Genomic DNA, 57,671 nt, shown 5'->3' on the forward strand with positions numbered 1-57,671 from the left:
GAGACATCTCAGGATCATTTTAAGACATGTTAGAACGCAAAAACAACTGCTTTTTGAAGCAGTTGTTTCTTGATTATTATTCTTCGTCTTCAACATCCTGATCATCGTCAGAATATTCATCGTCTTCTTCATTTAACTCAACTTCTTCGCCGAGATCATCTGGAGCTATTTCATTGATTTCAGCATCGTAGGCTTCAACCTCACTCTTTTCATCATCTGGATTGTCTTCATCGTATGAAAGAGCTGGATCCTCTTCATAAGAGTCCTCATCCTCAGGATCATCATCGCTGTAATCAATTGCATCTTCGTCGCCGTCCATAAAGGCATTAACGCGTTTTTTCTTGCGTTTCTTAGGCTCGTCCTCATCGTCCGTTTCTTCCAAAGCGATGATTTCCTCATCGACTTCGTCAATCGCATACCAAGAACGAAGGCCCCATTTATTGTCACCAAGTGGAATGAAGCTGCCATCTACATTCAGCTCTGTATAAAATAGAGGCAGCGCTTCTCGGATCTCGCTATTTGATTTTTCCAGATAATTTTGAATTTCATTGACAAGCTCATCGAAATACATTTCATGGTCACGCCCGCGCAATTCTAAGATGGCACGTGCTACCTCAATCATCGAAAGCTCACTTTTTTCTTGTCCTGCAAATACTTCTAATTCCAAAGTTATTCTCCTTAAGATTACACAGGCATTTAGCCAGGCATTTTTTCGCTACTTTCTATTGTACGATAAATTTGCCGTCTAGTCAAAAAAATTTCACCTAGACCATCCGACTTTTCAACTCCAGTCATTCTACCATAATCGTAGCATCTATGGAGCAGCACCTTTCTGCAATTTTTAAACATTGACATATTGTGCTCACATGTCTACGACTAATCATGTGATATAATAGATAAAACTTTATGAAATAGAAAGAAGCTTATGCCTCTCCTCCAACGTACCATCAAACTAGCTCTTGCAACATGTCTTGCTGCGGCTCTAGCTGCTTTTTTAGGTTTAAGCAATGCTATATCAGCCGGTATTATTGCTATCCTCAGTGTTTCTGACACCCGCAGAAGCACTATCAAACTAGCCCGTAACCGCCTCTTGTCTACTATTTTAGCACTAGCCATCGGGAGCTTATCTTTCATCCTTCTAGGATTTAACCTTTGGAGCTTAGGGATTTATATTCTGCTCTACGTTCCCTTAGCTTATCTCTTTGGCTGGGAAATAGGCATCACCCCCAGCACAGTTTTGGTCACTCATCTACTGCTGGCCCATTCTGTTTCTTGGTCTCTTTTAGCCAATGAAATGGCTGTCTTCCTCATCGGAACGGGATTTGCTCTCCTAACCAATTTATATATGGCTTCAAACCAGCAAGATATTGACGACTATCATATTCAAGTTGAAGAGCAACTGAAGAAAATTCTACTGCGTTTTGAATATTTCTTAAAAGCTGGAGACGGTCGAAACGATGCAACTCTAATCAAGGAACTAGATACTATCCTTCAAGAAGCCTTACAACTGGTCTATCTGGACCACTCCAACCACCTCTTTCATCAAACCAACTACCATATTCATTATTTTGAAATGCGGCAGGCGCAGAATCGCATTCTAAAAGACATGGCAGGAAATATCAACAACTGTCAGTTGGCAGCTAGCGAGAGCTTGATTTTAGCACGTCTTTTCTCCAAGACAGCTCAGCAACTTAGTCAAGAAAATCCCGCTCACGAACTAGTTGAAGAAATCGAAGCCTGCTTAGCTGTCTTTCGCGAACGCCCGCTTCCTAAGACTCGGCAAGAATTTGAAACCCGGGCCACACTTCTGCAACTTTTACGAGACTTGGAGACTTTTATTAAGATTAAAGTAGAATTTTATCAAAATTACCAAAAGGTACAAGCAAGTTAGCTCTGTGCTATTCCCAATAAATAATAAAAGGAGTTGAAAATTCTTCAACTCCTTTTTCTCATTCAGTAAAGGCATTCGCTCATTCTTTTAAGTGATAAGAATAACTTGCAACCACGACATCCTCATACCACTTCAGATAGTATTTTAATTTTAAACTCATCTGGTTATGCAAGATATTTTGCCATCTCTTTTTAGGTATAAACTGAGGTACTAGGACTGTCACTGTTCTTCCTTCTTTTTTGGCTCGCTTGGCTACCTTAATTACATACTGAACTGTCGGACTGATGATATTGCGATAGCTAGTTGTGACTGTCTCAAAGCGAATATCTGGGAAGTAGTCAGCAAATTCCTCGGCGACTTCAGCATCTTTTTCAGCTGTCTCTGCTGTAGAAACATGCATTGCTACGACTTCATCTCCGATACTGCGCGCATAGCTCATCGCACCAACACTGACTCGGGTAACATTCCCGACCAGGACAATTACTGTATTACCAGTGTAGTTCTGGCGCTCAATGTGGTCATGCAATCTCAACTGTTTAGCGACTCTATTATAATGCTGCTTGATAGACAAAAACAGCCAAGTCAAGACGATGATAATAGGGAAGAAAGGCCAAATATCTTGGAGACGGAATAAAAGTAAAATAAGGACAATCCCGTAACAAATGATCGCACCAAGGATATTCGCAATCGAATGCTTCAAGAAGTTATTTCCATATTTTTTCTTCCAATGGACAACCATACCGGTCTGGGAGAGAGCAAAGGGTACGAACACACCAATCGTGTACAGGGGAATCAAGCGTTCTGTATTTCCCTTAAAGATAAACAAAAGAGCAATGGCACCAAAAGCCAAAGTGAAAATGCCATTAGAATAGCTGAGCCGATCTCCTTTTTCCATGTACATATGAGGCATGTATTTATTCTTAGCCATATTGTAGGAAAGCATCGGAAAGGCTGAGAAGCCTGTATTGGCTGCCACTGCTAAGATCAAAGCAGTCGACAATTGGAAAACATAGAACAAGATGCGACCAAGGGGAGAGCTTCCCAAAATCGCTTGCGCCATTTGAGCCAGAGTCGTTACACCTTTGACAGGCACGATGCCAATCCAATAATTCAAGAAGGTAATACCAGCAAACATGATTCCTAGGATTAAAGCCATAATCGATAGGGTGGCTGCGGCATTGTGAGCTTTTGGTTTCTTGAAAAAGGGAACCGAATTGGAAATAGCTTCCACTCCTGTCAAGGAAGCAGAGCCACTGGTGAAAGCACGAAGAAGTAAGATTAAACTTACTCCAGTAATCGGACTACCAATCCGCGCAGTTGCGTGATAGTCTAAATTTCCTGTCAGGATTTGCACAAAACCAAAAGCAATCAATAGCAAGGTGCTGACAATAAAAAGATAGACAGGAATCATCAAGGAAGTGGCCGATTCTTTTAGTCCTCGGAGATTCATTAGCATCAACAAGAGAACTAAGAAAATGGAAATATGTAAATTGTAAGGATGTAAGACGGGAATCGCAGAGGTAATTGCGTCCGCTCCAGAAGCGACCGAAACGGCTACTGTCAACATGTAATCTACCAGCAAGCTTCCGCCAGCGATCAAGCCTGCCGTTGGAGATAGATTTTCTGTCGTCACCATATAAGCTCCTCCTCCTTGAGGATAAGCATGAATGACCTGACGATAGGAAATCGTTAAACTCGCTAATAGAATCAATACGACAATTCCTATGGGAAGCGACCACCAAATGGCACCAATAGAAACAGAAGTCAAGACCAAAACAACCTGCTCTGGTCCATAAGCAATCGAAGATAGAGCGTCACTGGAGAGCATGGCTAAAGCTTGCATCTTAGTCAGTAAATGGCCATCTTCTCCCTCTTTTCCAGATTTTAATGGACGTCCAATAAAAAAGCCTTTTAGCTTGGAAAACATAAGTTCCTCCTTTAAAAACATGAGCCATTCTACTCTTTTTCAGAAAACATGTCAATACTTTTCTGAAAATAAATTTCAGTCTCCTACTTTTCATCCAATAATATATTTAAAGTTTCAAACTCAATCTTCTATAAAATTTTCCAGTTTTTCTTGAGACAGCATGTTTGTTTTTATGGGAGTATCAAAAAAACGAGCTTTATGTAAAACTCGTCTTTGATATGTAAATTTCTTGAATTTTAGTGATTGTTAATAAAAGAGTTCAATCTCAGAATAAATAAGATAGCAGCGAATCAAAACGAAGCCTCAATCTTCCGAATACACCAGTCAATCAGCTCTTCCAGTCGCTCAATGGCTTCGGTCATATGCAGGTAGCCCATGACTGCCTCAAAGCCAGTAGACATACGGTAGGTGACGATGTCCGTATTCTTAGCTTTGGTGTGGCTGTTGGCATTGCGACCGCGCTTGTAGATATCCTCTTCCTTCTCCGTCAGGATTCCTTCTTCCAGCATGAGAGAGATGAGATTAGCCTGAGCCTTGGCAGAAACGTACTTGGTCGCTTCCCTGTGCAGCTGATTTGGCTTGGTCAGCCCTTGAAAAATCAGGTGACGCCGGATATACATGGAGTAGACGGCATCCCCCTCAAAAGCGAGGGCAATGCCGTTAATCAGGTTGACATCAGTCACGTGTCCACCTCACTCCGTCTTTAGTATCCAAAAGCTTGATGCCCTGAGCGGCTAATTCATCCCGAATACGGTCTGCAGTCACAAAGTCTCGATTAGCACGCGCTTCTTGGCGTTCCTCAATCAAGCGCTCAATGTCCGCATCCAGGACTTCTTCTACAAAGACGATACCAAAAACTTCTAAGAGTTTGGCAAAGGCTTCCTTAACTTCAACGGTATAATTGCCAGAGTTGATCCACTTGGCGAGCTCGAAGACAACCGTGATACCGTTAGCAGCATTGAAATCTTCGTCCATAGCAGCGGTGAACTTGTCAAGAAAACTCTGAAGCTGAGCAGAGTCTGCCTGACCAGTGAAAGGCTGCCCATAGGTATTTTTCAAATACTTGAGATTGGTCGCTGCATCATGAACAGCTTTTTCTGTGAAATTGATAGGCTTGCGGTAATGCTGGGTAGCAAAGAAGAAACGCAGCACCTGACCCTCAATGGTCTTGAGAGCATCGTGAACAGTAATAAAATTGCCTAGAGATTTGGACATCTTGACGTCATTGATGTTGACGAAGCCATTGTGCATCCAGTAGTTGGCAAAAGTCTGACCAGTCTTGGCCTCTGATTGGGCAATTTCATTGGTATGGTGAGGAAACTCTAGGTCTGCCCCGCCACCGTGGATATCAATTGTATCACCTAAAATCTCCGTTGACATGACCGAGCACTCGATGTGCCAGCCCGGACGACCTGCTCCCCAAGGGCTGTCCCAGGAAATCTCGCCCGGCTTAGCTGCCTTCCAGAGAGCAAAATCTACCGGATTTTCCTTGCGGGCGGTCTCTTCATCTGTTCGACCAGAAGCACCCAACTCCAAGTCTGCCAAAGTTTTGTTGGCTAGTTTGGCATAATCACGAGACTTTTCGACGCGGAAGTAGACATCGCCCTCTGACTCATAGGCGTAGCCTTTGTCAATCAAGTCCTGCACAAAGCGGATGATGTCAGCCATAAACTCCACAACACGCGGATGACGAGTCGCAGGTTTTACACCCAGAGCTGAGACATCCTCACGAAAAGCTGCGATATACTTATCAGCCACTTCTTTTGGTGTGATGCCTTCTTCCTTAGCACGGTTGATAATTTTATCATCCACATCCGTAAAATTGGAAATATAGTTGACCTCAAATCCCCGATACTCAAAATAGCGACGAACTGTGTCAAAAGCTACTGTTGAGCGGGCATTGCCGACATGGATATAGTTATAAACCGTCGGACCGCAGACATACATGCGAACCTTGCCCTCTTCAATGGGCACAAATTCACGTAGGCTGCGGGTCATGGTGTCGTAAATTTTAATCATGCGGTCCACTCCCTTCTCTATTTCTGACTTTTTCGGCTGAAAACCAGCTCTGCAAAAGGGCCAAATTGTCTGAGGCTATCCAGTTGGTAAAAGCGCTGCCCTTCCTCTTGGGTAAAGAGGGGAACCCCCTTTCCTAGGATAAGGGGCGCTATCTGAATAATGAGGTGGTCGAAAAGATCCGCATCCAAGAGCGGTCCTACCAAGGAATTACCACCAATCACAAATACATTTTTGCCTTTGTCAATCTGGTGAACAAAGTCCACCACATCCCCAGCTACTGGCTGGTAATTGCTGACAGGCAGGTGCCTATCATGCGTAAAGACATAGTTTTCCGTAGCTTGATAAAAACTTTCTACATCTTGCAATTCTTGGATTTCCTCAAAGGTCCGCTTGCCCATGATGGTGATATCCATTTGCCTGTAAAAGTCATCATAGCCTGTATCCTCTACAGAACCAAGCTGATGCAGCCAGTCTATCCTGTGCTGGCTGTCTGCCAAGTAGCCATCCATGGTGATACAGCCGTAAAAATATACTGCCATTCTTGTAGTTACCTTTCTAGTTCCTTTGCTATTGTCAAAGCGATAGTGAAAAAAGTCATGGCATTAGCTGTCCGCTCTTCATGGCGGGCATCCCAGGTTCGGTTATGATGATCCACATAGTCAGCTGTGTAGAAGAACTGATAGACTTTTGCTTGTCGAAATTGACTCCAAGCCATGATTGCTGAGGCTTCCATATCCACCACTTTGGCTCCAGCAGCCAAGCGACGCTTGACCTTATCAGGCGTTTCTCGATAAAAGGCATCTGTCGTCCAAGACTTGGTGCGGACATGCTCAATATCGTACTTGTCAAAGATAGCTTCAAGCTTAACTAACAGAGACTCGTCATAAGTGACTTCATCACCCGGTGGGGCGTAGTGGTAGCTAGTGCCTTCATCTCGCAAAGCAGCAGCCGGCAGGATAATCTTGTCCGCCTCAATTGAGCGGTCCAAAACGCCACAGGAACCTAGAATGATGAAATTCTTGAAGCCTCTGGCCGCCAACTCCTCCAGCTGGCCGACTATCATGGGAGCTCCAATCGGAGCCAACATAACTGCTAGCTTGCTAGATCCTTGGTCATAAATATACCATGGATGCTGTCCGTTGATGCTTTTTAAATAGCCTCCTTGATAGACTTTTTCTGACTCAATCAAACGTTGCAGAATTTCTCCGTTAAAGGACAGGATGATAGTTTCACAAATCTCACCCTTGTCCATAATCTGCCTATCTGTCGGTTCAATAACTCCAGCTACATCTTCAAATTCCTCTAATAACATAACTTCACTTTCTTTAAGACTTCAGCAAATCCAGCTTCATCTTTTCTATGCGGCGCAGCTTGGTCTCATCTTTTCGGCTTCACTTATAGTGAGCCCATTAGGTTACAGTTTGCCAAATTACTCCTTGGCAAGACCTCCTAAAGTATCTTGTTAGCTGTCCAAAATTGGCCTTTCTTAGAGCTCTGACGAATGGTGGCTGGCTTCGCGGGCATGCTCCAGCTTATCCAAATAATATTCTCGCTGTTCTTCCACCTCATGGATGGTTGGCTCATCTTTCTGACCATGAACACGCACGATCTTAGCCGGGATTCCAACTACAGTTACATCACTAGGCACATCAGCCACAACAACTGCTCCAGCTCCAACTTTGGCATTTTCACCAATTTCAACTGGGCCAATGACTTGAGCATGAGCAGAGACCAAGGCGCCCCGACGCACAGTCGGATGCCGTTTCCCTGTATCCTTACCAGTTCCGCCTAAGGTCACGCCATGATACAGAAGCGCACCCTTTTCCACAATGGCCGTTTCACCGATAACCAATCCACCACCATGGTCAATGAAGACACCTGACTCAATCTGAGCACCTGGATGAATCTCAATCTGAGTCCAAAAGCGCCAAAATTGGCTGTGCATGCGTGCCAGTAGCTTAAAGCCTTTCTTCCATAGGAAATGAGAAAGACGGTGGGCTGCCAAGGCCTTGACACCTGGATAAGTCAGGATGACCTCCAGCGAAGTACGAGCAGCCGGATCATTTTCTTTTACAATCTCAATGGCTTCTTTCCACCAGCCCATCTTCTTCTCCTTTCATTAGGTAAAATAAGGGAGTAGGCCCTACACAAAGAAATTTGTAAGGTAATCGAGCCTGATCACTCCCTTTTCATTATTCTTCCGATTTAGTTTTAGGAGCTTCTTCATGTTTCTTATGAAAATGCCCTTTTTCCTGATGTTTATCGTGGTCTCTCTTTGGCTTGTCTGGCTTAGGCGGACGTGGCAAGAGAGCTTTCATAGACGCATCTACGCGGCCTTTTTCATCAATCTTAATGACCTTAACATCGACAAAATCACCAATTTGTACCAAGTCTTCGACATTGTTGGTTCGAGTCCAAGCCATTTCAGAGATGTGAACGAGGGCATCGGTCTTGTCAAAGAGGTTGACAAAAGCACCAAATTTCTCAATCCGAACAACCTTGGCATGGTAAACTTCATCCACTTTAGCTTCACGAACCAAACCAGCAATGATTTCTTTGGCACGGTTAATAGCCGCTTGATCGCTAGAGTAGATAGATACATTTCCTTCTTCGTCAATATCAATCTTAACGCCTGTTTCAGCGATGATCTTGTCGATGGTTTCCCCGCCTTTTCCGATGACAATCTTAATTTTGTCCACATCAATCTTGATGGTATCGATTTTCGGAGCAGTTGGAGCCAACTCAGGACGTGGAGCTGGAATCGTCGCTTCAATCAAATCCAGAATTTCAAAGCGGGCTTTCTTAGCCTGAGCCAGAGCTTCTGTCAAGATCTCCGCTGTAATTCCTTCAATCTTGATATCCATCTGCAGGGCTGTAATCCCTTCGCGAGTACCAGCCACTTTAAAGTCCATATCGCCAAAGTGGTCTTCCAAACCTTGAATATCCGTCAGAACTGTGTAGTTGCTGCCGTCTGAAATCAAGCCCATGGCAATTCCGGCAACTGGCGCCTTAATCGGCACACCACCGGCCATCAGAGCCAAAGTACCCGCACAGATAGAGGCTTGGGAGGAAGAGCCGTTCGACTCCAAGACTTCTGCTACCAGACGGATCGCGTAAGGAAACTCTTCCAAGCTAGGCAAGACTTGCTCCAAGGCACGCTCCCCAAGAGCACCGTGTCCAATTTCACGACGACCAGGAGCACCATAACGGCCTGTCTCCCCGACAGAGTATTGCGGGAAATTATAGTGGTGCATGAAACGTTTCTTGTATTCCGGATCCAAGCCGTCAACGATTTGCGTTTCGCCCATTGGTGCCAGAGTCAGAACAGACAAGGCTTGGGTTTGCCCGCGAGTAAAGAGACCAGATCCATGCACGCGCGGCAGGTAATCCACTTCCGCATCTAGCGGACGGATTTCATCGACCTTACGGCCATCAGGACGGACCTTATCTTCTGTAATCAAACGACGCACTTCTGCATGCTCCATTTGTTCCAAGATTTCAGCCACATCACGCATGATACGGTCGAATTCTTCATGGTCTGCGTATTTTTCTTCATAAACTGCCGTGACTTGGTCTTTGACAGTCTGAGTTGCGGCTTCGCGCGCCAGCTTTTCTTCTACCTGAACAGCCTTTTGGAGGTCACTGTTGTAGGCTGCGACAATCTCTGCCTGCAGCTCTTCATCAACATGCAGCAATTCTACTTCTGCTTTTTCCTTGCCGACTGCTGCAACGATTTCTTCTTGGAAGGCAATTAATTCTTTGACCGCTTCGTGCCCTTTGAGAAGAGCTTTCAGCATGACATCTTCAGACAGCTCCTTGGCTCCAGATTCTACCATGTTGATAGCCTCTTTGGTACCAGCCACTGTCAGTTCCAAAAGCGAAACTTCTTTTTGTTCCTTGCTAGGATTGATGATAAATTCACCATCTATATAGCCGACCTGAACTCCTGCGATCGGGCCGTTAAAAGGAATATCTGAGATAGAAAGAGCCAGAGAGCTACCGAACATAGCAGCCATTTGAGGCGAAGCATCTTCGTCATAAGAAAGAACGGTATTGATAACCTGAACTTCATTACGGAAGCCTTCCGCAAACATAGGGCGAATTGGACGGTCAATCAAGCGGGCAGTCAAAGTCGCATCCGTTGACGGACGGCCTTCGCGCTTGTTAAAGCCACCAGGGTATTTCCCAGCTGCATACATTTTTTCCTCATAGTTGACCTGCAATGGGAAAAAGTCACCAGTAGCCATCTTTTTGGACATGGTTGCCGCAGTTAAAACGGTACTTTCTCCATATCGAACAACGGCGCTGCCATTTGCCTGCTTTGCAACCTGACCGGTTTCAACTACCAGCTCACGACCTGCAAAAATTGTTTTAAAAACTTGTTTTGTCATAAAGACTCCTTGCCGAGCACATGCTCAAATTTTTTCATACGCCTTGGCTACAAAGATCAAGATACTAAGCCTTTAAACAACTTATCGGACGTGTTCGGTTAGCACTTTTGCTTTAATATCATAGCCTTGGTAGCTTATTATATCCTCATCTTTGTATCAAGCACGTACAGACCCTATTTTACCACAATTTCAGCCAAAAGAAAAAGACTGGAAATGGCTTTTTTTCTATAAAATTACTGAAAATACATTTTTCTTTTTTCTAAGCAGACTGCTGAAATCATATTTCTCTAATTTTTTCCTATGAGCAAGGCATTCTAAAGGATTTTTTGCTATACTTAATATAGCTATTTAATCAAAAGGAGTAAACTATGGAACAAAAACATCGTTCTGAATTTCCAGAAAATGAACTCTGGGACCTAACAGCCCTTTACCAAGATCAAGAGGACTTCCTGCGAGCCATCGAAAAGGCCAGAGAGGACATCCAGAAATTCGTCCGTGATTACCAAGGCAAGCTCAGCACTTTCGAAGATTTTGAACGGGCATTTGCTGAGTTAGAGCAGATTTATATCCAAATCAGCCACATCGGTAACTACGGTTTTATGCCACAGACCACTGACTTCGGTGACGAGAGCTTTGCGCAGATTGCCCAAGCAGCCATGGAGTTTGAGACCGAGGCCAATGTCGCACTCAGCTTCTTTGACGACGCCCTAATCAGTGCAGATGAAGCTGTCTTAGAAAAACTAGGTAAAGAGCCCCATCTGACCTCAGCCATCCGCCAAGCTAAAATCAAAAAAGCCCACTATCTGGGAGCGGATGTAGAAAAAGCCTTGACCAATCTAGGCGAGGTCTTTTACAGTCCACAGGATATTTATACCAAGATGCGGGCCGGCGACTTTGTTATGGCTGACTTCGAAGTAAACGGCAAAGTTTACAAAAACAGCTTTGTCACCTATGAGAATTTCTATCAAAACCATGAAAATGCAGAAATCCGCGAAAAAGCTTTCCGCTCTTTCTCAGAAGGGCTTCGTCAGCATCAAAACACTGCTGCAGCTGCCTATCTGGCTCAAGTCAAGTCTGAAAAATTGCTGGCTGACATGAAGGGCTATGACTCTGTCTTTGACTACTTACTAGCTGAGCAAGAAGTTGATCGCTCTATGTTTGACCGGCAGATCGACTTGATTATGAGTGAATTTGCCCCAGTAGCTCAAAAATACCTCAAGCATGTCGCTAAGGTAAACGGACTTGAAAAAATGACTTTTGCCGACTGGAAGCTGGACTTGGACAGCGAGCTCAATCCCGAAGTCAGCATTGACGACGCCTACGACCTCGTCATGAAGTCAGTCGAGCCACTCGGACAAGAGTATTGTCAAGAAATTGCCCGCTATAAAGAGGAACGCTGGGTCGACTTTGCGGCCAATGCCGGGAAAGACTCTGGAGGCTATGCTGCGGATCCTTATCGGGTCCACCCTTATGTCCTCATGAGCTGGACTGGCCGTATGAGTGATGTCTATACTCTGATTCACGAGATTGGCCACTCTGGTCAGTTCATCTTCTCCGACAATCACCAAAGCTACTTCAATGCCCACATGTCCACCTACTATGTGGAAGCACCGTCTACCTTTAACGAGCTCCTGCTCAGTGATTATCTGGAGCGCCAGTTTGATAACCCTCGCCAAAAACGCTTTGCTCTGGCTCACCGTCTGACGGATACCTACTTCCACAACTTCATCACCCACTTACTGGAAGCTGCCTTCCAACGCAAGGTCTATACTTTGATCGAAGAAGGCGGAACCTTCGGTGCAAGCAAACTCAACGCTATCATGAAAGAAGTCTTGACAGAATTCTGGGGCGATGCTGTTGAGATTGACGACGACGCTGCCCTGACTTGGATGCGCCAAGCCCATTACTACATGGGGCTGTACAGCTATACTTACTCCGCAGGCTTGGTCATCTCTACCGCCGGCTACCTACACCTAAAAAATGATGAAAATGGTGCCCGTGACTGGCTTGAACTGCTCAAATCTGGCGGCAGCAAGACTCCGCTTGAGTCAGCTATGATTATTGGAGCAGATATTTCGACGGATAAACCACTCCGCGACACGATTCAATTTCTATCTGATACTGTAGATCAGATTATTGCCTACAGTAAAGAGTTGGGGGAGTAAAAAAACAAGGGGCTGGGACAAAAGTCCTAGCCTCTCAATTGTCTTTGGATTGTCGAGCAAGACGCAGTGGTTGAGTGGGCTCTACTACGCTGATTTCATCAGCTTTTACAGCCCTACTCAACTGTGCGGAGGTGGGACGACGAAATCGAATTCTAACGAATTACCGATTTCTGTCCCACTCTCTGTTTTTACATATTTCAATAAATCTGTTCCTAAAATGAAATTTGAAGCTAAATTTTTAAAAAAGTTTGAAGAAATATAGATAAACCAAAATATAGATTGTAAAACAGACGCTAAATATAAGCCACCTTATCCAGAACTGTGACTTACTATAATTTTTAGCACGTAGGAGGCCAATAAAGAACCAGATAAGACCCCAAAAAAACATTCCCAACAATTGAGGAGCATAATATGAAATCAAAACCAAGCAAAAAAGGACAAAGCTTAATACAGCCATGATGCTTTTTTCCGTTATTTGCGATCTAGGAATCATCCAGCCCACAAAGAAACATAAAATCGGCACCGCAATAAACGGTGTAAAAACCATCAAAATAAAGCCAAACTGCGATAATGACTCAAGCATAAACAGTGCCCTTTCCATACCTTATAATTTACCTTCTTCCTATTATAACCTAAAAACTATATTTTCCAACAAAAAAACCGGGAGATAGACCATTTACTCTATTTTTCCTGTAATAAACAAAGGATATTCCAGTCAAAATATATGTTCAGAGCACTTTTCTTGAATCCACCTGTTTGTTTTGATAGACTAATACATAGATTTTTTAAAAAAGGAGATAGAAAATGAAAAAATTTGTCGCTGAATTAATCGGTACTTTCATGCTTGTGTTCATCGGAACAGGAGCTGTTGTTTTTGGAAATGGTGTTGAAGGTCTTGGACACCTTGGAATTGCTTTGGCATTTGGTTTGGCAATCGTTGTAGCAGCTTTCTCAATCGGAACTGTTTCAGGCGCTCACTTGAACCCAGCTGTTTCAATCGCTATGTTTGTAAACAAACGCTTGTCATCAAAAGACCTTGTCAACTATATCCTTGGACAAGTGGTTGGAGCTTTCCTTGCGTCTGGTGCAGTCTTCTTCCTCTTGGCAAACTCAGGCATGTCAACTGCTAGTCTCGGTGAAAATGCCTTGGCAAACGGTGTAACTGTCTTTGGTGGTTTCTTGTTTGAAGTCATCGCAACTTTCTTGTTTGTTTTAGTGATCATGACCGTGACTTCAGAAAGCAAGGGAAATGGTGCGATTGCTGGTTTGGTGATTGGTTTGTCATTGACAGCTATGATCCTTGTGGGATTGAACATCACTGGACTTTCAGTAAACCCAGCTCGTAGCTTGGCACCAGCTGTCTTGGTAGGTGGTGCAGCCCTTCAACAAGTATGGATTTTCATCCTTGCTCCAATCGTAGGTGGTGTTCTTGCAGCTCTTGTTGCGAAAAACTTCCTTGGAACAGAAGAATAAGAAACGAAAAAGAGTCCTGTCCTCAGTTTGAAGAACAGGGCTTTTTCTATGCAAAAACACTCCCCGTTTCGAATGGGAAGTGCTTTGCTTTTAACTCAATTCCGCAACAATCGCCTTGATTTGTTCTGCTGTGTGAACACCAGCGACTTGCTTGACCACTTGGCCGTCTTTCTTGAAGAGAAGGGTTGGAATAGACATGATACCAAAGGCACGAGCTGTGTTTGGATTTTCATCTACGTCCATTTTAACGATTTTCAAGACATCTTCTGAAAGTTCCTCAGACAATTTGTCCAAGATTGGACCTTGCATACGACATGGACCACACCAAGTTGCCCAGAAATCAACCAAGACCAAACCGTCTTTTGTTTCCTGTTCAAATGTTACATCTGTAATTGCTTTTGCCATTGTAGTTCTCCTTTTTACTTATATTGGCTCAAATCCTGTTTCATCAGGAAAAAGTACACATCTCCATAAGTCCCATGGTAGTCCAAATCATGACCATTATAAACTAACTTTTTAACTGGATGATAATCCGCCACCCCGATCAGGCAAGCTTGCTGAGATAGTTCAAACTCCTCATAAGACTCGAAAGTTATCTTCCGTTCTGACTTAGCTGCATCTAGATAAGTAATTTCAATCATATGCTCTCCTTTTGGCTTCCATTCGTAATTTATGTTTTAATTGTAACTAATTATGTTACATTTGTCAAATCAAACGCATCCGACACTGCTAGATCATAGATGGATGCCTTTGAATCCTGATTGATCAATCTTCTCCTTTTTGTTTAACTTGATTCTAGCACAATGTAAAGAAGAAATCTTTGACAAAACAAGCACAAAGGCTACGTTTGTTTTTATTTTTATGTTAAAATAAAAGGCATGGACAAAATTATTAAAACTATCTCAGAAAATGGTTCTTTCCGAGCTTATGTGCTGGATAGCACAGAGACGGTTCGGACCGCTCAAGAAAAACATCAAACTCAAGCAAGCTCTACCGTTGCACTTGGTCGCACACTGATTGCCAGCCAGATTTTGGCGGCTAATGAAAAGGGCCAGACCAAGATCACCGTCAAGGTTCTTGGTACTAGCTCGCTAGGCGCCATCATCACCGTGGCAGACACCGAAGGCAATGTCAAGGGCTATGTGCAAAATCCCGGTGTCGATATAAAAAAGACAGCCACTGGCGAAGTTCTGGTTGGTCCTTTTGTCGGCTCTGGTCAATTTTTGGTTATCACGGACTACGGCACTGGCAATCCCTACAATTCTATGACGCCACTCATCTCTGGTGAAATCGGTGAAGACTTAGCCTTCTACCTAACCGAAAGTCAGCAAACCCCTTCTGCTGTTGGCCTCAATGTTCTCTTGGATGAGCATGATAAAGTCAAGGTTGCTGGTGGTTTCTTGGTACAAGTCCTGCCTGGTGCTAAGGAAGCTGACATCGCTCGCTTTGAGAAGCGGATTCAAGAAATGCCTGCCATTTCTAAGCTGTTAGAATCCGATGACCATATCGAAGCTCTACTGGCTGCTATTTATGGAGACGAACCCTACAAACGCCTGTCTGAAGAGGAAATCCGCTTCCAGTGCGACTGCAGCAAAGAGCGCTTCATGAATGCCTTGGCTACCCTGCCAAAGACTGACCTGGAAGAGATGCGTGACCAAGACCAAGGGGCTGAAATCGTCTGCCAATTCTGCCAGACTGCCTATCACTTTGACCAAAACGACCTGGAGGAACTGATTCGTGACAAATCTTAATACCCCTTTTATGATTGGAAATGTTGAAATTCCCAACCGCACAGTTCTAGCACCCATGGCCGGTGTAACCAACTCTGCTTTCCGGACCATTGCCAAAGAGCTGGGAGCAGGCCTCGTCGTTATGGAAATGGTCTCTGACAAGGGCATCCAATACAACAACGAAAAAACCCTTCACATGCTTCACATCGATGAAGGCGAAAATCCTGTTTCTATCCAGCTTTTCGGTAGTGATGAAGACAGCCTGGCCCGCGCAGCGGAATTTATTCAAGAAAATACCAAGACGGATATCGTCGATATCAACATGGGCTGCCCTGTTAACAAAATCGTCAAAAACGAAGCTGGAGCTATGTGGCTCAAGGATCCTGAGAAAATCTATAAAATCATCAACAAGGTCCAATCCGTTCTGGATATTCCTCTGACAGTCAAGATGCGGACTGGCTGGTCTGACAGCTCACTAGCTGTAGAAAATGCTCTGGCAGCTGAAGCCGCTGGCGTCTCAGCCTTAGCTATGCACGGCCGTACCCGTGAGCAAATGTATACTGGTCATGCTGACCTTGAGACCTTATATGACGTAGCCCATGCTCTGACTAAGATTCCTTTCATCGCTAACGGTGATATCCGCAGCGTGCAAGAAGCCAAACAACGTATCGAAGAGGTCGGTGCCGATGCTGTCATGATTGGTCGTGCGGCTATGGGAAATCCCTACCTCTTTAACCAAATCAATCACTATTTTGAAACAGGAGAAATTCTGCCAGACTTGACCTTCGAGGACAAGATGAAAATCGCCTACGAACATTTGAAACGCTTGATTAACCTCAAAGGAGAAAACGTAGCCGTTCGTGAATTCCGCGGTCTAGCACCCCACTACCTTCGTGGAACATCTGGTGCAGCTAAACTTCGCGGTGCCATTTCACAGGCCAGCACATTGGCAGAGATTGAAGAACTCTTGCAACTCCAACATTAAAGAAATAAAAAAGGAAGCATCTACAAAGGTGCCTCCTTTTTTTGCAAATTTCTTTTTTCTTATTTGATCAATTGAACACTAGCTACTTTACCGTCAGCGCCAGTAGTGATTTGGATGCCCAATTTAGGAGCAGACGGTTCAGCAGAACCCAGCTGAGCTGTATAGCGACCATCATCCAAAGTATAGGCATATGAAGCAACATGGTAAGTATTGACAGTTCCATTCGCTGACTTGACACTAAACTGTCCGCCTACTGAAACAGTCACTGTACTACCTCCTGCATCTGTCCAATTACCTGCAGCTGCAGAGAAATCTCCATCTACCATATTCAAAACGCCTTTATAACGAGCATTTGTTTCTGCCTGCTTGTTTTGAAGCTGACGATCAGTGGCTGGATTTTGAGCTGGTTGACTCGGTTGGGCTGGCTGAGTCGCTTGATTTGGTTTAGTTGGTTGAGTCGGCGTAGCTTGTTGACTAGGAGCTTGTTGAGATTGGCCTGATTGAGCCTGTGTATTTTGTTGAGCTTGAACTTGCTGATCCACTCCTTGTTGAGTTTGATTTTGTGAAGGTTGAACGGATTCCACAGCTTTCTGTACTTGTTCTGCTTGCCCTACTGTTTTATTTGAAGAAGCATTGCTGCTGGCTTTTGGAGCGCTACTAGTTTTGCTAGATGAAGCAACTTTAGAGCTAGAAGAAGTTTGCACCGTCTTATTAGAACTTGCGCTAGTCTTAGTTTCTTCTTTGTGACCACAAGCCCCTAAAAGCAAGCTAGAAGCTAGAACAGTAGCAGCCATCAATTTTGTATAAGTCTTAGTTTTCATTTTTTCTTCTCCTTTGTAACATTTGGAAATCTTTTTGTAATATTATTGTAACACTCGTAATAAAGTATGTCAACTAGATATATGGAATTTTTCAAAAAATTTTGAAACAAATAATATCTAGGACTTAGGCCTCCTCTCTTCCTCAGCAGATATGTCGCTACTTTTATATTCGTAATGAACATAAAAAAAGCAGAACATTTTTGTCCTGCAAGTAAACTATATCATCAATTTTCTTTTAATCCGATTTTCCCGTCTTCAGTTTATAAACTTTTCTCGGCTTCTTCTTTGGCACGCGCTTGACGCCAGCCTCCTCCAAGTATTCTCCAAATTTAACTAGAAAATTATTGCTGACGATGGGGCGTCTAGGCGTGATGAGATTGACCAGCTCGGTTCCTTCATAAACGGTAAAGGGTGATTCCAGCAAATGGAGAAAAGTTGGATTCCAGTCCAGTCGTCCTTGAATCCTCTTAATAGATTCCAGCAGGATTTGGTAGTGGTCAAAAGCAAAGTCCTCTGCTGTCAGAAGTCGCTCACCATCTCTAAAGCTCCTTGTCTTAAAGTCCACATCAAGGAAAGTGACTTCCTTGGCATCATCACCAGCCTTGACTTGGTTGATAGCAATTGCCGGCAGATAGACCAGATGGGCAATGGTGATGACCCAACCGCGCGGATCGCGTCCTGGAGTGGATACTGTCATCAACTGCTCCACTTTTTCTAGCGGTATCTCGAGGTCTACTTCTTCCTTAACCTCGCGAATGCAGGCTTGATAGGCATCCTCATACTTGTCCATAAAGCCTCCAACCAATGCATATTTATTCTGATAAGGATGAGCCTTGCGCTTGATAACCAAGAGTTTTATCTGACCTTCTACGAAGCAGTAGGCCACCATATCTGCTGTTACGCTAGGTGTCTCATACTTGGGCAAATCCTGTGTCTTATACCATGCTAAAAAGGCGGACTCATCCGCCATTGTTTCGTAATACTCTTTTTCCGACATTCCCGCTGGGATATCCTGTTTGGTCATGAGTTTCTTCCTTTCCTAAGCCATTTTTTCTATCAAAAATCCTCCAAATCTTGCTCTAAGCTTTCTTCACTGCCTTGGTCCACTGATACCAGCCGACGATACTATTGAGGGTATAGACCCAGTACATGGCCTGGATATGAAGGTTGCTACCCCACCAGAGGTAGATACTGAAGAGATTGGTCGCAATCCAGAAAATCCATTGCTCGCGATAGAGCCCCGTCATGAGAAGCTGGCCGATACCATTGGTCGCATCTGTCACACTATCGCGGAAAGGCCGGTGACTGTGAATGCTCTTATAGGCAAAGCCCATACCAATCCAAATCAAGGCAGTCAAGGCCAAATATTTAAGCCAGCCACGCCAGTCTAACTTCTTAGCTTCAAAATGAGAGGGTTCTTCCTTATCTTGTTCATTGACTCGGTTGGACAGCCAAGTATAAAGGCCAATCGGCTGCATGATAAAGAAGTAAACCGTAGTCAGCACTTCTCCATAAAAGCTAGCCTGAAAGGACAAGATGAGATAAATCGCCGAATTAACAGCTCCAAAGAGATAATTGCTGGCCCGCCCCTCAGCTACTAAGATGACGCAGACGATGCCTGTCCAGGAAGCAAAGAGTCCCAACCAGTCATGCTGCTCCTGCCCACTGGTAAACTCCAGAATGAAGGGCAGACTGGAAAGAGCAATCAAGTAGAGCCATTGAGACAAGCTACGCCCGCCAAATAAATCCTGCCAGAGCAATTTGGCAATACCGCTAAAACCCTGTTCTTTAGCTGCTGCACAGACATTCTGAAAATTCCGAGCAAAGGTTTGAGAGTTTTGTTTTAGTCCTGCGTAGAGAGCCGCAGGAGAGAGTTTTTGATTTTTTACTACCATTCTATTTTACCACTTTCTTTTTTAATCTGCTTGATAAATCTTGTTAATCGCTTCTTTAGCCGCCTGATAATTGTCCAAATAACTGTTAGCCAGATAGACCGTCGGAATATGAGCTAAACACTCCTCTTTCAGCCTTTTCAAATAGCTAGAAAAATCACTACGGATAGCCTCGTCTGCCATACTCATATCGCGAAAGCCATCGTTGACATAGGCTCCTACTGGCTCAGCAAAGAGAATCAAATCCCATTTTTCCTTGGCTAAAATGCTGGCAAAGAGATTGTCAAAGGTATCTGTCTCCTCGTCTTGAACGGGACTTTCTTTCAGATAGTAATCATAGTAGGCCTTGGTTACTAGCGAATTTGTATCGGCCACGACCAGACCACGGTTGGCACTGCTGTCAATCAAGCGGGAAGTCTGAGCATATTGTCCCAAGAGCAGATAATAGTAGTCCTTAGGTGTCAGCTCATCGTCTCGCACGTTATTTTGAATCTGGTATTCTCGAGCATATTCCAGACTGACAGGAGCATCATAGAAGCGAGCCAAATCCTTGGCTAAGGTCGTTTTACCATTGCTGGCGCTGCCCATAAGCAGCACTTTCTTGGTAAAGTGACGGCGGAAAGGTTGAGCGATATATTTCCAATAAAGGCTAGGATTTTCCCGAATCATCGTTGCCGAAATCCCAAACTGCCGCTCCTGCAAAGAAGTTTTGAAGCTACGCTTTTCTAACTCCTCCTGATAGTCAGCCTCCCCAACAAAGAAAATCAGCTCTTCACCTTCTGCATCATAGCTCACCAACTCTAATAGAGCTGACAGCCACTTGTCCCAACCCAGAGGATAGCGGGGAAAGAAAGTTTCATCTAGCTTATAAACCTGAGTCAATTCATCATCGGCGAATATCTCACGCGTATAGCGGAAGCGCTTCTGCAGAGACAGACCTACTTCCTCTCCACGGTCTCCCTGATAACCAGAAACCACCACGCGCACCTTGTCGTAAGAACGCTTCGCCTTCTGAATCAAATCGATATGCCCCTGATGCAAGGGAGCAAAGGTTCCAAAGACGATTGCAATTTGTTTTTTCATAATTTCACCTTTTTATCGTTTTTTATAATTTATTCTTTCTATGATTTTATTATAAACTATATTTTTCTTTTGTCAATAGTTTTTTATAAAATTTTATAAAAATATTTTTCAGACACTTTAAAACTGTATCAAGGGCACAAAAAAAGAACCTAATGTCTTAAACATCAGATTCTTATTCTACAAGATTTATTGCTGATAGACTTCTTGGTAGAATTCCAGCTTGTCTCCATCCTTGACAGTGATTTGATTGGCTGCCTTAGGAGCCATTTCTCCATTGACCTTAAACATCCAGTAGAGGCCCTTTGCTTCATCTTGAGCATGACCGTCAATAGAAGTGATAAAACCATCTTTTTCTTCGACCTTATAGGCCTTCTTCAAAGCATCCATTGCTGTCTTTCCTTCTGCAACAGCCACCGTTTTCTCGCTCTTCTCCTGACCATCTGGTGCAATACTGATGCTGATTTTCAGTTCCTTTTTGACGGAAGAAGCAGCCGAACTAGAGCTGGTATCAGTTTTTGTTTGGCTATTACTACAACCCACTAAAAAGAGAGCAAAGGCAAGCGTAAGCAAGCTAAAGATTTTTTTCATGATAAAGTCTCCTTAAAATAAAACACAAGATAGGATAAAAGAGCATGGTTGAGCAGGCGTGGGCTAGATTGAAGCCTGCTCCTGCCGCCACATAAGTCCACCAAGGCATTTGATAAAGCAAGGCTGTGATACCATCAATCACAAGACCATAGCTAAAGGCTAAAAGCAAGGCCAACATACTCTGACCAAACAAGCCTAGTCGCCGATACAGCAGATACCATAGACAAATGACCACCGCAAAGGATAAGATCTGGAAAAGGACCCATGGTCCCATTCCAAAGAGGAATGAAGACACAAAGATACTGATAGACATGACTAGAAGCGAACCCCTCAAGTCCTCAAAATCCACCAAGAGAAAATACAGCGCTGTAATCGGTTTGATATTGGGCAGGCCAGCAAAGGCATAACGAAGCACGACGCAGACAGCCGCCAGAAGAGCGATTCGAACAAGATAACGAAGAGACACAGTTTCTGCCTTTCTAAACGATATTCTTCAGTATGATAACATGGTTCTGATTAGCCTAGCAAGAATGCTAAGTAAATCAGCTTTTTATGTATCCTGCCGAATCATCTCCGCCCGTTCCTGATTTTGGTAAAGTCGATCATTTCTAGCTGAAAATCCCATCTTTTCCCAAAAGAGGTTGGTCTGTTGATTTTTTTCAAAACCGACTAGTGATACTTTATGGATGCCAAGTTTTTTCACTGCTGACAAGGCCTGTTTGACCAGAGCCTTTCCTACTCCTTTTCTGCGAAAATATGGATGGACAGCCACATGATAGATATAAGCTCGGTAGCCATCCGTTCCGATCAAAATAGTGCCGATAAAGCTCTCATCCTCTAAGGCAACTAGACAGGTTTCAGGATTGCGCTTCAAAAAACGGACAATCTCTTCTTCAGAATTATCTAGACTATCGAGTACCATGTCAGGGTAAGAGACCCACAGCTGGTAAACAGAGGCATAATCCTTTTCTGTCATCACACGAATTTCCATTGCACACATCCTCCCTAGGCCATTTCAAATTTGAGTTGACCGCCTTTGACGCCAACTTTGAGCGTTTGACTAGCTGCCAAATCTCCAGTCAGGAGCAACTCAGACAGCTTGTCCTCCACCTGCGTCTGCAGGGTACGGCGCAGCGGCCGCGCTCCCATTTCTGGATCGTAACCTTCCTGAGCCAGTAATTTCAGGGCACTAGCTTGGAATTTAAGCACGATGCCTTGCTCTGCCAGACTCCTAATCAACGGTTGCACCATAATCTTGACCACTTCCTGCATATCCTCAGCAGACAGAGTATGGAAGACCACCTTTTCGTCGATTCGGTTGATAAATTCAGGCCGGTAGGTCTTTTTCAATTCTTCCAGAATCCGTTTTTCCATATTGACCTGATCAAAGCGGATGTCCCGCGCCCCAAAACCAACCGTCTTATCATCCCGCAGGGCCGTTGCCCCCAGATTGCTGGTCATGATAATGATGGTATTGGAGAAGTCCACCTTGCGGCCCTTGCTATCAGTCAACTGGCCATCATCCAAGACCTGCAAGAGAACATTAAAGATATCTGGATGAGCCTTTTCTACCTCGTCAAAGAGGAGGACAGAATATGGGCGGTTGCGAACCTTCTCCGTCAACTCGCCGCCTTCCTCGTAGCCTACATAGCCCGGAGGCGCCCCGTTGAGACGACTCGCTGCGAATTTCTCCATATATTCACTCATGTCGAAGCGAATCAGGGCTGATTCATCATCAAAGAGAACTTCTGCCAAGGCCTTAGCCAACTCTGTCTTTCCGACACCCGTTGGCCCTAAGAACATAAAGGAACCAATTGGGCGTTTGCCAGTGCGAATGCCCGATTGATTGCGACGAATAGCTCGGCTGACAGCCGAAACTGCCGCATCCTGCCCGATGACCCGCTTGTGTAGTTCTTTTTCCAAGTTGAGGTATTTTTTGGCATCTGTCTGAGTTAATTTCTGCACAGGAATACCAGACAAGCGACTGAGAGTCTCTAAGATATCCTCTGCTTCCACTTTCAGCTTGTAAACAGTTGGTTCCTGCTCTTTTGCCAGTAGCTGGCCGACTTTTTTTAACTTTCCAGCCATCAAAGCCTGATCCACAGGCGTCAAATCCGACTGTTTATAATTCTGCGGTCCTTTATTCTTCACAGTCGCACTAGCCTCATCCAAAAGGTCAATGGCAGAGTCTGGCAAATGCTTGCTGGTCAGGTAGCGATGTGCATACTTGACCGCTGTTTCGATGGCCTGATCACTAATCTGCACCTTGTGGTGATTCTCATAGCTCTTTCTCAGACCTTGCAGAATAGCAATGCTGTAGGCCACAGTAGGCTCTTCAATAGTGACCTTGGCAAAACGCCTAGAAAGGGCTGCATCTTTTTCTATATGTTTCTGATACTCTTCCTGCGTCGTAGCACCAACTGTTCGCAAGGTTCCCCGAGCCAGAGCAGGTTTCAGGATATTGGCCGCATCCAAGGTCGAATCAATCCCGCTGCCAGAGCCCATGATGGTATGCAGCTCATCGATAAAGAGGATGATATGACCGTCTTCTTCAATATCATTGATGATATTGTTCATCCGTTCTTCAAAGTCTCCGCGGAAACGAGTCCCAGCGACAACATTCATCAAGTCTAGTTCCAAGACGCGCATCTTGGCAAGTTCTGCTGGAACCTGACCAGCTGCCACGCGCTGAGCCAAGCCCAGAGCCAGAGCCGTTTTACCGACCCCCGCATCACCGACTAAAACGGGATTATTCTTGGTCTTGCGACTAAGAATCTGAAGCATCCGAGAAATTTCCTCGTCCCGACCGATAACTGGTTCCAGACGACCAGCCCGAGCCAATTCTGTCAAATCCCGAGTATAGTCTTCCAGACCGCCGCTAGTTGAAGGAGGCATGCCCATCATATTCGCCATGGTTTGTTTGGCAGAGGCCGTGTTTTTATTTAGCGAGCGGATCGATTTGATTTCCTCTCTGCCCCAGCCAGCACGCTGCTCTAAAACCTTTCGCAAATCACTGAACCGAGGGGCTGCACTTTTATCATCATAGCCGAAACCCGCAGCTTCTAGCACACGAGCTGCCAAAGTCCCACGATCAAATAGCATGGCTAGGAGAAGATGTTCTGTCCCTAAGCTTTTAGCGTGGACGGCTTCCGCAATCTGTCCTGCTTGAGTAAAGAGCTCCTCCAAACGGTGAGAGAAAGGCAATAAGTCAAAACCGCCTTGTTTTTGATACTCTTTTCCAGTAATGTCAAAGGCTGCTTCTTCCAGTTTATCCACTTCAATAGGGAATTCATTTAGAGCCGAGCCTGCCACGCTGTAGGGATTATTAGCCAGAGCCATCAGCACTTGCCACGATTCTAAATAATCGGTAGCAAAATGACCGGCTAAAAGTTGAGCCGCTTCCAAGCTTTCTACTAAAGCTTTTGAATAATTCATATTCTTAATTTCCTTTTCTATCTAATTGCTGCAAAATTTTCCGTAACATTCTAGCTCGAATCCTCGGAGCCTCTGCTCCCAATACAGCATCGCTGGCACTCGCTAGGAGCAGATCTCCCTCACGCTGGCCAATAATTTTTTCATCAAAGAGCAGCTGCAAAATATCTGAAAAAACTGGCTGGCTGAGCGACTCACCGACATTGGTCAACAAATCAGACAGCATCTGGTGCCGATCAGAAAATTCAATCTTACCAATCCTGATATAGCCACCGCCACCGCGCTTGCTTTCGACGATATAGCCCCGACTCTCCGTAAAGCGTGTCTTAATCACATAATTGATCTGACTCGGAACCACCTGAAAAACATCAGCTAACTCACTGCGCTTCAGCTCGACCATACCCGCCTGCGCCAAAATTGTTTTGATATATTCTTCTATACTATCTGAGGTATTTTTGATGCCCATGATATACCTTTCTATCTGTTATATCTAAAAATAAGCATTCAAGTCTTCTCTAACATTGACTATCTTTGACTATTATACCGAAAAAATCTATTTTTTGAAAGAAAAAGAAGTACCAGAAAGCTTGAAAATATCTGATAATTCAGAGTAATGAAAAAGATTGATAGACTGGATAAAAAAGAGTGTAAACGCTTGCTTTTTACTTTTAAAGACTTATAATAAAGGTGGGAAAGTGTGGTGTTTACACCATCAACCGTATCCAAACAATCATCATCAAAAGGAGGTTTTCCAATGAAAATAAATTGGCTCAACTATACCCATCATGTACTTAGCTGCCTGTTTATCACTCTGAGTATCTTGACAATTTTTTCCGCAGAGTATGTCATTTTCCCAACAAGCCTTCTTCTAGGCTGTCTCCTAATCCCTCTACTCTTTGAGCAGCATTTATTCAGTCGCCGAATGACTTGGAGCCTTAGCATCTTCTTTGCCATTCTTGCCTTTGCCCTTCTCTTTATCATCAAAACCAATTATATCTCTCTTAGCTATCCAGCAACAACCCTTCTTCTTTTTGTACTAGCAAGCCTGAGTTTTTCAAACTCTTTTATCCTTCACAAACATAAAGAGCAAAAGGCCGCTAGATAAACCCGCCCAATAAAAAGTGTGGAAGCAACATGAGCTCGAAAGAGCCATGGATTCCACACTTTTTTATTCTATAAGGAGCCAGATGATAGCAAAAAATTCTTAAATGCTTCGTCCACGCTGCCAGCCTAAACTAGACTTCCAGAAAATTTTCTTCTCTTTATTTTCCTACTTTCATTTTCTTTTTAATTATATTATAATAGTTAGCAAACACATTTTCTAATCTAATTACTTTAAAAAATGATAGTATTCTACGAAGGAGGGCGCCATGATGGATTTGGGCCAATTGCACAAAACTACTGAATATAAGAATCAAGGGACCCCCTATTCCCTGACGCGTACGATTACGGAAAACGGCCAGCCTGACATCCTTTTCCACTGGCACACCGATGTTGAAATCATTTACGTCCATGAAGGAAGTGCCCAATTTCATATCGACGATCATTATTTCAATAGCCACAAGGGCGATATTGTCCTGATTCGTCCCAATGCCCTCCACTCCATTCATCCGATTGAGCAGCAGCGCCACTACATGGATGCCATTAACTTTCATTTGGATTTAATGGGCTATTCAGCCATGGATCATGCTAGTATCCACTACCTACAGCCTCTCTACAATGGTCAACTGGACTTTGTCCATGTCATCAAGCCGACTGATCAAGCCTATGAGGAAATTCGCCAATGCCTGCTGGCTACTATGGAAACGGGTTATTGCCAAAAGAACTACTATGAATTTCAGCTCAAGGCCCAGCTCAATCAGCTCTTCTACTTGCTGTTTGAAAACGGCTATATCGTCTCCAAGGAGCTATCGGCCGAGGGCTACCGCAAGGAAGAGAAAATCCGATCTATCATCGACTATATCAATGAGCATTATCAGGAAGAACTCTCTATTAATCAGCTGTCTGGTATTTGCGGCTACAGTCCGACGCACTTCATGAATTTCTTCAAAAAACATCTGGGTGTTTCTTGCATTGAATATCTGATTCAATTTCGCCTGCGCAAGGCTGCCGAGCTCCTCCAACACTCCACTCTGTCAGTTCTAGAAATCTCGAGCCAGTCTGGTTTTAATAACCTTTCTAATTTCAACCGACAATTTAAAAAATACTATCAAATGACACCCAGTCAATATCGAAGAAAGTAAGGAAATCTCCAGTCAACTGATTGGAGATTTTTTATCTGAATATGATTAATAAAAAACGAACAGACCTTTAGTCTGTTCGTTTTACGGGATTTTGAAAGTTATAGGTAGTTATTCTGCTGATTTTTCACGGATCACCAAAGTTCCATCTTCCATATCTGCAGTCAGGTGCTTAGCATCTAGATTATCCAAGTGGAAGTCGGTCACCTTGTCACGAATTTGCTGCTCGATGACCCGGCGGAGCGGACGAACACCCATGACTTGGTCATAACCAGCATCACGTAGGAATTCCTTAGCTGCGTCAGATACAGCTAGATCAATTTCCTTCTTGCTCAAGGTTTGATTTACTTCAACCAGCATGAGATTCACAATTTCCATCAGGTCTTCTTTCTTGAGATGAGAGAACTCGATCACTGCATTGAAACGATTGAGGAACTCTGGGCGGAAATAAGCTTTGAGTCGATCCATCAAATCAGGCTTTTCTGCATCCTCTTCTAGACCTGCTTCATAGCCAAATCCAGCATTAGAAGTTGCAATGATAACCGTGTTCTTGAAGTTGACTGTATTGCCTTGACCATCCGTCAAACGACCGTCATCCAGAACTTGAAGGAGAAGGGTAATTACTTGTGGATCAGCCTTTTCAATCTCATCCAAGAGAATGATAGAGTATGGATTGCGACGGACACGCTCGGTCAGGGTGTTGTTGTTATCATCATAGCCGACATAACCAGCAGTCGTACCAATCAACTTGGAAACCGCTGTGCGGTCACTGTATTCAGACATATCCAGACGGATGATAGCATCCTTGGTACCGAACATATCTAGAGCCAATTGCTTAGCTAGCTCAGTCTTTCCGACACCAGTCGGACCAACGAAGAGGAAGCTTCCGATTGGACGATTGCCTTCGTCAAAGCCTGCACGATTACGGCGGATAGCACGAGCCACAGCTTCTACAGCCTTGTCTTGGCCAATGACTTTTGCTTTGAGACGATCATTCATGCCCTTGAGGCGCTCAATGTCGCTAGCGCCCATTTGAGATACGGGCACACCCGTCATCCGCTCAACGGATTCTGCCACATCGTTGACTGTTGCTGTCACTTTCATATCCTCAGTGTGATTTTGAATTTTCTTTTCCAGCTCTTCAATGCGGGTCTTGGCATTCAGAGCTGCTTCATAATCTTCTTTTTCGACAGCTGTTTCCTGCTTAGCCTTCTGCTCAGCAATCTCATGTTCAACTGCATGAACATCAGTCACTGGATGTTGGGCTGCCAAGTGGGCAGCAGTCACATCGACCAGGTCAATCGCCTTGTCTGGCAGGCTTCGTTGTGGAATATACTGAACAGAGTAGTCCACAGCCGCTTTCAGCACTTCATCTGGCAGGATGACATTGTGGTGCTTTTCGTACAAGTCCCGAATGCCTCGAAGGATCTGATAGGTATCTTCTGCAGACGGCGCATTAACTTTGACTTCATTGAAGCGACGAGCCAGAGCTGCATTTTTGAGAATGGTATTGCGGTACTCGTCTTGAGTAGTAGCCCCGATAACGGTCAACTCCCCACGAGAAAGCGCTGGTTTGAGAATATCCGCCAGGCCCTTAGAGCCACTATCTCCACCAGTAGAGCCAGCCCCTAGAATTTGATGGATTTCATCAAAGAATAGGATAACATTCCCGGCTTCCTTGACTTCATTGACTAAGTTTTGGATATTTTCTTCAAAGCTACCACGATATTGGGTACCAGCTTCCAGACCGGAAATATCAACAGAAATAATTTCCTTGTTCTTGATAGCCGCTGGCACATCGCCATTAACGATAGCCTGAGCCAAGCCTTCTACGACAGCTGTCTTACCAACTCCGGCATCACCGACCAGAACTGGATTATTCTTAGTACGGCGGGAAAGGATTTCAGCTGTTTCTTGGATTTCCTTATTGCGTCCAATGACTGGATCCAGCTTACCATCACGCGCTTCTTGGGTCAGATTACGACCTAGCTTAGCCAGAATGCCATCTTGCTTAGGCCCATGCGCTCCAGCTTGCACATCCTGTTCGCTAGTCATTTGACCAGGGAGCTTGCCAGTAGCCCGGTACTGAGCAAACTCTTCCGGTGTGACCTCTCTACCATTAATCAAGTAGCGACGATGTTCGCTGTTGTAGCCACCCATGCGCCCCATGAGTTGGTTGAAAAGGTCGTCCATACTGTTAAAATTGTTGTAATTGTTGTTCATCATTTTTCCTCACTTTTTATAGGTTTTATATCATTTTTTCATTTGCTAAAGTCTCAGATAAGAAATTTCTTCCTTATCTACTATAAATATTCATTTGGGAGATCTTCTCCTATCTATTATTTTACATAACTTATTCTATTTCCAAAAATTTAGACTCCTTCAGTCTCTTGTTTTATGGATGAGTCGGATCTATTTCAGAAGAATTGATGTTACATAATTTTTAATCCTCCCAAAAATAATCGCCTACTGGCTATATCCTCATCTTCTGAATAAATTCTGTGTAAACTTTTTTGTTTACAGTTGTAATTATACATCCTTTTTACCCCCTTGTCAATAGGTTTTAATAAAAAATTTACATAATTTTTTAAAAGTCAAAAAACTTCCCCACATAGAAATGTAAAGAAAGCTTCTCTATTTTGATACAAGTTAAATCATATACTCTACACTATAACTGGCATCCGACAGAATGCGGGACAGAAACTGTTTGGTCCGCTCCTCCTTGGGACTGGTGAAGAATTCCTGTGGAGGATTTTCTTCGATGATGTGACCTCCGTCCATAAAGATGACATGGTTGGCCACATCACGGGCAAAGTTCATCTCGTGGGTCACAACGACCATGGTCACTCCCTCCTGAGCCAGCTGTTTCATGACACTGAGCACTTCGCCGACCAGTTCCGGATCTAGAGCCGAAGTCGGCTCATCCAGCAGGATAACGTCTGGCTTGACAGCAATGGCGCGGGCAATCCCGATCCGCTGCTGCTGGCCGCCTGATAGCTGAGAAGGATAGTAGTCCTTGTAGGCTAAGAGTCCCACGCGCTTCAAGGCATCTTCCGCAATCTCAAGCGCTTCTTCCCTCGGTATCTTACGAGCGATCACTAAGCCTTCTAAGATATTTTCAAGGGCTGTTTTATTGGCAAAGAGATTATAATGTTGGAAGACAAAGGCTGTCTTTCTACGAATTTCCAAAATCTCCTTTTTACTAAGTTTAGCCAAATCATAGTCCTTACCAGCCAAAGTCAGCTGGCCGCCATCCGCTTTTTCTAAGTGATTCAGACAGCGCAGAAATGTTGTTTTCCCAGAGCCTGAGGGTCCCAGAATAACCACAACGTCACCTTGATTGACCTTGAGACTGACATCTGCCAGCACCTGGTGCTCTCCAAATCGTTTGGAGATCTGTTTTACTTCTAACATAATCTTTCCTTCCTAAGCAAGAGCGTAGCGCTTTTCCAAGCCCCTAAAAATCCACTGAATCAAGCCACAAATAATGAGATAAATAACAAAAATCACTAAGTAAGACTCTGAATACTGGTAAGAATGGGAGGCCTCTATCTTAGCCAAGGCTGTGATATCCTTGACCGTCATGACAAATACCAGCGAGGTTCCCTTAACTAGATTGATAACCAAATTGGCCAGATTGGGCAGGGCAGAGCGCAGAGCCTGAGGAAAAACTATTCTCCGATAGGCTTGAAAATTCGTTAACCCAATCGTCTGAGCTGCTTCTAACTGTCCTTTATCCACTGTCAAAATAGCAGAGCGCAAGATTTCCGATAAACTCCCTGTTGTCATCAAGCTATAGATGATAAAAGCATAGTAAAGCGGATTGAACTTAAAGACATCTACCTGACTGCCTAGACTTTTGAAAAATTGATTCAGCAAGCTAGGAAAAAGACTGTAGAAAAAGAGGATAAGTAAAATGGGAGGTGTTGCCCGAATGAAGGCTAGATAAACAACCGAAAAAGTTCGAACGCCACGGACTTTGTAAATCTGCCCCAGAGCTAAGAGAAGGGCTGGAATAAAGCTGAGCAGAATAGCCACCACCATAATGGTCAAGGTTACCGGTATGCCCTTCAAAGTAACCAGAAAGGTATTTACAATATAATTCAAATCCATGCTTTACCTCTCCTTGACTGTCAGACTTTTTTCCAGAAGCTGGGAAGCCAGCGAAACCACTAGCGCAATCCCCCAGTAAATCAAGGCCACCGCTGTATAGGTTTCTAGGGAATAATTTCCTAGATTCCGGCTGATGAGATTTTGTCCCGCTCCCATAACATCAACTGCCCCAATCGTATAAGCCAGCGCAGCATCCCGCATGAGATTAAGAAAGGCGGTAGTCAGATTGGGCAGGGCAATACGAAAAGCTTGTGGCAGAATGATGCGCAGAAAAGTCTGCACGGGTGTCAAACCAATACTAAGACCTGCCTCGCTCTGTCCCTTGGGAACAGCTAGATAGGCTGCCTTGAAGACTTCTGCAATCATAGCCGCAAAGAGCAGAATCATGGTAATGATGACAAATACGGTCCGTGACCAATTGTTAATATCCAGTCCCAGCCACCATTTTAAAAACTCTGGAATGCCATAGAAGACCAAGAAGAGCAAGACTATAGGCGGTGTACATCTAAGGATAAATATATACCCTCTAGCTAGACCAGCAAAAGTCTGCTCCTCCACAACCTGAGCCCAGGCCAACAGACCACCTAGCAAGGATCCAACCAAAACTGTCACGAACATGATCCATAAAGTAGTCGGCAAGGCCTGTAACAAACCAGGCAGCAGGCCAAAAACACGGGACAAATCATAAGCGACCATACGGTCTCCTTTCTCCAGCTTTTAGTCTTTATCTACATAAGAAAAGACATCTTCACCAAAGTATTTTTCCGATAATTTAGAGAGTGTCCCATCTTTTTCCAGCTCTTTAATAGCCTTTTCATAGGCTTTGGCAAACTCTTCATTCTTTTTATCTTTATGAATGAGTGGATAGGTAGGGATACCCTTATAAGGGAACCAGCTCAACTGATCCGCATACTGATGGTAGGAACCTGCCTTGTCTGTGACAGCTTTTTCAAAGGACAATTTGATATCAAAGAAGGCATCATAGCGACCTTCCAGGACCCAAGCATAGGCATCCGCTATCTGAAAAGACTCTGCTGCGGTCAACTCAATTGGGCTAGCGCTGTGCTTTTTGTTGTACTCTTCAATCACTGTCCATTGAGCATTCTGTGGCGAAATCGGCACCAATTTCCCTTTTTCTTTGGCAAAATCATCAATATTTTTAAATTTATTTGCATCTGCTTTTCGAATGGTGAAGCCGATGATACTAGCTCCGATAGGACTTTCTGGAATGATGAACTTCTTCGCCCGCTCTTCGGTGTACCAAGCTCCCTTGGTTCCGATATCATATTTCCCAGATTCCAAACCAATCAAAAGATCTTCGTCACTGGTGCCAGTATATTCGAACTGATAATCTGGCAATTTTTCATCAATGGCCTTGAGTACTGCTACTTCATACCCATCTGACTGGCCTTTTTCGTCCAAAAAGTCGTAAGGAACGTAGTTTTGCGTATGAGCTACTTTTAAAGTCGTGACCTTGTTATTGCCTGATGCCGCACTACTCGCCTTGCTGGATGAAGCCCCCGTCAAGGTCCGTCCCAAATAAGTTGCGGCAACAATAGCAATCACAGCTGCTCCACCGATAATCCATTTTTTCTTACTCATTCTTTCGTCTCCTTTTTATGCTAAACTTGCTGCTTGGCGAACCCACTCAATCCGCTCTGGATCAATATCGCTTGGGATGGTGCAGTTAGCCCCGATAATCAAAGCATCCTTGCCAGCCTCTGCTATCAAGCGCTTGGTTTCATTTTGAATAGCTTCTTGGCTACCTGTGTAGAGCAGACCAGTCTTGCCATTTTCAAAACCACCGAGAACGGTCCGACCGCCAAATAATTTGCGACCTTCTGCCAAGCTGATGCCTTCTGGCCCCACTGCCCAGTTAATAACCTGAGCTGGATAATCTGTGAAAAGATGAATGTCGTTTCGCGCACCTTCGTAGCCACAAATATGCAGAATATTCACTCCGCCAGCCGCATTGGCTGCTTCCAGCACCGCTAATTCACTAGGAGCAATAAAAGCCTTATAGTCTTCAGCTGACACCCGTGCATCCTGAATGCTCTGAACGCTGAGGTAAATTCCATCTGCACCAGCTTCCTTGATAATGCGCTCTGTCAGAGCCGCAATATCTTGAGCAATCACATCTAGCACCCGCTTTGTCACTTCCGCATCCTCTGCTAGAAAGTCTGCAATGATGTCATCTCCTCCAGCAACCTTGCCAACCAGCCATTTGAAGTAGGTTACCGGCGCAAAAATATTGTAAATAGCAACCAAATCCTCTGTGAAGCCAGCCCTAATCTTTTGAACCAGCTCCACCTGCTCACTGATCCAAGGATGGTCGGCGCCTAAAGGCTCGATATCTGTCAAGTCCTTGATGGATTGAATTTTTTTCAAGCGCTCATTCGGATAGACAAAATAACCATCGCTCATCAGTTTGACAAAGTCTGGCTTGACTTCTGATAGAAATGCTTGATGGCCTGCCAGATTTTTCTTAATAATAGTCTGATTGCCAAAACCAGCCAGCCACTCATCCTCACTGGTAAAATGATGCCAGAAACCAACTGGCACTCGGTCAACTTTTTCTCCCTTAAAGGCTTTTAAAACCAACTCTCTTTTAGACATATCTTGCTCCTTTTCAATTTGATTGCTATTATCATATCACTGAAAAGTGAGCTTTCCAAATATATATTTCCTATCAGCCCGATTAAAAATATTTATAAGAGTAAATTAAAAAAGCTAGCTCAAGCTAGCTTTACCAAGGTTTTTCAGCTTTCTATGAAAAACCTGTTTTTATTACTATTTTTAGAAAGTCAAGATATATATTTTCTATGGGAGAGATAGGCAATCTTTATCAAAAGACCTCTACTTCGATCTTACTTACCCTTAGCTGCAAAATACTCCCGTACAAGCGGTGCAACCTTGGTGCCAAAGAGTTCGATAGACTGGAGAACCTGCTCATGCGGAAGCGATCCCAGCGGTAGATGCAGCATGAAGCGGTCCAACCCCAGCTCCTCTATCATCTTGATCAATTTCTGAGCGACCTTTTCAGGACTGCCGACAAACATAGCCCCCTCTGGTCCTACCTGATCTAGGTATTGCTCATAGGTCATCTCCCGCCAGTGAGGGCGGTCCTTGGAGATAGCGTCCACTACCTGCTTGGTCGGATGGAAGTAAGTCCGGACCGCCTCCTCATTGTCCTCCATGACCCAGCCCCAAGAGTGGGCAGCGATCTTCAACTTTTCATCTGAGTAGCCACTTTCCTGCCCAATCCGGCGATACGCATCCAGCAGGGGCTTGAAGCGCTTAGGCTGTCCACCGATAATGGCATACGCAATTGGCAGGCCCTTCTGGGCGACCTTAATGGTGGACTCGGCATTTCCCCCTGTCGCTACCCAAACTGGCAATGTTTCTTGCACCGCCCGTGGGTAGACTTCCCGATTGTCAATAGTTTGCGTCAGCTTTCCCTTCCAATTTAGCCGAGTCTCAGCACTGGCATAGAGGAGCAGGTCCAGCTTTTCATCAAAAAGCTCTTCATAATCCTTCAAGTCATAGCCAAAGAGCGGAAAGGACTCGATAAAAGAGCCACGGCCAGCCATGACCTCTGCTCTGCCATTTGACAATGCATCAATCGTCGCATACTGCTGGTAGACTCGAATAGGATCCAAGCTCGATAGGACACTGACAGCACTGGTCAGGCGAATCTTCTCCGTCTTGATCGCACCAGCCGCCAGCACAATCTCCGGCGCAGAGACGGCAAAGTCCTCTCGGTGATGCTCTCCAATACCATACACGTCCAGCCCTACCTTGTCTGCCAGCTCAATCTCTGCTACCAGCTGCCGAATCCGTTCGTCATGAGTATAGGTCTGCCCTGTACCCTCCAGTGGCGTTGTCTCTCCAAAAGTAGAAATACCTAATTCCACCATGTTTTTGTCCTCCTGATATTTAAGATAAAAGCATTTTATCACCAATTAGTGATATATACAAAAATGATGCTCAACCTATTGTCCATCTGCATAGAATAACATGGTTTTGTCATGATAGAAAGAGACTTCCAAAGAGCACCATCACCAAATACCATACCAAAAGCCCCAGAAAAATCTGAGGCTTGGTATTTTTATCGAGATTCATTAAGACGGTTATTCTACCGTTACAGATTTAGCGAGATTACGCGGTTTATCCACATCTAAACCACGGTGCAAGGTTGCAAAATAAGCAATCAATTGAGTCGGTACCACCATAGAGATTGGGGACAAATAAGGGTGAACTTGGCTCAGGACAATATCGTCTCCATCCTTAGCCACATTTTCCTCCGCAATGGTCAACACCTTGGCTCCGCGCGCCACAACTTCAGAAACATTTCCGCGAGTATGGCTAGCCAAGACCTCGTCTGAAAGTAGGGCTAGAACAGGTGTTCCCTCTTCAATCAGAGAAATAGTACCATGCTTGAGTTCTCCTGCCGCAAAGCCTTCACACTGAATGTAGGAAATTTCCTTAAGCTTAAGGCTAGCTTCCATCGCCACATAATAGTCCTGACCACGACCGATATAAAAGGCGCTGCGAGTTTCCGCCAACAAGTCACGAACCTTGCTTTCGATCAATTCTTTCTCAGAAAGGGTAGACTCGATAGACTGGGCTACGATAGACAGCTCATGAACCAAATCAAACTTCTTAGCTTTTTCATTGCCATTAGCATCACCGACTGCCTTGGCCAAGAAAGCTAGGGCAGCGATTTGTGCAGTGTAGGCTTTGGTTGAAGCCACGGCGATTTCTGGTCCAGCATGGAGAAGCAGGGTATGCTTGGCTTCACGAGACAAGGTTGAGCCTGGCACATTGGTCACTGTCAAGCTAGGAATGCCCAGTTCATTGGCCTTGACCAAGACTTGGCGGCTATCAGCTGTCTCACCAGATTGGCTGATGAAGATGAAGAGTGGCTTCTTGCTCAGAAGCGGCATAGCATAGCCCCATTCTGAAGAAATACCCAGTTCAACTGGCGTATCCGTCAGTTCTTCCAACATCCGTTTAGAAGCGTAACCCGCATGATAAGAAGTTCCAGCAGCAATGATATAAATGCGATCCGCTTCTTGGACTGTCTTGATGATGGCAGGATCAATCAGCATCTTATTATTTTCATCCGCATAGGTGCTGATCAGCTTACGCATCACGGTCGGCTGCTCGTCAATTTCCTTCAGCATGTAGTAAGGATAAGTGCCTTTGCCGATATCAGACAGGTCCAGCTCAGCAGTATAGCTACCACGTTCAAGAACATTGCCTTCGTAGTCTTGCACTTCTACGCTATTAGCCGTCACGATGACCAGCTCTTTATCATGGATTTCCATGTATTCGCTGGTCTCACGAATCATAGCCATAGCATCGGAGCATACCATATTGTAGCCGTCACCCAAGCCAATCAAAAGCGGAGATTTGTTTTTAGCAACGTAGATCGTAGAAGGATCTTGAGCGTCTACCAAGGCAAAAGCGTAGGAACCTTCGATAATGTGAAGAGCCTTGCGGAAAGCGTCAAGAACAGATAGACCGTCTTCTTCCACAAATTTCCCAATCAAATGAACTGTAATTTCTGTATCTGTCTGCCCTTTAAAATCATGACCAGCAAGATAGTTATTTTTGATGTCCAGGTAATTTTCAATCACACCGTTGTGAACCAAAACAAAACGGCCTGTCTGAGAAGTGTGAGGATGGGCGTTATTCTCACTTGGTTTTCCGTGGGTTGCCCAGCGAGTATGCCCAATACCTGTTGAACCTGCCACATCCATGCCAATCTTGGCACGAAGATCTGCAATCCGACCAACAGACTTGACTAGACTAGATTTTTCTCCTGTTGTCACAAAAATTCCAGCTGAGTCATAGCCTCGGTATTCTAACTTTTCAAGTCCTTGCATCAAAATATCTGTTGCATTGCGGTTTCCCACAACTCCTACGATTCCACACATAGATTTATTTCTAGCCCTTTGCTGGCAAAAAGCTAGTTCCTCCTTTATTGAAAATTGGTATAGTCTTATTTATCTTTTTATCGAGAGACGAAAACATTATACACAGCAATTTAACATTTGTCAACATAAAATTGGTATAGTTTCGAGACAGGGAAATTTGTTTAAGAAACAAAAAAGCCTCCCAACAGAAGACTTTTCATAGCAATCAGAAAAACGAGGCTCAATGCCCCTTGTGCTTTTCCAATCTTTTTTGCTGTTTGAGTTCGAATTTCCTTTGCTTAGCCAGTTCTTTTTGCTGCTTACGCTTGGCTTGAGAGATTTGTTTTTGTTCTTCAAATTGCAACTTCAGCGCTTCCTGAGACTTTGAAGAAAGTGAAGCTATCTGCTCTTTTTTAGCCTGTCTCTGTAGGCGTTTGGGACTAACCGACTTAGTCTTCTCCTTCACCCTGATGCTGGGACTAAACTGCAAGCGATGATAATAACGGTTTAGAAAATCCAACAATTCCTGCGTACTAGGCTCTGCACCAAAGGTGACTCGGCAAACTCTATAAGATTGAGCATGTTCCTGCTCAAAAAGACCGTGCCAAAATCCCTCTTCAAAATAAACTGTCAGCGTCATTGAAATCCTATCCATGACAGCACCTCCTTAAAAAAATCCCTAAGAATGGACAACCAAGGAGGAAGGTTACTGACAAAAATGGATTTTTTGCGTCTGGACTACCAACCAGAACTGTGTTTTTATCTTAGTAGCTACAGTTTAGCAAGATTTTCTAAAAAATTCAAGGAAAGCCAAAAATTGTACCGATAGAAGACAAAGTAAGGCTAACGAAAAATCTCTAAATTCAAAAGTAATTTTGAGATTGTCCTAAAATCTTAGTAAAAACAAAAAAGCCCTCTGAGATCAGAGAGCTGATTTGAGCTCGGGCTAAAATCCTAGTGAAAAAGATGAAACTCCTTGTGTTCATCGAACACGGTGTCGTTTCCCTATTTTCATACGGATTTTTGACGCCCTTAGCATCATGATTCTTGCTGGATAAAATGTTTCTAGACAAGGCGACGAGCCGAAGATTGTACGAAAATTTTAGTGAAACAAAAAATCTCCCCGAAGGGAGATGATCTGGTTTATTTTACCTTACAGTGCTAGGAAACGTAACCGAAGATTATACTTGAGTATATCGAGGTAAGGTGACAACGCAATGTAAGTGGAAAATAAAGCAGATTAACGACGAAGTCCTAGAGAGTTGATCAACTCACGGTAACGGTTAACGTCGTTTTTACGCAAGTATGCAAGCAAGTTACGACGGCGACCGATTTTCTTCATCAATCCACGGTAAGTAGCGTGGTCTTTTTTGTGTTGTTTGATGTGTTCGTTAAGGTGGTTGATTTCCCAAGTAAGGACAGCAACTTGAACCTCTACTGAACCTGTATCACCTTCGTGACGTGCATATTGTGCAATGATTTCATTTTTTTTCTCTTTTGAGATTGCCATGATAAGCTCCTTTTCTTTACGCTTCATCCGAGTGACAGGCTTGGCAATTCCTGCAACCAAGAAGAAGTTATTTGTCTTTAAGACATTCTTATTCTATCAGGAAGCTAAGTTTTTGTCAAATCTTCTACTTTTTCAACAAGGTCAGCTGAGTTTCATCAACCAAAATGAGAATTTTTCCACACATTTGCTCCAAGACTCTATCTAACCAGTCGCTTTTGACTTTGGAGCGGGTTTAGCTTATACTGGGATTAAGATGACGCGAGGAGAAGAGCTTATGAAATATCTTGAGTTTGGAGAAAGCAAACGAGAAATTTCCCAGATTATCATAGGGCTGATGCGAATTGCCCAAATGGCACCCAAAAAGGTGGAAGAACTGGTCGAAACAGCCTTGTCAGTCGGAATTAATGCTTTTGACTTAGCCGATATCTACGGTGGAGGTAAGTGCGAAGAAATTCTGGGACAAGTGCTCAAAAATCGGCCTGACCTGCGAGCTAAGATGTGGATTCAGTCCAAAGTAGGAATCCGCATAGAAGAATTCACCTACTTCGACTTTTCCAAAGACTATATCCTCGAAGCAACGGATGGTATTTTACAGCGCTTAGGCGTGGATCATCTGGACTCTCTGCTCTTGCATCGCCCAGATGCCCTGATGGAGCCCAGTGAAATCGCTGAAGCTTTTGATCTGCTCAAATCTCAAGGAAAGGTTCTTGATTTTGGAGTGTCCAACCAGAATTCTATGATGATGGAGCTACTAAAAACAAAGGTCAAGCAGCCCTTGGTGGCAAATCAGCTCCAACTAAGCGCAGCTTTCTCGCCTGCTTTTGAAGCTGGTTTCCACGTTAACATGGAGGGAGCAGCCGCAAATATGCGCGACGGTAGTATTTTCGAATACTGCCACCTCAACGACGTCGTAATTCAGGCCTGGTCTGTTCTCCAGCACGGCTATTTCGAAGGCGTTTTTGTCGGTTCGGATAAATATCCCAAACTTAATGCCGTCCTGAACCGACTGGCCGACAAATACCAAATATCACCATCCGCAGTAGCTATTGCTTGGGTACTACGCTATCCAGCCCACATGCAGGCGGTCATCGGCACAACCAAGGCTAGCCGCATCATCGAATCAGCCAAGGCAGCAGATATTGAACTGACTAGAAAAGAATGGTACGAAATCTACTTGGCCTCTGGAAAAGATCTTCCTTAAAAAATGAGCCTGAAATCCGATTAATCTTCTACCAAGATGCTAGCTAAAGGACTGACAGAAAAGCTGTCCAGAGCATGTCCACTGTATAGCCGAGAAGGCAAAATCACCTTGCACAAGATTAGCTAGCACATAAAATTCCTATTTCACGAAAGGAAAAAATATATGAACCATTTCGATACAATCATCATCGGCGGAGGACCGGCTGGCATGATGGCTGCTATTTCCAGTTCTTTCTACGGACAGAAGACCCTGCTTCTCGAGAAAAATAAACGACTAGGCAAGAAACTAGCGGGTACAGGCGGCGGGCGCTGCAATGTCACCAACAATGGAAACTTGGATGACCTCATGGCCGGCATTCCTGGCAACGGGCGCTTTCTTTACAGCGTCTTTTCCCAGTTTGACAACCATGATATCATCCACTTTTTTACGGAAAATGGCGTCAAACTCAAGGTCGAAGACCACGGCCGTGTTTTCCCAGCGACAGACAAGTCCCGCACCATTATCGAGGCCTTGGAAAAGAAGATTGCAGAGCTGGGCGGCACTGTCATCACCAATACTGAAATCGTCTCCGTCAAAAAAACTGATGAGCTTTTCACTGTCAGATCCAGCGACCAGGCTTGGACCTGCCAGAAGTTGATTGTGACGACTGGCGGCAAGTCCTACCCTTCAACTGGCTCGACAGGCTTCGGTCACGATATTGCTCGGCACTTTAAGCACACTGTGACCGACTTGGAAGCAGCCGAAAGTCCGCTTCTGACTGATTTTCCTCACAAAGCGCTTCAGGGAATTTCGCTGGACGATGTAACCCTCAGCTATGGCAAGCATATCATCACCCACGACTTGCTCTTTACCCACTTTGGCCTATCAGGTCCGGCAGCTCTGCGCTTGTCTAGCTTTGTCAAGGGCGGCGAAACCATCTATCTGGACCTTTTGCCACAGATGAGTCAGCAGGATTTAGCGGACTTTTTAGAAGAAAACCGGGAAAAATCGCTGAAGAACTGCCTGAAAATCCTCCTACCCGAGCGACTAGCAGACTTTTTAGCCCAGCCCTTTCCCGAGAAAGTCAAACAACTCAATCTCAGTGAAAAAGAGGCTCTGATCAAACAAATCAAAGAACTGCCCATCCCTGTCACTGGCAAAATGTCTCTTGCCAAGTCCTTTGTTACCAAGGGTGGCATCAGCCTCAAGGAGATCAATCCTAAAACCTTGGAAAGCAAACTCGTTCCCGGCCTCCACTTTGCTGGAGAGGTTCTAGACATCAATGCCCACACAGGTGGCTTTAACATCACTTCTGCCCTCTGTACCGGCTGGGTGGCAGGCTCAAATCCAATAAATACCAAATAAGAAAGGAAGTCCTTTGGAACATATTATTTTACTAAGAGGCGTTACTCCCAATGGAAAAAATGCTATTCCAAAAATGTCTTATTTGGTAGATATTTTAACAGAAGCTGGTTTTCAACACGTTCGAACCTATATTCAAAGTGGGAATATCATTCTTGAAAGTGACTTGGACTTGGAAGAAATACGAGAACGCGTTCATACTCTGATAAAGGAAAAAATTGGAGCTGACTTAAAAATGGTTATCAAGAATAAGGACGATTTTGAAAAGATTGTTCAAGAGAACCCATTTAGAGAAGACTATCTTCATGATCGTGTACATGTGATTCTTTATCAGGGATTTATCCAAAGTCTGCCATTAGAAAATTTGAAAGCTGACTACGGTGAGGAAGAAATTTGTGTAGGCGATCACTGTCTCTACCTCTATCTCCCTAGAACTGCAAAACGAAAAAAGCTCAATACCAACTATCTTGAAAAACTGTTTGGCGTGAATTTTACCATGCGAAAGTTAAACGTCGTGGAAAAGTTACTAACAAAATAGGAGAACAAGATGAACAGACGCGAAACAGTCGAATTCGTCAACATGTGCATGATTAAAAACGGTGACAAGGTTCTGGTCCAAGATCGAGTTAATCCCGACTGACCCGGCATCACTTTTCCTGGTGGTCATGTAGAGCGTGGAGAATCTTTTACCGATGCAGTTATCAGAGAAGTCAAGGAAGAAACTGGACTGACCATATCCAAACCCCAACTTTGCGGCATCAAGGATTGGTATGATGATAAGGATTTTCGATATGTCGTCCTGCTCTACAAGACAAAGCATTATTCCGGCGTGTTGCAATCTTCAGATGAAGGAAAGGTTTGGTGGGAAGATTTTAAAAATCTCTCTCATCTGAAACTTGCCACCGATGATATGTCTGATATGCTTCGTGTGTTTTTAGAAAAAGATCTCAGTGAATTCTTTTACTACAAAGACGGTGACAACTGGCTTTACGATTTGAAGTAAAAAATGAGGCTGAGACAAAAGTCCTAGCCTCTCAATTGTCTTTGGATTGTCGAGTAAGACGCAGTGGTTGAGTGGGCTCTACTACGCTGATTTCATCAGCTTTTACAGCCCTACTCAACTGTGCGGAGGTGGGACGACGAAATCGAATTCTAACGAATTACTGATTTCTGTCCCACTCTCATTTATTCTGCATTTGTCCGAACGTAAGCTGCAATGACATCTGATGTGTACTGAGCTGTGCCTGGACCAAATTTGTCGATATTTTCCTTAAACTCTGGGTTATAGACATAGCCTTTACCGATATGACCGAAGACTTCAATAGAGCAGTCAAAGCCATAAGTACGGATGGCTTGCAAGAGACGCGCTGCCTGCTCTTGATTTTCTGCCGCTTCAACTGGCAAGCCTTGCTGCATATTCTCTGCCAGACTTTGAAAAACTTGATTGAAGGCTGCGGCAGATTCTTCTTCCCGTCCATTTTGACGAGTCAGTGCTTCCGACATGACTTCTTGACCGTATTCTTCGACAGCTTTTTGGTGGTATTTTTGATTGTCTTCGTAGGCAAAACCTGCGAATTTTTCTTTCATTGTCATCTTTCTTTCTCCTTTTTCTTCTTGGATAGTTTTTCGCAAGGTAGAAATCAAGGTATCCAAGCGGTCTCTTTCCTGCTGCAAATATTCCAACTGCCTCACCAGATGCGGCAATAAGGCCTGATCGTCCTGACTCAGTAGCTCTGCTATTTTCTCCAAAGAAAAGCCTAGATACTTATAGTAAAGGATGACCTGTAGCCGCTCTAGATCAGCTTGACTATAGGTTCGGTAGCCATTTTCTGATTTTTGAGGAACCAAAAGCCCGATTTTGTCGTAGTGGTGCAGGGTTTTGACAGAGACACCCGAAAGCTGCGCAGCTTCTTTGATATGATACATAAAAAAACCTCCTTGCCCTTATAGTATAAGCCCTGACCTTAGGGCAGAGTCAAGCTTTTTATGAAATTTTTTAAATCACTTTAAATTTTCCAAAGTAGCTAGTATTTATTTGCGAGAAACCATAGCAATAAAGCCCAGTTTTTCTTGATTCTTTTGGAACATCTTAAACATCTTCATAAACTGGCCGTAGTTCTCTTTTTTAAGGGCATTGAAGCAGATTTTCAGAGTGCCACCCAGCCCTTCGTCATATATCATCCCTCGAAGGCTCATCAAGGTCATTTCGCCGACAAAGGTGTCCACACGGTCAAAAGCATGAGAACGTGCCAGCTGAATCCAAGATCCCTCGGTTAGAGGCCCCACATTGACATTAATCGCACGAGATAGCTCTTCTCGGACATTCTCATCTTTTTGCTTGAGCATGACGTCATGGGTGAGGAGCACTCCACCTGGCTTCAGCACTCGGTAGTACTCATCCATACATTTGGCCTTCCCCTTATCCGTCTGCATGGTCAGCATGGCTTCATTGATAACAATATCAAACGAATTATCATCATAAGGCAGCTTCATGGCATTAGCTTGCTCAAATGTGACGAGCTCACCAACACCAGCCTTGTCTCCATTAAGCTTAGCCTGAGCCAGCGCAGCCTTATCCAAATCAACTGCAGTAATCTGGCAGCCATATGTTTTAGCCAGCTCGATTGTTGTAGTCCCCATATTGCAGGCAACCTCTAGAACTTTCTTATCGCTGGAAAACTGCCCCTGCTCAATCAGCCAGTCGGTTGCCAGCTTACCACCGGGACGAAGGCGTTTCTTTCCTAACTTTGCTAAAAATTTATGCCCTGCTTCTGCCATTTCCAAACCTCCATGATTTTGATTGATTCCATTATAGCATAAAATATTATATTTTCAGATAATTCTTAGAATTTAGCAAAAAAACAGACCGAATCGACCGATTCAATCTGTCTTTTACCTTCTTTATAGCCCAAGAGATCCGGCCAGATAGCGCAGCAAGGCCACCAAGACTACGCCAAATACAACAGTTGCAATTAAGTTCTTATACTTAAAAGCCACATAGCTAGTCGGAAAAACAGCTATTAAATCCAGCCATTTAAAACTCGGCAACTGACCTCTTTGAGCATTGGTGACGCTGGATAGGATAAGGGCAAAGATAATGGAAACTGGCAGATATTTGAGAAAACGCTCTACCATGGGCGGAAGCCCCTTGTACTTGACTAGGATAAAGGGCAAAACCCGTGGAATCCAAGTGACCAAGGCTGACAAAAGAATGGCCAGCAAAATATACTTACTTATCATCCAAAATCACCCCCACTGTGCAGCCTAGCAAGGTTGCAAAAAGCACCGCCAGTGAATTTTGAAGTAGCATAGTTAGGACTAAGTAGGCAAGGCCCACCACGCCCAAGACGAAAAAGAGCTTCTTTATCTTGACCCGACGCAGCATGATTGTAAACTGAGAAGAGAAAATACCGATAAACATGGCAACTAGGGCAAAGTCCAGGCCAAAGCTCTCAGGATTGGGCATAAGGGCACCGAGAGCTGTTCCCAAAATAGACCCCAAGATCCAAGCAGTATAACCCACAAAATTATTGCCCATCATCCAACGAGCAGCGATTTTCTCTGTATGGGCCCGCTCTCCCATCAAGACTCCATAAGATTCATCCGTCAAAAAAGAGCCAATGACAATATTCTGCATCAAGCTAGACTTACGAAAAAGAGTTGATGCATGTAAGCCGAGCAGAAGATTCCGGATATTAATCAGAAAAACAGTCAGTGCAATGGCAAAAACCGGCGCCTGCTGGGCAAATAAACCAATCATGGCAAACTGGGCACTGCCCGCATAAACCAGAATACTCATCAGCCCCATCTCCAAGGGATTCATATAAGGCGCCGCCATGATGCCGCAGGCTAGGCCAATCCCAATATAACCCAGAGCCGTTGGCACTGCCGCTTGTGCCCCTTGTTTAAATGTCTGTCCGCGCATTCTTCTCCTTTACTCCATGGTTTCAAAAGCCAGACTCGGCTTAGCATTCAGATCCAAACTGGCAAAATTTTCCTTATTCCACTCACTGACGCTGGCATAGGCAATCATGCCAGCATTGTCTCCGCAAAGGCGCAGAGGCGGAATAATCACCTTGACATCCTGAATCTCAGCTGCCAAGCGTTCTCTCAGGCCTTGATTGGCCGCAACGCCTCCCGCCACAACCAGAGTTTTGACTGGATATTTTTCCAGCGCTTTTTTAGTCTTGGCCATGAGAATATCCATGACCGCTGCCTGAAAGCTTGCTGACAGGTCTTGATTAGACAAGACCTCTCCTTTTTGTTGAGCATTGTGGTGCAGGTTGATAAAGGCCGACTTGAGACCGGAAAAAGAAAATTCCAAATTGTCCTCCTTGATCATAGCCCGCGGAAAATCATAAATATCCTGTCCTTGATGAGCCAGCTGATCGATTTCTCGGCCTGCTGGATAGGTCAGGCCCATGACGCGACCGACCTTATCATAGGCTTCACCGACCGCATCATCGCGAGTTTCCCCCACAATCTTATAATCACCAGCTTGACTGACATAGACCAGCTCAGTATGACCGCCGCTGACCAAGAGAGCCAGCAAGGGAAATTCCAAGGGCTCCACACTCTGGGATGCCATCAGGTGTCCAGCCATGTGATTGACCGGAATCAAGGGAATATCATGAGCCCAAGCAAAAGACTTGGCCGCTGCCAAGCCGACCAGAAGCGCCCCAACCAGACCAGGACCGTAGGTAACGGCCACCGCTGTAACTTGCTCCTCGCTAATCCCTGCTTCTGCCAAGGCCTCCTCAATGCAAACCGTAATGACCTCCACATGGTGACGGCTGGCTACTTCCGGTACCACTCCGCCAAAACGCTTGTGACTCTCAATCTGGCTGGCAATGACATTGCTCAAAAGCTCGGTTTCATTCTTCAGAACCGCCACACTGGTCTCGTCACAAGACGTCTCAAAAGCTAAAATATATCTATCTTTCATGGATCTCTCTTTTCATAACAATCGCGTCTTCCACCGGCGCATGGTAGTAGGCCTTCCGCCGCGCGATTTCTTCAAATTTTTCTTTTTTGTAAAATAGCAGAGCTCGCTTGTTGGACTCTCTCACTTCGAGGAAAATTTCTTTGTCTGCTGGCAAAAAGTCAAACAAGGCTGTCGCGATTTTCTGTCCCTGATAGCTAGGCACTACAGCAATCTGCAAAACTTCTGCTTCAAAGTCTGTCTCCTGCCAGACTAAAAAGGCAACAAGCCGATTCTCATCTTCTGCCAGCGCACAGCTGTTCACATCTGAGCGCAGAACCTCTTCCACTTGTCTCGCAGTCCAAGGACTAATTTCATAAACTGCAAGTAGGAGCTCTTCCAGCTTTTCTGCAAGAGCAGCCACGTCATCATCTGAGCTGTAGCCCCATTTTCTCATCTCAATCATAGGCGTTGGATGTAGGAATCATTAGATGCCTGATGGGTCTTGAGCCAATTTTCCTCGGCCTCTACCCGTTTGAGATAGTTAGGAACAAAGTCATGAATAGACTGGACTGGCAAGTCTAGACCGATACGACCAATAGCTGCCGCGTCTGGCAAGGTCGGCTGAATGGCAGCCAGAGGAAGAGCCGCTTCAATCTGCTCCGCAAAAGCCGTCGTTTCTCCGACAAAGGTGACTGATTGGTTAGCGGCGCCAGCCATTTCCAACACCTCTGCCAAAGGCAGATGAGCTTCCAGCCGTACAGCCTGACCAGACTGGTAAAAACCAGCATAGACATTGTTGCGGCGGGCATCCATGATGGGAATGACCAAACCTTCCACCTGCTCTGGTACTAAAGCCAGCAGACTAGATACACCGACCAGCTCAATCTTGAGGGTATGAGCCAGAGTCTTGGCTGTCGCCACCGCAATTCTCAAACCTGTGTAGCTGCCTGGCCCCTGCGCCACCGCAATCCGATCCAAATCGGCCGGTTTCATATCCAGACTATTCATCAGAAAATCGATAGCCGGCATAAGGGTAATACTATGGTTTTTCTTGATATTGAGCGTCACCTGCCCCAAGGTCTCCTCATTCTCTAAAATAGCTAGAGACAGAGCCTTATTTGACGTATCCATCGCTAAAATGTTCATCATTTTCTTCCTTACTCGAGTGTTTGCTTCTTATTATACTACAAAAGCAGCGACAAGGGTAGAGAGAGGCAGTCATTTGATGACCCAGATTGTCCTCAAAAGCTTTTCTGAAAATCTCCACAAGATTTTCTCGGCTATGTCTTTTACTAAAAGCTGGTTTTATGATATAATTGGTTAGAATTATATCGAATCAAGGTCAATCTACTACTCATAAAACTGAATAAAAGAAAACAGCTGATTAGCTGTCGTTTTCTGTAGCTTGATCGTGAAAAATGGAAGGAAATAAAATGATTTACAAAGTTTTTTATCAAGAAACAAAAGAACGCAGCCCACGCCGTGAACAAACACGTGCCCTTTACTTAGAAGTAGAGGCTGCCAATGAATTAGAAGGCCGCATCAAAGCCCGCAAATTAGTCGAAGAAAAGACTCCTTACAATATCGAATTTATCGAACTCTTGTCTGACAAACATTTGGAATACGAAAAAGAGTCAGGCGCCTTCAAATTGACGGAGTTGTAAGCTATGGCATATAACTTAAAGAAAGAAGAAGTTGGTGTTTTCGCCATCGGCGGTCTCGGCGAAATCGGTAAAAACACCTACGGAATTGAGTATCAAGATGAGATTATCATTGTCGATGCTGGGATTAAATTTCCAGAAGACGACCTCTTGGGTATCGACTATGTTATCCCCGACTACTCTTATATCGTAGAAAATATTGACCGCGTAAAAGCTGTCCTCATCACCCACGGGCACGAGGACCATATCGGCGGTATTCCTTTCCTGCTCAAGCAAGCCAATGTTCCTATCTATGCTGGTCCTTTGGCCTTGGCCCTCATTCGAGGCAAGCTAGAAGAGCATGGACTTTTGCGCGATGCCAAACTCTATGAAATCAATCAAAACACAGAACTGCAGTTCAAGCATCTGAAAGCTACTTTCTTCCGGACAACCCACTCTATCCCAGAACCTTTGGGAATTGTCATCCATACGCCGCAGGGTAAGATTGTCTGTACAGGTGACTTCAAGTTTGACTTTACTCCAGTCGGTGAGCCGGCAGACTTGCACCGTATGGCTGCTCTGGGCGAGGAAGGCGTTCTCTGCCTCTTATCAGACTCGACCAATGCTGAAGTTCCGACCTTTACCAATTCTGAAAAAGTGGTTGGGCAGTCTATCATGAAGATCATCGAAGGCATTCATGGACGGATTATTTTTGCTTCCTTTGCTTCAAACATCTTCCGGCTCCAGCAGGCAGCAGAAGCTGCTGTCAAGACAGGGCGTAAAATTGCGGTCTTTGGCCGCTCTATGGAAAAGGCCATTGTCAACGGGATTGAGCTGGGCTATATCAAGGTTCCCAAAGATACCTTCATCGAGCCAAATGAACTCAAGGACTATCCAGCTGGTGAAGTGCTGATTATGTGTACCGGAAGTCAGGGTGAGCCGATGGCAGCACTGTCTCGGATTGCTAATGGTACCCACCGTCAGGTGCAACTGCAACCTGGAGATACGGTCATCTTCTCATCTAGCCCAATCCCTGGAAACACCACTAGCGTCAACAAGCTGATCAACATCATTTCCGAAGCTGGCGTCGAAGTGATTCACGGTAAGATTAACAACATCCACACCTCTGGGCACGGTGGCCAACAAGAACAGAAACTCATGCTTCGCTTGATCAAGCCAAAATATTTCATGCCAGTCCATGGTGAATACCGTATGCAAAAAGTCCATGCAGGTCTAGCCGTTGATACCGGAGTACCAAAAGACAATATCTTCATCATGAGCAATGGTGATGTGCTGGCTCTGACAGCTGACTCAGCTCGTATTGCCGGCAGCTTCAACGCTCAGGATATTTATGTTGATGGGAACCGCATTGGTGAAATCGGAGCTGCAGTCCTGCGCGACCGCAAAGACCTGTCAGAGGACGGTGTGGTACTGGCTGTCGCAACAGTTGACTTTGAGTCCAAGATGATCTTAGCTGGTCCAGATATTCTCAGCCGTGGCTTTATCTACATGCGCGAATCAGGTGACCTCATCCGCCAAAGCCAGCGCATCCTCTTCAATGCCATTCGCATTGCCCTTAAGAATAAAGATGCCAGCGTCCAATCTGTCAGCGGCGCTATCGTCAACGCCTTGCGTCCTTTCCTCTACGAAAGCACTGAGCGCGAACCGATTATCATTCCGATGGTGCTTACACCTGACGGAGACAACTAAAAAATAAGCTTTGCTAGATTTAGCAAGGCTTATTTTTTGTAAACTTTAATGGTGATTGCCAATTGACTTCTATCTATTGAGAATAGCTCACTTTAACCACTTGATAAAATGATATTTGGTAATGCCCTTTTGTGGTACATCTTCCAGGCTGGCATAGATTTCATAACCTTGCTTGACGTAAAAATCCCTGGCCTGATAAGATTTAGTGGACAAGGTAATGCTAGTTACTCCAGCTTCTGTAGCCTCTTCTTCTAATTCTGCCAGCAGACTAGCTCCCAAGCCCTTTTTCTGATGTTCCTTATCTACCACTAAGGCCTTGATATGGATGTTTTCCAACACCTGCTGGGCATGGAGCAAGGCGATTAAGTTTCCTTCCTCTTCCCGTGTCAGATAATAATCCTTAGGCTCAAGTTTTTCAAGCATATCTGGACCAAAAGAAGCCTCATATTGCTCCTTGAAAACTTGCTCGATAAAGTCTTGAAATTCTGTCATTTTTGCTCCTTTCAGAATCCTTATCGCATTTCCCTACACTGGTATAGGAAAATCCTACTTGTCAAACCAAGTACAATCGGGCTCAGCTATTAACACGCCAAGCCCGAATGGTAGATCAATGTGCTGGATCGACTTTCTCTAAAGGAGGTAGATCATAGATAATCCCTCATAAGGATTATTCTTCTTTTTTCTTGCTTCCAGCTAAGCCAAGGAAGCCCAAGGCAGTGCCTAGTAAAGTCATCGCCCAAGCTGATGATGTTCCAGTTTGAGGAAGTTTAGCGGCTTTAGCAACAGCAGCCTCTGAAGATTTAGCAACCCTTGTTTCAGCTACTTTCTGCTCTGCTGAAGACGCTGAATCAGTTGGAGTTGCTGGGGTTACTGGGCACTCAGCTGGCTTATCTTTGACAAGAGGAGTCACTGATGGAGCAGGTTGAACGATCGGCACTTCGATTTGACCAAGACTAGATTTCGTTTCCTTAGTGCCCACTTCTACCAGCTCATCCACTGGTGCTTTAGAAACGGAAGACTCAACAACCTTTCGGCTGCCATCCAGCGCAGAAACTTCCACCAGATTCATTTTTTCGCCCTTGCTTCCTGTTTGAACAACTTTTCGTTGGCCTTTTTCAAGATCTGGATTCAATATTTCTTTTGTCTCAAAAGCAAGCTCTTCTGTTTGGATATCCAGATATGGCTTATCTTCAACTAAAGCAGCTTTCTCATCCTGAGCTGTGCTGCCATTGTGGCTAAGTGGCTTCAGATTTTCACGCGCAGCTTGAAGTTTAGCGACCAGTTTATCTACCTCAGCCTGTTTATTCCGATTCAATTCCCAGTCAATATCATTTTGGGTAGCCTTCAGACTAGCAACAGACTCTGGCGTATAGATGCTCAAATCGCTAGGAACCTTGGCCAATTCATCTCGGACAGACTCATAGTTGGCCTTGAAATAATCTTTATTGTGATCAGCAAATGCTGTCATCAATTTAAAAATCTCTTCTTCCTTGTACTCAGCCTGCGGTCTATCTGCCCAGATAGCAAGCATGCTACCGACTGTTGGGAAAGATACTTCTGGATACTTGGTAGACGCTAGTTGGTTAAATGGTGTCTTTTCAGTATTTTCAAGCGCTTTCTGTAAGAAACCTCCACCATCTTCAGGTTTTTGCCCTAAGATATAGTACCAGTCCCCATTGGTATTGAGGAATTTATAGCCCTTGCTTGCTAGATACTGAGGCGATGCAAGGTTGTAACCCCACCATCCCTTAGACCAGTAAGAGATCAAGACATCCTTGTCAAACTCAACATCATCCTTGTCTTCGTAGTAGAAGCCATCGTTGAAGGCCATTGGCTGAAGACCTCGCTCTTTAGCCATAGCAGCAAGCGTGTTGGCATATTCTGCGAACTTACCATAGAGGTTGTAGTATTTCAGATAATACCAACCCTGTGCATTGGTCGCATCGTTAGCATACTCATCTGTACCATAGTTGAAAATCTTTGATTTTCCTGCAAAGTAATCCATGTATTTGCCAATCAAGGCCTTGGTGAAGGCTTTTGCCTCTTCATTTTCCAAGTCCATAGTGGTCTTAGAAAGGTTGTCAAAATAAGCCTGCGGATTCTGAATGCCTAATTTTTCCATAGCCACTAGAAGAGCATCCATGTGACCAGGGCTATTGAGCGCTGGAATCACCCCGATGCCCTTTTGTCTGGCATAGCTGATCAACTCATCCATTTCTTTCTGGCTCAGAGCATTTCCATTTGGATCATCGTAGTAGGACTTAGTACCTTCAGTGATAGCTTCCTTGACTTGGTCACTCTGGTAAGTCTTCCCATTGACTTTAATGGTCATATCATCCAGCATGAAGCGCATACCGTCATTTCCGACCAGCAAGTGCACATCAGAGTAGCCCAACTCACTAGCCTTGTCGACAATTCTCTTGAGCTGATCTAGCGAGAAGTATTTACGGCCTGCATCAATGGAAATGACCTTGTTCTTAGCCACTTTTTCACGGGCTGCTTGCTTGTCCAAAATCTTTTGGTAAGCTTCTGTTGGTGTTAGATTTTCACGGGCTGCTTTTAGCTCTGCAACAGCCTGATTGATGGTGTCTTGTTGCGCGCGGCTCAGGTTTTCATCCAAGGCTCTGACCGCTTTTTCAGCTTCCTTGAGTCGAGCAATACTTTCCTCTGTATATTTAGCTGCCAAGTCACTTGGAATAGCTTCTAACTCTGCAGCTGCATCTTGGTAATTAGCCGCAAAATATTCTGCATTGCGATCCGCAAAACGGCGCATCAATTTATAGAGTCGAGATGCAGAAAAACGAGCAGAAGGCTCATCAGCCCAAGCAGCTACCATGCCTCCCATAATCGGAATATCTGCCCCTTCTGATTTAGGAACGCTGGTAATTGGAGTGGAGGCAATTCCTTTCAAGCCTTGATCCAAATTGTACCAGCCTTGGCCATCCGCGTTGCGTCCCAAGACATAATACCAAGCATCATTGGTATTCAAGATTTGATGGCCTTTTTCATACAAGAGCTTAGAAGAAGCTACATCATAGCCACCCCAGCCACCAGTCCAGTAAGAAACAATAATATCCTTGTCAAACTCGCCGAAAGTTTGGTCAGAATTATAGTAAATACCGTCATTAAAGGCCATTGGCTTCAAGCCATGACTCTTAACAATTTTAGCTAGGTCATTGGCATAAGTGATGAATTTTTCGTAGCCCTTTTCTGGATAACCTTCTCCTGGATAGTACTTGTCTGCCTGCAGAACCTGCCAGCCCTTAGCATTAGTCGCATCATTGGCATACTCGTCCAAACCAATATTGAAAATGTCCGTCTTCCCTGCAAAATAGCCTGCATATTTGTCAATCAAAGCCTTGGTGAAATCAATAGCTGTCTGATTGTTCAAGTCAACTGTCCGTGCAGATTCCGTGCCAAAGTAGTTAAAGTTTGGATTTTGAATGCCCAACTCCTTCATAGCATGCAAGATAGCATCCATGTGACCAGGGCTATTGATGGTCGGAACGAGACCGATACCTTGCTTTTTAGCATAGTCAATCAAGTCTGTCATTTGAGCTTGCGTCAAGTGATTGCCATTTGGATCATTATAATAAGCATTGGTTCCCTTTTCAATGGCTTTCTTGACATCCTCGCTGGCATAAGTTTTATCACCGACGGTCAAGGACATATCATCCAATTGGAAGCGTAGACCATCATTCCCCACCAGCAAATGCATGTCCGTGAAGCCAAAGCGTTTCGCCTTGTCTACGATTTCCTTCAGCTGCTCAGGGCTAAAATACTTACGGCCTGCATCAATCGAAACCATTTTCCGCATAGCCAGCTTTTCATCGACCTGACTAGCTTTCTCCGTTTTAGGAGTTTCACTAGGCAGGGTGGCCTTAAACTCATCAGAATTCGTAGAAGCACTTTCTGTTGTATTCACTGATTTTTCAGCGACTGTATCTAGTTTTGGCTCCTCTGTTACTGGTTTTTCTGCTGGAGCCTCTGCTGCCACAGCTTGAGACTTAACTTCCTCACTATTTTTAACAACTACTTCTGGCAAGGCCTCGCTGCTAGCCTGGGCTTCCACAGGAGCAACTTCCTGCACTCCTTCTCCTGCACTGGCTAGAGCTGATCCTGTCGTAGCAACAAGACTTGTAGGCGCTGCTTGTACCTCGTCAGCTGAAACGACTTGCCCTGCCAAACAAAAGCCGACTAGGACAGATGCTGCCCCGATTGAAAGTTTCCGAATAGAAAAACGTTGCTTTCTATTAAAGATCATCATAAAATCTCCTTTTGAAATGTTCCGCTTTATTATGTAAGCGATTTCTTTTTTCTTCTATTATAGTTTATCCCCCACCTTTCATCAATAATGTCTCCGCAAGATTCTATAGTTAAATGACAAATAGATTAAATCTAGAGCCATATTTTTATAAGGCAAATTGTTACTAAAACAGATGTCAAAACAATCGAGCCATTTTGCTCTATTCATCTCGTTTGAAAGCCTGAAGCAAGCTAGATAAGCCGCCAAAATTAAAAAAGAGAAGACTAAATAGTCTTCTCCGAGTTTTTGATTAAATTATCCTACTGCTGTTGCTGAGAGGAAATTCTAACTTTCTGTCAGAGCAAGAGCATTTAACTTAATCTAAGATTAACGATTTGTCTAGCTTACTTTTCTAAACTGGGCAAAAGCACTAAATTATTGGTCTTCTTTTTTTCGTGTGAATAGAAGCCAGCTAGCAACGAGGGATAAAAGTCCTGATGCAGCAACCAAAAGGCTGGTTGATGTACCTGTCTTCGGCAGTTGAGTTGCCTTAGGAGCCTCTGCTTGCTCTGGTGAAGCTGTTACCAAGCCTGATTCCTTAGAATGTGCCAGTGGCTCTTGCACTTCCTGACTTGTTCCAGATTTTTCAGCTTCAGCACTTGGTTTCGTTTGATCTAGCTCTGGTTTTTGTCCTTCAGTTGCTGGTTTATTTTCCCCTGCTGGCTGATTAGTTTCTGGTCCCTGTGGTTGACTTGGTTTCGGAGTTTCGGCTGGTTTATCTTGTCCTGGCAAATCACTCTTTTCAGCCTTGTAAATCACAGCATAGTGAGCAAGGTGAGACGCTGTGAAGACAATTGTATCACCGACACGCTCAAAGTCAAGAGGCTGACCTGGCTGATTGTCTACAAAGGAAAGAACTTGCTCGACTTCCTTGCCAGCTTCTACAGGGATTTTAACCAGACTAGTGTGCTGAGCAGCAACGTCATGCCCGTCTTTGTCCACTCCTGCCACATCATAAACCTTACCAAGTCTGCCACCCAAGGCTTCTTTTTCAGCAGCATTTGGCTCAACAACTGCTACTTTCAAGCCCTTGATTGGAGTTGACTCCTTGTTTGAGAATTGAACTTCCACACCCGTAGATTCATCCACAAATACAGCTGGCTTATCTTCCTGAAGCTGGGCAATGAGGGCTTGCAGAGAGGCCCTGGCGGTTTCAAGTGAAGCTGGTGTCACTTCGGCTGAAGCCAACAAGTCTTTATTCTTGCTCAACAGGCTGAGGAGGGCATCGCCTGAAGGATGGTTTGGTTTTTGTTCGAGCAAGGTCTGCGCTTCTTTACTCAAAGTATCTAATTCAGCTGTCTTGTCCGCAAAATTCTTGCGTCCGTCCAGAGCCTTAAATGCTTGAGTCAGTTTTGCTAGACTTTCATCGACTTGGTCTTGTGTGCTTGTATCATGGTCTTTTAGAATCTGCTCAGCAGATGCGATTTCCTTGAGCAAGGCTTCTTTGACTTCTGGAGTCGCAAAGCTGAAGTCAACCTTGTTTTGAACACTCGCTGTTTCTGCTAGCTTTTGCTTCAGATATTCATCGTTCAAGGCTGGTTTTGGTGATACAAACACATCATACGTTGTTGTCACACCACGATAGCTAACTAAAATAGTTTGACGGCCTTCTTTGTGACTATCATAGCCTGAAACTTGCACACCTGCTTCATCAAAAGTATGCTCTTCGGTCGTTTCATCATCAAAGACCAGGCGGAAACGTCCTCCTGTAGTCTCAAGGCTTTCTCCCACGATATATTCTGTCTTAGGTTTTTCGATCAATTCTAGGCCTACAGGAGTCTTTTCGCCCGCTTCGCTATGACTAACGACAAAGACTGTCAGCACTTGATCCAGTTTTTGTCCCAGATAGGACAGTTGCAAATGCTGCTCTCCTAGCTTAGATGGATCATAGCCCGTCACTTCCACCCCACTGTTTGAAAGCTGAACCAATTGGTCTGGCTGGCCATCCTTAAAGCTGACACGAATTGTACCACCTTTCAGAGACAGAGCATCCCCTTGACGATAGACTTTTCTTTCTGGTGCTGTTTCAAGATCAACCTTCGAAATTTCCTTATCTTCTTTAGGCACTTCAATAGCTAGTACATTACTAATATCCTTACCAGCTACTTGTGAGCGGTAATACAATAGGCTAGGCAGTTTAGCAAAAGCAAGTGGTTTGAAGATGAGATTACCGTCTTTATCCGCGGTCATCGTTGCAATCGGTTTTGTCGCATCGCTACTGTCATAGAGGGATACTGTCGTCTTAGCTGGCACATCTTTGAAGCCTACTTGAACATGTCCATTTCCAAGAACACGCGCAGCAGCATCTTTCATCGGCACGTTAGCTGTTTCAGTATCCAAGCTTTCATACATCTTCCAGTTGTAGATTCGGATTGCCCGCCACGGAGTTCCATTGTCAGCTGTAATGACATCCAAACGCCAGTCTTGTGCTCGAATTGGCTTATCCAAAACGATATCAGACACATGGTCTTTATTGCCACGAACGGCCTTGGCTAATTTCCACTCGCCTGCCTCATCCTTATAATACAGGTCAAAGTCGCGTGTATTCATCTTGCCGTCGTCAACAGACTCTCCGCCTGCACCAGCATGCTCCATAACCCAGCGAGTCACTGTCCGAGGCTGAGTCAAACGAATATCTACCGTACCACTAAGTTGGGCGGAAGACCACTTGTCTGACAAACTGGTAATGGTGCCATTCAGCATTCCTTCGACGCCTTCGCTACCATCCGCATCAGAGAAAGTTGTACCAATTACTTTTGCACCCAACACCACATTTTCTGCCAAAGGTTTTGGCAAGCTTGTATCAGAAACCTGCATCCCCCAGTCAAAGTCAACTGTCCCAGCATCTGAACGCAAACCATTCTTTCCTACTGCAACGACTTTCAACTCTTGCTTGCTGCCCTTGGCATTAGCTGAACGGCTCACTTTAGCCAAATAAGCGGATGTGCTAGAGGTTCCTGTCACCAAACGCCACTGGTCGCCGTCTTTTTCGTAGATTTCGTAGTAATCCGCATCTGCACTGCCTTTAAACTGCAGCAAGGCCTCTGCTTCCTGCGCATTTTGAAGACGCTTAGCCTTGACCACCACATCTTTTGGTGCAGCTGGCTTGTCTTGATTGGCATAGATAGACAATTGACCTAGGTTAAACTTATAGTCCTTGACATCCTTATCATGGTCGAAGTACATTTTCACGCCATAAATGGTTTTACCTGCTAATGAAGATAAGTCAAAGGTCTCTGTCTTCCAGTCCTTGCTCGGACTGAGCTCTTTCCACTCGTACTCAGAATAGTCTGGCTTCGTCGCAAGAGCCACCCAAGTGCTTGTTCCTTGGCCACCCTTGTGGGTCAAGGTCAGCTTGGTCTTGTCACTAACTGGAATCTTGGTCGAGTAGAGCATGACATTTTGGTTGCTATTTGCAGCCAAGTCGCCCTCAAAAGCCAGTGAATTTCCTCCGTTGTAGGCTTCGTCAAAGTCATAGCGTCCTTTGAGTGGTGCACTGCCTTCCGCATGCCGAATCCACCAGCGCCAAGTTGGCAAGAAACCAGACACAGAACGATAGTTCCACTCGCCATCTTTTGAGACTTTCCCGTCTACAAACCAACGTTTTCCGTGTCCTGTATTAAAGGAAGTATTAAAATCAGGCTTGGTGATAGCTGTCTTATCAACCACCAAGTTGGACATTCCATACCAAGATTGGTCTGCTGGTTTACCCTTACTAGGATCGCCTTGGAAGCCTGTCCAGAAATAGTTTTCATGAGTATGGTAGCCCTCACCTGTCTTACCTAGACCAGTGATCGTATCAGGCGCATACAGACCTAGAGACAGACGAAGTTTGCCATTTTCGTCCAAAATCGCATCCCAGTCCACATTTGTCTTGTAAGAACCACCCTTTTGCAGCTCTATCCCCGCCAAAACATCGTAAGGATCCCGTTTGATCCATTTTGCCGTGCTGATGGAGTAGTCTGTCTCTGCCTTGCCCCAGTTAAAGTTGGCAAAGAAAGTGTCCACAGGATTTTCTCCATCTTTAGGCTGCATAAATTGATAATTATATTCACCAAGGGCATTTTCATGGTAACGACCATATTCGTAGGTCATAGCATCATACCAAGAATATTTAACGGGGTAATTCAACGAACGTGCGTACTCTTTGGTATAAAGCAAGAAGTCACGCATTTTTGGACCGAGTGGCTCTACTTGGCTACCTGTCGTTTCTTGGTTAATAAAATAGCCATCATAGCCATAATATTTAGCCAATTCGACTAATTTACGAGCAATTGGGAAAGTCTTCGAGCCTTCAGAATCTTCTTTTAAGGCTTCTGCGAAACGTTCTTGATCCTTAGCGCTTGACGACCAATTGAAGAAGAGGGT

Annotated in this window: 53 protein-coding genes (1 of these 53 running past the window's edge); 13 read left to right on the forward strand and 40 right to left on the reverse strand. The window is 44.5% G+C overall.

All coding sequences use genetic code 11. The features are described 5' to 3' along the window. Positions 1 to 76: 76 nt before the first annotated feature. Entirely contained in the window at positions 77 to 667 is a 591-nt protein-coding gene (rpoE, locus tag SCRDD08_RS08450) for a DNA-directed RNA polymerase subunit delta (RefSeq protein ID WP_061423292.1), read from the reverse strand. A gap of 258 nt (positions 668 to 925) precedes the next feature. Between rpoE and SCRDD08_RS08455 the strand changes: the two genes are divergently transcribed. Beyond that, the gene (locus tag SCRDD08_RS08455) at positions 926 to 1,891 is read left to right on the forward strand and encodes an aromatic acid exporter family protein (RefSeq protein WP_061423293.1); all 966 of its coding nucleotides are present in this window, start codon (positions 926 to 928) and stop codon (positions 1,889 to 1,891) included. A 79-nt stretch (positions 1,892 to 1,970) separates the two neighbouring features. On the opposite strand, the gene SCRDD08_RS08460 is transcribed toward SCRDD08_RS08455, so the two are convergent. The 7 genes from SCRDD08_RS08460 to pnp all read right to left on the reverse strand — a co-directional run bounded on the left by SCRDD08_RS08460 (position 1,971) and on the right by pnp (position 10,228). Then, the gene (locus tag SCRDD08_RS08460) at positions 1,971 to 3,818 is read right to left on the reverse strand and encodes an APC family permease (protein ID WP_061423294.1); all 1,848 of its coding nucleotides are present in this window, start codon (positions 3,816 to 3,818) and stop codon (positions 1,971 to 1,973) included. Positions 3,819 to 4,108: 290 nt separating this feature from the next. Then, a complete protein-coding gene (locus tag SCRDD08_RS08465; protein WP_002908701.1) occupies positions 4,109 to 4,501 on the reverse strand; it encodes a Mini-ribonuclease 3 in 393 nt (130 codons plus the stop codon). Beyond that, positions 4,494 to 5,837 (reverse strand): cysteine--tRNA ligase, encoded by a 1,344-nt coding sequence (gene cysS, locus SCRDD08_RS08470; RefSeq protein ID WP_061423295.1) that lies wholly within the window; start codon positions 5,835 to 5,837, stop codon positions 4,494 to 4,496. The genes SCRDD08_RS08465 and cysS overlap by 8 nt, the downstream gene beginning before the upstream one ends. Before the next feature lie 17 nt (positions 5,838 to 5,854). After that, entirely contained in the window at positions 5,855 to 6,376 is a 522-nt protein-coding gene (locus tag SCRDD08_RS08475; protein ID WP_061423296.1) for a dihydrofolate reductase family protein, read from the reverse strand. 8 nt (positions 6,377 to 6,384) lie between these two features. Beyond that, on the reverse strand, positions 6,385 to 7,149 hold the full coding sequence (locus SCRDD08_RS08480; protein ID WP_061423297.1) for a nucleoside phosphorylase: 765 nt from the start codon (positions 7,147 to 7,149) through the stop codon (positions 6,385 to 6,387). Positions 7,150 to 7,323: 174 nt separating this feature from the next. Continuing rightward, positions 7,324 to 7,941: a serine O-acetyltransferase gene (gene cysE / locus SCRDD08_RS08485; protein WP_048765283.1), complete on the reverse strand. Its 618-nt coding sequence runs from the start codon at positions 7,939 to 7,941 to the stop codon at positions 7,324 to 7,326. A gap of 88 nt (positions 7,942 to 8,029) precedes the next feature. Beyond that, positions 8,030 to 10,228 carry a polyribonucleotide nucleotidyltransferase gene (gene pnp / locus SCRDD08_RS08490; protein ID WP_061423298.1) on the reverse strand — a complete coding sequence of 733 codons (2,199 nt, stop codon included), beginning with the start codon at positions 10,226 to 10,228 and terminating at the stop codon, positions 8,030 to 8,032. Between the two features lie 368 nt (positions 10,229 to 10,596). Here pnp and pepF point away from each other — a divergent pair, with 368 nt between their 5' ends. After that, entirely contained in the window at positions 10,597 to 12,393 is a 1,797-nt protein-coding gene (gene pepF, locus SCRDD08_RS08495) for an oligoendopeptidase F (RefSeq protein WP_061423299.1), read from the forward strand. A 238-nt stretch (positions 12,394 to 12,631) separates the two neighbouring features. On the opposite strand, the gene SCRDD08_RS12015 is transcribed toward pepF, so the two are convergent. After that, on the reverse strand, positions 12,632 to 12,976 hold the full coding sequence (locus SCRDD08_RS12015) for a hypothetical protein (protein ID WP_081104300.1): 345 nt from the start codon (positions 12,974 to 12,976) through the stop codon (positions 12,632 to 12,634). Positions 12,977 to 13,197: 221 nt separating this feature from the next. Here SCRDD08_RS12015 and SCRDD08_RS08505 point away from each other — a divergent pair, with 221 nt between their 5' ends. Then, a complete protein-coding gene (locus SCRDD08_RS08505; protein ID WP_061423301.1) occupies positions 13,198 to 13,866 on the forward strand; it encodes an MIP/aquaporin family protein in 669 nt (222 codons plus the stop codon). Positions 13,867 to 13,956: 90 nt separating this feature from the next. Here SCRDD08_RS08505 and trxA read toward each other — a convergent pair whose 3' ends face one another. Both trxA and SCRDD08_RS08515 read right to left on the reverse strand, forming a co-directional pair. Further along, a complete protein-coding gene (gene trxA, locus SCRDD08_RS08510; protein WP_061423302.1) occupies positions 13,957 to 14,271 on the reverse strand; it encodes a thioredoxin in 315 nt (104 codons plus the stop codon). Positions 14,272 to 14,285: 14 nt separating this feature from the next. Then, the gene (locus SCRDD08_RS08515; protein ID WP_045497807.1) at positions 14,286 to 14,507 is read right to left on the reverse strand and encodes a DUF4649 family protein; all 222 of its coding nucleotides are present in this window, start codon (positions 14,505 to 14,507) and stop codon (positions 14,286 to 14,288) included. A 237-nt stretch (positions 14,508 to 14,744) separates the two neighbouring features. On the opposite strand from SCRDD08_RS08515, the gene hslO reads away from it, so the two are divergent. Then, positions 14,745 to 15,617, forward strand: coding sequence for an Hsp33 family molecular chaperone HslO (gene hslO, locus SCRDD08_RS08520; protein ID WP_061423303.1), 873 nt, complete (start codon positions 14,745 to 14,747; stop codon positions 15,615 to 15,617). After that, a complete protein-coding gene (dusB, locus tag SCRDD08_RS08525) occupies positions 15,604 to 16,581 on the forward strand; it encodes a tRNA dihydrouridine synthase DusB (RefSeq protein ID WP_061423304.1) in 978 nt (325 codons plus the stop codon). The genes hslO and dusB overlap by 14 nt, the downstream gene beginning before the upstream one ends. Before the next feature lie 59 nt (positions 16,582 to 16,640). Here the strand turns inward: dusB and SCRDD08_RS08530 are convergent, their stop codons facing one another. The 9 genes from SCRDD08_RS08530 to SCRDD08_RS08570 form a co-directional block, all read right to left on the reverse strand. Beyond that, positions 16,641 to 17,402 carry a hypothetical protein gene (locus tag SCRDD08_RS08530; RefSeq protein WP_061423305.1) on the reverse strand — a complete coding sequence of 254 codons (762 nt, stop codon included), beginning with the start codon at positions 17,400 to 17,402 and terminating at the stop codon, positions 16,641 to 16,643. 235 nt (positions 17,403 to 17,637) lie between these two features. Beyond that, positions 17,638 to 18,426 (reverse strand): NUDIX domain-containing protein, encoded by a 789-nt coding sequence (locus SCRDD08_RS08535; RefSeq protein ID WP_061423306.1) that lies wholly within the window; start codon positions 18,424 to 18,426, stop codon positions 17,638 to 17,640. Positions 18,427 to 18,481: 55 nt separating this feature from the next. Beyond that, positions 18,482 to 19,297, reverse strand: coding sequence for a nicotinamide riboside transporter PnuC (gene pnuC, locus SCRDD08_RS08540; RefSeq protein ID WP_061423307.1), 816 nt, complete (start codon positions 19,295 to 19,297; stop codon positions 18,482 to 18,484). A 21-nt stretch (positions 19,298 to 19,318) separates the two neighbouring features. Further along, complete coding sequence (locus SCRDD08_RS08545) at positions 19,319 to 20,377, reverse strand: AAA family ATPase (protein ID WP_061423308.1); 1,059 nt, start codon at positions 20,375 to 20,377, stop codon at positions 19,319 to 19,321. Positions 20,378 to 20,563: 186 nt separating this feature from the next. Continuing rightward, positions 20,564 to 20,965 (reverse strand): DUF4430 domain-containing protein, encoded by a 402-nt coding sequence (locus SCRDD08_RS08550; protein ID WP_061423309.1) that lies wholly within the window; start codon positions 20,963 to 20,965, stop codon positions 20,564 to 20,566. Further along, positions 20,949 to 21,431 carry a hypothetical protein gene (locus tag SCRDD08_RS08555; RefSeq protein WP_061423310.1) on the reverse strand — a complete coding sequence of 161 codons (483 nt, stop codon included), beginning with the start codon at positions 21,429 to 21,431 and terminating at the stop codon, positions 20,949 to 20,951. Before SCRDD08_RS08555 ends, SCRDD08_RS08550 begins: the two co-directional genes overlap by 17 nt. Positions 21,432 to 21,515: 84 nt before the next feature. Next, positions 21,516 to 21,956, reverse strand: a complete 441-nt coding sequence (locus SCRDD08_RS08560) for a GNAT family N-acetyltransferase (RefSeq protein WP_061423311.1) — start codon at positions 21,954 to 21,956, stop codon at positions 21,516 to 21,518. A 14-nt stretch (positions 21,957 to 21,970) separates the two neighbouring features. Further along, the gene (locus SCRDD08_RS08565) at positions 21,971 to 24,400 is read right to left on the reverse strand and encodes an ATP-dependent Clp protease ATP-binding subunit (protein WP_061423312.1); all 2,430 of its coding nucleotides are present in this window, start codon (positions 24,398 to 24,400) and stop codon (positions 21,971 to 21,973) included. A gap of 4 nt (positions 24,401 to 24,404) precedes the next feature. Beyond that, positions 24,405 to 24,863 carry a CtsR family transcriptional regulator gene (locus tag SCRDD08_RS08570; RefSeq protein ID WP_061423313.1) on the reverse strand — a complete coding sequence of 153 codons (459 nt, stop codon included), beginning with the start codon at positions 24,861 to 24,863 and terminating at the stop codon, positions 24,405 to 24,407. Positions 24,864 to 25,151: 288 nt separating this feature from the next. Between SCRDD08_RS08570 and SCRDD08_RS08575 the strand changes: the two genes are divergently transcribed. Next, complete coding sequence (locus SCRDD08_RS08575) at positions 25,152 to 25,502, forward strand: hypothetical protein (RefSeq protein WP_061423314.1); 351 nt, start codon at positions 25,152 to 25,154, stop codon at positions 25,500 to 25,502. 265 nt (positions 25,503 to 25,767) lie between these two features. Next, on the forward strand, positions 25,768 to 26,640 hold the full coding sequence (locus SCRDD08_RS08580; RefSeq protein ID WP_155719800.1) for an AraC family transcriptional regulator: 873 nt from the start codon (positions 25,768 to 25,770) through the stop codon (positions 26,638 to 26,640). A 108-nt stretch (positions 26,641 to 26,748) separates the two neighbouring features. On the opposite strand, the gene SCRDD08_RS08585 is transcribed toward SCRDD08_RS08580, so the two are convergent. The 10 genes from SCRDD08_RS08585 to rpsO form a co-directional block, all read right to left on the reverse strand. Next, a complete protein-coding gene (locus SCRDD08_RS08585) occupies positions 26,749 to 28,860 on the reverse strand; it encodes an ATP-dependent Clp protease ATP-binding subunit (protein WP_061423315.1) in 2,112 nt (703 codons plus the stop codon). A gap of 426 nt (positions 28,861 to 29,286) precedes the next feature. Further along, positions 29,287 to 30,051 carry an amino acid ABC transporter ATP-binding protein gene (locus tag SCRDD08_RS08590; protein ID WP_061423316.1) on the reverse strand — a complete coding sequence of 255 codons (765 nt, stop codon included), beginning with the start codon at positions 30,049 to 30,051 and terminating at the stop codon, positions 29,287 to 29,289. Between the two features lie 12 nt (positions 30,052 to 30,063). Next, entirely contained in the window at positions 30,064 to 30,750 is a 687-nt protein-coding gene (locus SCRDD08_RS08595) for an amino acid ABC transporter permease (protein WP_061423317.1), read from the reverse strand. A 3-nt stretch (positions 30,751 to 30,753) separates the two neighbouring features. Beyond that, positions 30,754 to 31,446, reverse strand: a complete 693-nt coding sequence (locus SCRDD08_RS08600) for an amino acid ABC transporter permease (RefSeq protein WP_061423318.1) — start codon at positions 31,444 to 31,446, stop codon at positions 30,754 to 30,756. A gap of 21 nt (positions 31,447 to 31,467) precedes the next feature. Then, positions 31,468 to 32,352 (reverse strand): transporter substrate-binding domain-containing protein, encoded by an 885-nt coding sequence (locus SCRDD08_RS08605; RefSeq protein WP_061423319.1) that lies wholly within the window; start codon positions 32,350 to 32,352, stop codon positions 31,468 to 31,470. 15 nt (positions 32,353 to 32,367) lie between these two features. After that, positions 32,368 to 33,366 (reverse strand): uroporphyrinogen decarboxylase family protein, encoded by a 999-nt coding sequence (locus tag SCRDD08_RS08610; RefSeq protein ID WP_061423320.1) that lies wholly within the window; start codon positions 33,364 to 33,366, stop codon positions 32,368 to 32,370. Positions 33,367 to 33,617: 251 nt separating this feature from the next. Next, the gene (locus SCRDD08_RS08615; RefSeq protein ID WP_061423321.1) at positions 33,618 to 34,667 is read right to left on the reverse strand and encodes an LLM class flavin-dependent oxidoreductase; all 1,050 of its coding nucleotides are present in this window, start codon (positions 34,665 to 34,667) and stop codon (positions 33,618 to 33,620) included. A gap of 213 nt (positions 34,668 to 34,880) precedes the next feature. Beyond that, complete coding sequence (gene glmS / locus SCRDD08_RS08620) at positions 34,881 to 36,692, reverse strand: glutamine--fructose-6-phosphate transaminase (isomerizing) (RefSeq protein WP_061423322.1); 1,812 nt, start codon at positions 36,690 to 36,692, stop codon at positions 34,881 to 34,883. A 220-nt stretch (positions 36,693 to 36,912) separates the two neighbouring features. Then, the gene (locus SCRDD08_RS08625) at positions 36,913 to 37,326 is read right to left on the reverse strand and encodes a YjdF family protein (protein WP_061423323.1); all 414 of its coding nucleotides are present in this window, start codon (positions 37,324 to 37,326) and stop codon (positions 36,913 to 36,915) included. A gap of 585 nt (positions 37,327 to 37,911) precedes the next feature. Further along, positions 37,912 to 38,181, reverse strand: a complete 270-nt coding sequence (gene rpsO / locus SCRDD08_RS08630) for a 30S ribosomal protein S15 (protein ID WP_001018251.1) — start codon at positions 38,179 to 38,181, stop codon at positions 37,912 to 37,914. 274 nt (positions 38,182 to 38,455) lie between these two features. Between rpsO and SCRDD08_RS08640 the strand changes: the two genes are divergently transcribed. The 4 genes from SCRDD08_RS08640 to SCRDD08_RS08655 all read left to right on the forward strand — a co-directional run bounded on the left by SCRDD08_RS08640 (position 38,456) and on the right by SCRDD08_RS08655 (position 41,726). Continuing rightward, positions 38,456 to 39,382 (forward strand): aldo/keto reductase, encoded by a 927-nt coding sequence (locus SCRDD08_RS08640; RefSeq protein ID WP_061423324.1) that lies wholly within the window; start codon positions 38,456 to 38,458, stop codon positions 39,380 to 39,382. 162 nt (positions 39,383 to 39,544) lie between these two features. Then, a complete protein-coding gene (locus SCRDD08_RS08645) occupies positions 39,545 to 40,726 on the forward strand; it encodes an aminoacetone oxidase (protein ID WP_061423325.1) in 1,182 nt (393 codons plus the stop codon). A gap of 13 nt (positions 40,727 to 40,739) precedes the next feature. After that, positions 40,740 to 41,261: a DUF1697 domain-containing protein gene (locus SCRDD08_RS08650; RefSeq protein ID WP_061423326.1), complete on the forward strand. Its 522-nt coding sequence runs from the start codon at positions 40,740 to 40,742 to the stop codon at positions 41,259 to 41,261. A 108-nt stretch (positions 41,262 to 41,369) separates the two neighbouring features. Further along, positions 41,370 to 41,726 (forward strand): 8-oxo-dGTP diphosphatase, encoded by a 357-nt coding sequence (locus tag SCRDD08_RS08655; RefSeq protein WP_231089371.1) that lies wholly within the window; start codon positions 41,370 to 41,372, stop codon positions 41,724 to 41,726. Between the two features lie 182 nt (positions 41,727 to 41,908). On the opposite strand, the gene SCRDD08_RS08660 is transcribed toward SCRDD08_RS08655, so the two are convergent. The 7 genes from SCRDD08_RS08660 to tsaB all read right to left on the reverse strand — a co-directional run bounded on the left by SCRDD08_RS08660 (position 41,909) and on the right by tsaB (position 46,793). Then, positions 41,909 to 42,649, reverse strand: coding sequence for a MerR family transcriptional regulator (locus SCRDD08_RS08660; protein ID WP_061423327.1), 741 nt, complete (start codon positions 42,647 to 42,649; stop codon positions 41,909 to 41,911). A gap of 105 nt (positions 42,650 to 42,754) precedes the next feature. Further along, positions 42,755 to 43,501 carry a class I SAM-dependent methyltransferase gene (locus tag SCRDD08_RS08665; protein WP_061423328.1) on the reverse strand — a complete coding sequence of 249 codons (747 nt, stop codon included), beginning with the start codon at positions 43,499 to 43,501 and terminating at the stop codon, positions 42,755 to 42,757. A gap of 123 nt (positions 43,502 to 43,624) precedes the next feature. Next, entirely contained in the window at positions 43,625 to 43,963 is a 339-nt protein-coding gene (locus tag SCRDD08_RS08670) for an AzlD domain-containing protein (RefSeq protein WP_061423329.1), read from the reverse strand. Further along, positions 43,953 to 44,648 (reverse strand): AzlC family ABC transporter permease, encoded by a 696-nt coding sequence (locus SCRDD08_RS08675; RefSeq protein ID WP_061423330.1) that lies wholly within the window; start codon positions 44,646 to 44,648, stop codon positions 43,953 to 43,955. The genes SCRDD08_RS08670 and SCRDD08_RS08675 overlap by 11 nt, the downstream gene beginning before the upstream one ends. 9 nt (positions 44,649 to 44,657) lie before the next feature. Further along, positions 44,658 to 45,668, reverse strand: coding sequence for a tRNA (adenosine(37)-N6)-threonylcarbamoyltransferase complex transferase subunit TsaD (gene tsaD / locus SCRDD08_RS08680; protein WP_061423331.1), 1,011 nt, complete (start codon positions 45,666 to 45,668; stop codon positions 44,658 to 44,660). Further along, positions 45,658 to 46,110 (reverse strand): ribosomal protein S18-alanine N-acetyltransferase, encoded by a 453-nt coding sequence (gene rimI, locus SCRDD08_RS08685; protein WP_061423332.1) that lies wholly within the window; start codon positions 46,108 to 46,110, stop codon positions 45,658 to 45,660. Before rimI ends, tsaD begins: the two co-directional genes overlap by 11 nt. Beyond that, positions 46,107 to 46,793 carry a tRNA (adenosine(37)-N6)-threonylcarbamoyltransferase complex dimerization subunit type 1 TsaB gene (gene tsaB, locus SCRDD08_RS08690; protein ID WP_061423333.1) on the reverse strand — a complete coding sequence of 229 codons (687 nt, stop codon included), beginning with the start codon at positions 46,791 to 46,793 and terminating at the stop codon, positions 46,107 to 46,109. Before tsaB ends, rimI begins: the two co-directional genes overlap by 4 nt. A 287-nt stretch (positions 46,794 to 47,080) precedes the next feature. Here tsaB and SCRDD08_RS08695 point away from each other — a divergent pair, with 287 nt between their 5' ends. Continuing rightward, positions 47,081 to 47,311: a DNA-dependent RNA polymerase subunit epsilon gene (locus tag SCRDD08_RS08695; protein WP_061423334.1), complete on the forward strand. Its 231-nt coding sequence runs from the start codon at positions 47,081 to 47,083 to the stop codon at positions 47,309 to 47,311. A gap of 3 nt (positions 47,312 to 47,314) precedes the next feature. After that, positions 47,315 to 48,997 (forward strand): ribonuclease J1, encoded by a 1,683-nt coding sequence (gene rnjA / locus SCRDD08_RS08700; RefSeq protein WP_061423335.1) that lies wholly within the window; start codon positions 47,315 to 47,317, stop codon positions 48,995 to 48,997. Positions 48,998 to 49,084: 87 nt separating this feature from the next. Here the strand turns inward: rnjA and SCRDD08_RS08705 are convergent, their stop codons facing one another. The 3 genes from SCRDD08_RS08705 to SCRDD08_RS08715 all read right to left on the reverse strand — a co-directional run. Continuing rightward, positions 49,085 to 49,489, reverse strand: coding sequence for a GNAT family N-acetyltransferase (locus SCRDD08_RS08705; RefSeq protein ID WP_061423336.1), 405 nt, complete (start codon positions 49,487 to 49,489; stop codon positions 49,085 to 49,087). A 175-nt stretch (positions 49,490 to 49,664) separates the two neighbouring features. Continuing rightward, complete coding sequence (strH, locus tag SCRDD08_RS08710; protein ID WP_061423439.1) at positions 49,665 to 53,261, reverse strand: LPXTG-anchored beta-N-acetylhexosaminidase StrH; 3,597 nt, start codon at positions 53,259 to 53,261, stop codon at positions 49,665 to 49,667. A gap of 417 nt (positions 53,262 to 53,678) precedes the next feature. Next, positions 53,679 to 57,671, reverse strand: the 3' portion of a protein-coding gene (locus tag SCRDD08_RS08715; RefSeq protein WP_061423337.1) for an endo-beta-N-acetylglucosaminidase. It continues 726 nt past the right edge of the window; the window shows 3,993 of its 4,719 coding nt (coding positions 727-4,719); its start codon lies beyond the right edge, outside the window; its stop codon occupies positions 53,679 to 53,681.

It is taken from the genome of Streptococcus cristatus (assembly GCF_001578775.1).
Lineage (GTDB): Bacteria > Bacillota > Bacilli > Lactobacillales > Streptococcaceae > Streptococcus > Streptococcus cristatus_A.

What these genes read in the sequence shown, in the direction of transcription:
- SCRDD08_RS08600 (WP_061423318.1), bottom strand. Translation starts at nt 31,446, where the DNA reads ATGGTCGCTTATGATTTGTCCCGTGTTTTTGGCCTGCTGCCTGGTTTG.
- SCRDD08_RS08660 (WP_061423327.1), bottom strand. Translation starts at nt 42,649, where the DNA reads ATGTATCATATCAAAGAAGCTGCGCAGCTTTCGGGTGTCTCTGTCAAA.
- SCRDD08_RS08515 (WP_045497807.1), bottom strand. Translation starts at nt 14,507, where the DNA reads ATGATTGAAATTACTTATCTAGATGCAGCTAAGTCAGAACGGAAGATA.
- SCRDD08_RS08575 (WP_061423314.1), top strand. Translation starts at nt 25,152, where the DNA reads ATGAAAATAAATTGGCTCAACTATACCCATCATGTACTTAGCTGCCTG.
- SCRDD08_RS08615 (WP_061423321.1), bottom strand. Translation starts at nt 34,667, where the DNA reads ATGGTGGAATTAGGTATTTCTACTTTTGGAGAGACAACGCCACTGGAG.
- SCRDD08_RS08570 (WP_061423313.1), bottom strand. Translation starts at nt 24,863, where the DNA reads ATGGGCATCAAAAATACCTCAGATAGTATAGAAGAATATATCAAAACA.
- SCRDD08_RS08480 (WP_061423297.1), bottom strand. Translation starts at nt 7,149, where the DNA reads ATGTTATTAGAGGAATTTGAAGATGTAGCTGGAGTTATTGAACCGACA.
- SCRDD08_RS08670 (WP_061423329.1), bottom strand. Translation starts at nt 43,963, where the DNA reads ATGATAAGTAAGTATATTTTGCTGGCCATTCTTTTGTCAGCCTTGGTC.
- tsaB (WP_061423333.1), bottom strand. Translation starts at nt 46,793, where the DNA reads ATGAACATTTTAGCGATGGATACGTCAAATAAGGCTCTGTCTCTAGCT.
- pnp (WP_061423298.1), bottom strand. Translation starts at nt 10,228, where the DNA reads ATGACAAAACAAGTTTTTAAAACAATTTTTGCAGGTCGTGAGCTGGTA.
- rnjA (WP_061423335.1), top strand. Translation starts at nt 47,315, where the DNA reads ATGGCATATAACTTAAAGAAAGAAGAAGTTGGTGTTTTCGCCATCGGC.
- SCRDD08_RS08545 (WP_061423308.1), bottom strand. Translation starts at nt 20,377, where the DNA reads ATGAAAAAACAAATTGCAATCGTCTTTGGAACCTTTGCTCCCTTGCAT.
- SCRDD08_RS08530 (WP_061423305.1), bottom strand. Translation starts at nt 17,402, where the DNA reads ATGAAAACTAAGACTTATACAAAATTGATGGCTGCTACTGTTCTAGCT.
- pepF (WP_061423299.1), top strand. Translation starts at nt 10,597, where the DNA reads ATGGAACAAAAACATCGTTCTGAATTTCCAGAAAATGAACTCTGGGAC.
- tsaD (WP_061423331.1), bottom strand. Translation starts at nt 45,668, where the DNA reads ATGAAAGATAGATATATTTTAGCTTTTGAGACGTCTTGTGACGAGACC.
- cysS (WP_061423295.1), bottom strand. Translation starts at nt 5,837, where the DNA reads ATGATTAAAATTTACGACACCATGACCCGCAGCCTACGTGAATTTGTG.
- SCRDD08_RS08625 (WP_061423323.1), bottom strand. Translation starts at nt 37,326, where the DNA reads ATGGATAGGATTTCAATGACGCTGACAGTTTATTTTGAAGAGGGATTT.
- hslO (WP_061423303.1), top strand. Translation starts at nt 14,745, where the DNA reads ATGGACAAAATTATTAAAACTATCTCAGAAAATGGTTCTTTCCGAGCT.
- SCRDD08_RS08705 (WP_061423336.1), bottom strand. Translation starts at nt 49,489, where the DNA reads ATGACAGAATTTCAAGACTTTATCGAGCAAGTTTTCAAGGAGCAATAT.
- SCRDD08_RS08460 (WP_061423294.1), bottom strand. Translation starts at nt 3,818, where the DNA reads ATGTTTTCCAAGCTAAAAGGCTTTTTTATTGGACGTCCATTAAAATCT.
- SCRDD08_RS08560 (WP_061423311.1), bottom strand. Translation starts at nt 21,956, where the DNA reads ATGGAAATTCGTGTGATGACAGAAAAGGATTATGCCTCTGTTTACCAG.
- pnuC (WP_061423307.1), bottom strand. Translation starts at nt 19,297, where the DNA reads ATGGTAGTAAAAAATCAAAAACTCTCTCCTGCGGCTCTCTACGCAGGA.
- strH (WP_061423439.1), bottom strand. Translation starts at nt 53,261, where the DNA reads ATGATCTTTAATAGAAAGCAACGTTTTTCTATTCGGAAACTTTCAATC.
- SCRDD08_RS08550 (WP_061423309.1), bottom strand. Translation starts at nt 20,965, where the DNA reads ATGAAAAAAATCTTTAGCTTGCTTACGCTTGCCTTTGCTCTCTTTTTA.
- SCRDD08_RS08475 (WP_061423296.1), bottom strand. Translation starts at nt 6,376, where the DNA reads ATGGCAGTATATTTTTACGGCTGTATCACCATGGATGGCTACTTGGCA.
- SCRDD08_RS08610 (WP_061423320.1), bottom strand. Translation starts at nt 33,366, where the DNA reads ATGTCTAAAAGAGAGTTGGTTTTAAAAGCCTTTAAGGGAGAAAAAGTT.
- SCRDD08_RS08675 (WP_061423330.1), bottom strand. Translation starts at nt 44,648, where the DNA reads ATGCGCGGACAGACATTTAAACAAGGGGCACAAGCGGCAGTGCCAACG.
- SCRDD08_RS08580 (WP_155719800.1), top strand. Translation starts at nt 25,768, where the DNA reads ATGATGGATTTGGGCCAATTGCACAAAACTACTGAATATAAGAATCAA.
- SCRDD08_RS08595 (WP_061423317.1), bottom strand. Translation starts at nt 30,750, where the DNA reads ATGGATTTGAATTATATTGTAAATACCTTTCTGGTTACTTTGAAGGGC.
- SCRDD08_RS08585 (WP_061423315.1), bottom strand. Translation starts at nt 28,860, where the DNA reads ATGAACAACAATTACAACAATTTTAACAGTATGGACGACCTTTTCAAC.
- SCRDD08_RS08605 (WP_061423319.1), bottom strand. Translation starts at nt 32,352, where the DNA reads ATGAGTAAGAAAAAATGGATTATCGGTGGAGCAGCTGTGATTGCTATT.
- SCRDD08_RS08505 (WP_061423301.1), top strand. Translation starts at nt 13,198, where the DNA reads ATGAAAAAATTTGTCGCTGAATTAATCGGTACTTTCATGCTTGTGTTC.
- SCRDD08_RS08590 (WP_061423316.1), bottom strand. Translation starts at nt 30,051, where the DNA reads ATGTTAGAAGTAAAACAGATCTCCAAACGATTTGGAGAGCACCAGGTG.
- SCRDD08_RS08535 (WP_061423306.1), bottom strand. Translation starts at nt 18,426, where the DNA reads ATGACCAAACAGGATATCCCAGCGGGAATGTCGGAAAAAGAGTATTAC.
- SCRDD08_RS08695 (WP_061423334.1), top strand. Translation starts at nt 47,081, where the DNA reads ATGATTTACAAAGTTTTTTATCAAGAAACAAAAGAACGCAGCCCACGC.
- cysE (WP_048765283.1), bottom strand. Translation starts at nt 7,941, where the DNA reads ATGGGCTGGTGGAAAGAAGCCATTGAGATTGTAAAAGAAAATGATCCG.
- SCRDD08_RS08645 (WP_061423325.1), top strand. Translation starts at nt 39,545, where the DNA reads ATGAACCATTTCGATACAATCATCATCGGCGGAGGACCGGCTGGCATG.
- SCRDD08_RS08565 (WP_061423312.1), bottom strand. Translation starts at nt 24,400, where the DNA reads ATGAATTATTCAAAAGCTTTAGTAGAAAGCTTGGAAGCGGCTCAACTT.
- rimI (WP_061423332.1), bottom strand. Translation starts at nt 46,110, where the DNA reads ATGATTGAGATGAGAAAATGGGGCTACAGCTCAGATGATGACGTGGCT.
- SCRDD08_RS08455 (WP_061423293.1), top strand. Translation starts at nt 926, where the DNA reads ATGCCTCTCCTCCAACGTACCATCAAACTAGCTCTTGCAACATGTCTT.
- SCRDD08_RS12015 (WP_081104300.1), bottom strand. Translation starts at nt 12,976, where the DNA reads ATGCTTGAGTCATTATCGCAGTTTGGCTTTATTTTGATGGTTTTTACA.
- glmS (WP_061423322.1), bottom strand. Translation starts at nt 36,692, where the DNA reads ATGTGTGGAATCGTAGGAGTTGTGGGAAACCGCAATGCAACAGATATT.
- SCRDD08_RS08665 (WP_061423328.1), bottom strand. Translation starts at nt 43,501, where the DNA reads ATGGCAGAAGCAGGGCATAAATTTTTAGCAAAGTTAGGAAAGAAACGC.
- rpsO (WP_001018251.1), bottom strand. Translation starts at nt 38,181, where the DNA reads ATGGCAATCTCAAAAGAGAAAAAAAATGAAATCATTGCACAATATGCA.
- SCRDD08_RS08640 (WP_061423324.1), top strand. Translation starts at nt 38,456, where the DNA reads ATGAAATATCTTGAGTTTGGAGAAAGCAAACGAGAAATTTCCCAGATT.
- trxA (WP_061423302.1), bottom strand. Translation starts at nt 14,271, where the DNA reads ATGGCAAAAGCAATTACAGATGTAACATTTGAACAGGAAACAAAAGAC.